This is a genomic window from Mesorhizobium montanum, assembly GCF_033977145.1.
Lineage (GTDB): Bacteria > Pseudomonadota > Alphaproteobacteria > Rhizobiales > Rhizobiaceae > Mesorhizobium > Mesorhizobium montanum.
In genome coordinates this window covers 55804-98677 of the sequence record NZ_JAVIJF010000025.1, presented here as the reverse complement: position 1 = coordinate 98677, position 42874 = coordinate 55804, and the positions used below count along the sequence as shown (strand labels likewise).

Genomic DNA, 42874 nt, shown 5'->3' with positions numbered 1-42874 from the left:
TTCTTCTGCCATCTCAAGGCATTCCGACGCATCGCAACCCGTTACGAAAAGACCGATGCTTGCTTCGCCGGACTCCTTAATCTCGTCACCGCTTTCCTCGCAATCCGATGACTGTAAACAGGCCTTAAAGCGCGTCGCGATGAAACGGATTCAGTCTACGCGTTACTTCGAGAGCTGGATCAGCTTGTCGGTGCTGGTGACGATCACCCACTTGCCGCCGCGCTGCTCGATCGAGGCGACGCGGCTGGAATCCGGCAGGACAGAGCCGCGCTGAACGATCCACAGACCGGTGTCGTCCTCGATCATGGCGCGGCCGTTGGCGACATGCACCATCTTGAATTCCGATGCGGCGGGGAAGGGCTGCTGGTCGAGCCCCGGCGCCTTGTCGGGGTCCTCCTGCTCGTCCGGCAACGTGCCGGTGGCGAACAGGTCGAGATCCGGAACCGTCTTGGGCGCGTCAGCCGTGCCGGAGTTCACCAACTGCGTGCCGCCGGAGGCGCGTCCGGCATTGCTTCCGCTGCCGCCGAACTTGATGGCCTGAACGCCGAACTGCTCCTGGTTGAAGAAGATGTACCAGGGAAACAACGCGCAGATCAGGCCGAGCGTGATGCCGAGCGCGGCGATGACAAGATCACTGCGGCGGTCGGCACTCTTGTCGGCCAGGCGCGGGAACTGGGCTTTCGGCGGTTGCGGCCATTCGTTGCGAGGAAAAAGCCCATCGAGCAACGAATCGCGGTTGGCCTGTGCCACATCGGCGGTCTCGGCAGCGGATGCCCTCGGCGGATACGGCCTGTCGGCTCTGCTCAGAAGCGTTGTCGCCTTCTGCGTCTTGGCGCGCGCGGCTTTGTCCTTGGCAATTCTTGCTTCATCGGCCTCGGCCTTCTCCGCTGCCTCGGCCTCGGCAAGCATGTCGCGCAACATGCGCTCGGTGTATTGGAGCTCAGTCTCCTTGATCGCCATTCAGCTTCCCCTTGAGATGGCGGGCGAGGTCGGCGAACGGATCGGCCGATGCGCGGTCCCTCGGCGATTGCTTGAGCGCCTCGTAAATCAGCGGCACCTGGCGCACCGCGATGTCGAGCTCGGCATCGGCGCCGCTTTGGTAAGCGCCCAGCAGACGGATGTCGCGCGTATCCTCGAAGCGCGCGATCATCGATTTCAGCTTTGTCACCAGCATGCGCTGCTCCGCGCTCCAGGCCTTGTCGGCAAGGCGCGAGATCGACGACAGCGGATTGACCGGCGGATAGCGGCCCTGCTCGGCAAGCGCGCGGTCGAGCACGACATGGCCGTCGAGGATGCCGCGCACCGAGTCGGCAACCGGATCATTGTGGTCGTCGCCGTCGACCAGCACGGAAATGATGGCAGTAATGGAGCCCCTGCCTTTAACCCCGGGGCCTTCGGCGCCCGGTCCGGCGCGTTCGAGCAGCTTCGGCAGGTCGGTGAAGACCGAGGCCGGATAGCCGCGTGCGACCGGCGGCTCGCCGGTTCCGGTTGCAACCTCACGCAGCGCATGCGCAAAGCGGGTGATGGAATCCAGCACCAGGAGCACGCGATGACCCTGGTCGCGGAAATGCTCGGCCACGCACATGGCGGTGTCGGGCGCGCGCCGGCGCATCATGGCGCTTTCGTCGCTGGTGGCGACGACGGCGACGGTCTTGGCCATGCTCTCGGCGCCGATCGTGTCCTCGAGGAATTCGCGCACCTCGCGGCCGCGCTCCCCGATCAGTGACACGACCACCGTATCGAAGGCTTCGGCGCCGGCCAGCATTGCAAGCAGCGTCGACTTGCCGACGCCGGAGCCGGCGAAGATGCCGAGCCGCTGGCCGAAGCAGAGCGGGGTGAAGATGTCTATCGCCCTGACGCCGGTGAGGAAGCCGGTGCCGACGCGCTGGCGCGACAGCGCGCCGGGCGTCGCGCCATGCGCGACATCGGTGGCGGTTGGTCTGATCAGTGGCGGGCCGCCATCAATGACGCGGGTCAAGGCATCGATGGCGCGCCCGCGCCAGGAGACATGCGGCGTGACCGCGAGCGGGCCACGGCGAAAGACGGCGTCGCCAATGCCGGCATCGGCGCTGCGTTCGAAGGGCGCGACCACCACCTCGTCGCTGCCGATCTTGACGATCTCGCCGCGTCGCGTGCCGGCCTTGCCGCGCTGTTCGACGATGTCGCCTAGCCTAGCAATTCCGGACAGGCCTCGGACCTTGTAATGCGTCGGCGATATCTCTGCGACGCGGCCGCCGCGTGAAAGCAGCGCCTGCGGATCGTCGAACCGCCGGCAGATGCGTTCGAGCGCGGCCAATCGGTCCGTCCGTCCGGTATCCGCCGGGACCTCGAAAGCGCGCAACAGGGACGAGCCGGTCGTCATGCCGTCACTTCGAGCCGAGCGTCTTGATCGCGTCGTCGGTGGAGGAATCGGTCTGCCGCATCAGCGCCGCCGTGTTCTCGAAAGCGCGCTGAACCTGGATCAGCCGGGTCATTTCCAGCACCGGGTTGACGTTCGACTCTTCCAGAAATCCCTGCGCGATGCCGACATCCGAGCGATCGGTGACAGGTTCGGGCGTGCGCGCCGGAACGACGCCCGAATTGCCGTAGCGGACGAAATTCTCACCGGGGTCGAAATTGTAGAGGCCGATGGCCCCGACCAGCTGATCGTTCTGCCTGAGCGAGCCGTCCGCACCTGCCTTGGGCGGGCCGTTGCGCGGATCGAGCTGGATCGGCGCGCCGCCGCCGTCCAGCACCGGATAGCCTTCGATCGACATCAGTTCGCCGTTCTCGTTCATGGAGAAACGGCCGTCGCGCGTCATCACCGTGCCGGCGGGCGTCTCGATGGCGAACCAGGCATCGCCCTGGACGGCGAAGTCGAACGGGTTGCCGGTTTCGGTCAGCGCGCCGTGCGCGCTGGAAAGATAGGTCTTGCCGGAGGAGGCGAAGGAGACCGATTTGGGTCCGGTGCCGGAGACGACGTCCTCGAACTTCACGCCGGTGGCGCGAAAGCCGATGGTCGAGGCGTTGGCGACGTTGTCGGCGATGGTGTCGAGACGGCGCTCGAGCGCGATCTGCGAGGAAAGGGCGACGTAAAGACTGTCCTGCATGATCTTCTCAGAACTTCAACTGCTGCATGGCCATCATCAGATCTGTGGAGATGCCGACACTGGTCGGCTGCGCGAAGAGCACGCTAACCGACGTCACGGCCGTCGAGGTCGGGTGGTTGATCTCGTACATGCTGGTGAAGCGGGTCAGGAACTTGCTGAGCTTCTCCGGGTCGGTGAAGTCCGAGATGTCGAGCTTCTGCTCGAACAACTGCGCCTGCTTGTCGATGTCGGCCGTGGCGAAGGAATCGGGCAGGCCGAGCGCGGAACGCACCACGCTGGCAAGTGCCGTGTCGGCCAGCACGTCGTACCAGCTGGTGATGTCCGGCGCCTTGCGCTGGAAATAAAGCGCCAGCCGCACGCCTTCATTGGTCTTGCCGGCGTCCTCTTCCAATGTCTGGCGCATGTACTTGTCGACGGTCGGCTGCTGCGCCGGATTGATAGTGGTGGCGGTTTCGGCGTACTGCTCGAAGTTGAAGGCGGAGGCCAGCGCGGCATAGGCCGGATCGGTCTGCTTGTTGGCGACACTGTTGGGGTCGCGCACGCCGCCTTGCAGGACCTGCTTGATCAGATCCTTGTCTTCGGTGGCGGAATCGAGCCCGAACGCGGCCAACGCGTAAGTGTAGAGCCGGCTGTTGCCCATCAGGTCGTCGACGGACTTCACCTTGGTGATGTTTGCCAGGTAATAGGTCGTCTCACCCTTCACATAGTCCGAGTTCGGATCGAGCCCTGCGATCTGCGCCTGCGTGGCATAATTCTTCGTCACCAGCTGCTGCGCCTTGTTGTAGACGGTCGTATCGGCACCGTTGGCGGCGAAATTGAAGGCGCTGACGAACTGGGCATAGCGCTTGTCGGTCAGCTTGTTGGCGAAACTGTCCGGGTCGGAAACGCCTTCCTTGAGCGCCTTGACCATGAAGGCCTTGGCGTAGTCCATGTTCTCCAGCCCGTAGGCTTTCATGGCATATTTGAACAGCCGGTCGTTATTGACGAAATCGTCGATCGATTTCACCTTGGTAATGTTGGCCAGATAATATTGGGTATCGCGATCGACCGTCGGCTGTTGCTCGATGCGGGTGATCGATTTGTCGATGTCTTTGGCAATCAACTGATAGCTGGTGTAGGTATTGAGCAAGGACACGCCTCCGGCCGAAGCTATCCCTGCACAATAGCGTCACTTCCTTGCGCGAAACTGAATCGCGTCCGCTGCCTTCGATTCAAGCCTCACACAAGGCACGGGGACTATCCCTGATCCAAGACGTGACATGCGGAAGGACCTGTCTTGGGCATTCTGATCGGACTTGTGGTGACGCTTGGCTGCGTTCTCGGCGGCTTCATGGCCATGGGCGGCCATCTGCATGTGTTGCTGCAGCCATGGGAAGCCGTCGTCATCTGCGGCGCGGCGCTCGGCACCTTCCTCGTCGCCAATCCGATGAAGACGGTCAAGGACACCGGCAAGGGCATTCTCGAAGCCTTCAAGCAGGCGGTGCCGAAGGAACGCGACTACCTCGAGACGCTGGGCGTGCTGCACAGCCTGATGCGCGAACTGCGCTCGAAGTCGCGCAGCGAAGTCGAGGCGCATATCGACAATCCGGAAGAGTCGGCCATCTTCCAGGCTTTCCCGACCGTGCTGAAGAACCACGATCTGACGCATTTCATCTGCGATTATTGCCGCATCATCATCATCGGCAATGCCCGCTCGCACGAGATCGAGGCGCTGATGGACGAAGAGATCCAGACGATCCGCACCGACAAGATGAAGGCCTATCACGCGATGGTGGCGGTCGGCGACGGCCTGCCGGCGCTCGGCATCGTGGCAGCCGTGCTCGGCGTGGTGAAGGCGATGGGTGCGCTGGACCAGTCGCCGGAAATCCTCGGAGGCCTGATCGGCGCGGCGCTCGTCGGAACTTTCCTCGGCATCTTCCTGTCCTATGCCGTGGTCGGTCCGGTCGCCACCAAGATCAAGACGGTGCGCGAAAAGAAGAACCGCCTGTACATCATCGTCAAGCAGACGCTGCTTGCATATATGAACGGCGCCCTGCCGCAGGTGGCGATCGAGTTCGGCCGCAAGACCATATCTTCCTACGAGCGTCCGACGATCGATGCCGTCGAGCAGAGCACCATGAACGCTGGCGCCGCCGAGAAGAAGGCGGCCTGAGCATGCAGCATCTCAGACAGGGCCGCTTGCCGTCATGACAAGTCCGGGCAGCCCTTCGCAAACCCGGGCCTTGATCATCGAGCGTCTCGTCGGCGACAGCGGCGAGGCCGCGCAGGTGATCGGCGTCGGCCGCGGCATGGCCGAGCGGGCGCTGCCGCTATTGCAGAAGGCGCTTGCAGGCGAACTCGGCGCGCCGGTGGCGGTCGATCTGCAAGCGGTGGAGGTCGGCCGCGTTCCCGAGGCGCGCTCGTTCGCCGGCGAGGCTTTCGCGCTGAGCATCGTTTCGTCGCCGGCCTCGGCCGACGCCATGACGCTGGTGATGGATGCGCAGGCGGTCGCCGTCGTGGTGAGCGCGCTGTTCGGCGGCGATCCCGACCAGCCGGTCGCGCCGATCGAGCGCGACCTGTCGCAGATCGAAGCCGATGTCGCGACCACCGTGTTTCAAGAGGTCGCGACGGCGCTCAACGGATCCGGCAAACGCTCGCTCGACCTGCGCCTGCCGGTGCCGAAGGCGATGGCCGGCAACGAGGCGAGGCGGCGCGTGCTGCGCGACGGTGCCGCCGTGCGCATCGTCTATGGCCTTTCGACGCCGTCCGACAGCGGCACGCTCACGGTAATGATCCCGCAGCGCCTGCTGCTTACCTCGCGCGGCGGCGCGGCCACCGCAGGCGAGGATGGCAAGGCCACGGAGTTCGACTGGCGGGCCCGCTTCTCCGAAGAGGTGATGCGCTCGACCGTGCGTATCGAGGCGACGATGCCGCTCGCCAGGCTGACGCTGGGCGACCTCGCCGCGTTCGAGCCCGGCCAGTTGATCGAATTCGAGGAGAATGCCCAGCTCAACGCCAGGCTCAGCACCCGCGACAAGACCCTGTTTGTCTGCGAGTTCGGCAAGCTGGGGCAGAACTACACCGTCCGGATCAGCCACCCGCATGATGCCGGGCAGGATTTCATCGACGGGCTGGTGCCGGGCTGACGCCAGGCCAGGGATTTATGGAGACGACAGATGGCAAAAACCAAGGAAGCCGAACCCGACCAGCCCGACGAACAGCTCGACCGCGCTATCGAGGAACTGCGCGGCGTGCTGAGGGAAGAGGAAAATCGGCCGAATGCCGCCCTTCAGTCGGGCGCCAATTCCTCGATCATCATGGCCATTCCGGTCGACGTGCAGATCATCCTCGGCAGCACGGAGATGCCGGTGTCGGAGTTGATGGCGCTGCAGAAGGGTTCCACCGTCGCGCTCAACCGCCGCATCGGCGAGCCCGTCGACGTCGTGGTCAACGGCCGCAAGATCGCGCGCGGTGAGATCACCGTGCTGGAAAGCGATCCGACGCGCTTCGGCATCAGGCTCACCGAGATCATCGCGGCGACGAAGAGCGCCTGAGGATGGTCGGCGGGCGGACCAATCGGCGGCGAGGGCAACACGCATGACGACGGCACTGGCGCTAACACGTCCGCAAAAGGCGGCGGCCATACTGGTGGCCATGGGCAAGCCCGCGGCCAGCCGGCTGCTCAAATTCTTCAAACAGGATGAACTGAAGGCGCTGATCGAGGGCGCGCGTCTGCTGCGCACCATTCCGCAGGCCGACCTGGAGCGCATCGTCGCCGAGTTCGAAGCCGAGTTCACCGAGGGCGCGGGCCTGCTCGATTCAGCCGACCGCATGGATACGATCCTCAACGAATCGCTGTCGCCCGAGGAGATGAGCGCCATCATGGGCGACAAGAAGTTCGAACCGGTCGCGGAAGGACCTCTGCCGATATGGCCGGACCTCGAAAAACTCGAACCTGCACGGCTCGGCAGCTTCCTGACCGGCGAGCATCCGCAGACGTCGGCCATGGTGCTTTCGAAGCTCGTGCCGCAGACGGCCGCCAATGTGCTGCTCACCATGGAGAAGCCGATGCGCAGCCAGATCATCAAGCGCATGGTGACGATAGCCAACATCCCGGATTCGGCATCGCGGATCGTCGAAAACCAGCTGCGCGTAAGCGTGCTGTCGCAGAAGGCCAGCAGGGACACCTCGGCCGGCCAGGAACGCGTCGCCAGCATGCTCAACGAAATGGCGAAGCCGGAACTGGACGACCTAATGCAGGACCTGGAGGAAGCCGGCACGCCCGATCTCGCCGGCGTCAGGTCGCGGCTGTTCGCCTTCGACGATCTGCCGCTGCTGCCGCAGAAGGCCAGGGTTCTGCTGTTCGACGGACTGTCGACCGAACTCGTCACGCTGGCGCTGCGCGGCGCGGAGCCGGAACTCGCCGAATCCGCGCTATCGGCGATCGGCGCGCGCTCTCGCCGCATGATCGAATCCGAACTCGGACAAGGATCGGAAGGCGTTGCGCTTGCCGACATCATGGCGGCGCGCAAGAGCATATCGGTCGCCGCCATCCGGCTGTCGCGCGAAGGGGCTTTCGAGCTGCCTTCGACGCAGACCGCCGCCGCCGAAGCCGCCTGACGATAACAACCCGGTCAGAGAGCCATGGCTGAAGCGGTCGACAAGGATTCCAAAACAGAGGAAGCCACAGAAAAGAAGATCCGCGACACGATCGAGCAGGGCAAGGTGCCCCATTCGCGTGAGACCGCGATCTTTGCCTCCTTCCTCGCCATACTGGTTTTCGCCGTCTTCTACGCCAAGGACGCGGTTGTCGATCTCGGCATGTTCCTGTCGACGTTCCTGGAAAAGCCGGAAGCCTGGCCGATGGATACCGAGACCGACGTCATCTCGCTCTACAAGCAGGTGATGACCGAGATCGGCCGCGCCGTCGTCAGCCTGCTGGTGCTTTTGACGGTTGCCGGCATCGGCGCCTCGATTTTCCAGAACATGCCGCAAATCGTCGGCGAACGGATCAGGCCGCAGCTGTCGCGCATCTCGATCGCCAAGGGCTGGAGCCGGATGTTCGGCGCGCAGGGATGGGTCGAATTCCTGAAGTCGCTGGCCAAGCTCGGCTTCGCAATCGCGGTGCTGAGCTTCACGCTGTCGGAAGATCACCGCAAGCTGCTCGCCGGCATGATCACCAACCCGGTGTCGTTCGGCATGGTCATCCGCGGCATCTTCGTCGACATACTGGTGGCGATCGTTTTCGTCATGGGACTGATCGCGGTGGTCGACATCGTCTGGTCGCGTTTCCACTGGCGGCGCGACCTGCGCATGACCAAGCAGGAAGTCAAGGACGAGATGAAGCAGTCGGAAGGCGATCCGATCGTCAAGTCGCGGCTACGTTCGCTGGCGCGCGACCGGGCGCGCAAACGCATGATGACGGCGGTGCCGCGGGCGACGCTGGTGATCGCCAACCCGACGCACTATTCGATCGCGCTGAGATATGTGCGCGAGGAGGATTCCGCTCCGATCGTGCTGGCCAAGGGGCAGGATCTGGTGGCGCTCAAGATCCGCGAGATCGCCAGGGAGAACAACATCCCGATCTTCGAGGACGTGGCGCTTGCGCGCTCCATGTACAAGCAAGTTTCGGTTGATAGCGTGATCCCGTCGCAATTCTACCAAGCGGTCGCCGAGTTGGTGCGGATCGTCTACTCGAAGAAGGCCTCGCGAAAAGCAACCCAATGAACGGACGCCGCTAATCCATGGACCGGCAACCACACGCCAACTCCCGCGAGCTGATCGTCGCCAGCGCCATTGAGCCTGTCGTGGGCGAACTGAGGCTCATCGACGTTGCCGACTACATCGCCTTCATCCGGCTCGAGCATTTCGCCTGCCTGTCGGACCTGGTGGACTCGGCCGCCGAGCTTTACTTCCGGCCGGGCACGCTGCGGCTCGGCCATGGCGGCGAGGCGCATGTCGACTGGGGCGGCAGCCCGCGCATCGTGCTCGATCTCGAGCTGCGACCGCGCGGCGTGACGGTGTATTTCCAACTGACGCTGACCGAGCACGAGGCGTCCGTGATGGTCAACTACGTGTCGTTCGAGAAACCCGGCGAGACGCCCGAGCACAACACTGCCTTGCTCGAGGACGCGATCGACGGAGCGCGCATCCGCAGGACCGAGCCGCTCGCCTTACCCTGATGACTTGATTGCAATCGCCCCAAACCTCGCCGCAGCGCGTACAAGGCGCCGCGCGCTTGGCGGGGTTATTCGATCAGGCCGAGCCGCAACGCCTTGGCGACGGCCTGGTTGCGGTTGACCGCGTTGAGCTTCTGGGTCGACTGGGTGAGGTACTGGTTGGCGGTATGTACCGAGAGCTTGAGGAGCTTGGCGATCTCTTCGCTGGTATTGCCGTTGGCGGTCAGCTTCAGGCATTCGAGCTCGCGCTTGGAAATCGAACGCGTCCTGCCGGTGTCGCCGGGGCGGATGCGGGCGACCGCCGCGAACAGCGCGAAAGAGCGGGCGTGAATCTCGCAAAGCGAGTCGTCGCACAACGTAATTTCCGAGCCCAGGAAGACGACCAGCCCGCATTGACCGCGATCGGCATGCACTGGAAAGGCGATGCCGTTGGTGCCCGGCGCCAGCGGCGCGATCGGCTCGGCCCAGGCGAGCGACTGAAAGATCTGCCGCGATCCGGCGATGCCGTCGTCGGCCCACCAGTGCGGCGCCGTCGAGACGCGGCTGTGGCGCACCACATCCTCGCCATTGGCGCCGGAGATGAATTTGGTCGCGACCGCCGTGCCGGGATAATCGGAATCGAAACATGCCACGAGACGCGCGCGCTCGGGCGACGGGCTGACGAAATAGAGGCCGAAGGCCGAGGCGTTGATGTCGACGGCGATCCATCGGCAGCGGCGCACGGCATCCGGAATGGTGGCCGCGTTATGGGTCTCCGAGCCGAGCGAGAAGGCCCCGAACGGATTGCGCTGATCGTTGAAAAGGGCCGCCGCGGCCTCTCTGACATGTGCGTGCTTCAAATGATGCCGCTCCTGATCGCCGTCGCGATCGCCATCGCGCGGTTGCTGGCCGCAAACTTCTGGATGGCGTGCGTGATGTAGCTGTTGACGGTGTTCGACGAGACGCCGAGGATGACGGCCACCTCATCGGTGGTCTTGCCTTCCGAAACCCAGAACAGGCATTCGCGCTCGCGGTCCGACAATGGGTCCTGCATGGACGCCGCCGCAATCAGTTGCGGGATGCTGGAAAGCGCGTAGCAGCATTTGAGCTGAGCCTTCATCAGGGCGGTCAGGTCGATCTTGTCCGCCTCGGCGGCCGAGAACAGCACGAACAGGCGCTGCCGGCCGACATTCAACCGTAACGAATAGATTTCAGCGTGGCCGAGCACGTCGAGCAGGCGAGCCTCTTCGCCGGTCAGCAATGCGCCGGCATCAGGCGCGTGCGCCGCCACCAATGGCCTTGGGCGCACCCCTGGCGCCACGGTCAAAGGGCCCAGCGCCAGATTGGCAATCAGCCTTTTGCCGATCAGCTCGATGCCGTCGAAGATCCAGTTCGAGGAGACGATGCGCGCATCGTTGCGGTCCTGGTCATGCACGATGGCCACCAGCATGTAGCTGTCGGCGCCGATATCGGCGGCAAGCTGCATGAAGAAACTGGTGAGATCGCCACGAGACGTCAGGCGCGAGCCTGAGGCATCGGGTTGGAGAAGCGCGGCGGGACTGCTCATTTGTATTTCTTGGATTCTTGCCGGAATCGATCCTTGTGCCCGGTGCTGGCGAAGCCAGCGGCCGGACCCGAAACGCGTCACGTTTACGAAGACACACTCAAAGGCGCGAACGGCGCCCAACCGCGCCGAATCCCTGTAGGGAACGCGAAACCTTCCGCGTCTGGTGCCGGCCTGGCGCCGGAACTTGAGACTTTGGGTGGTCGCCGCGCCCCCCATGGACCGGCTGATTCGGGTCTAATCTACCCGCAGATGAATCCGACATCAAACGCGATTTGACAAAATCGAATCTATTGGACTCGCGATGCGACTCAGCGGCCGACCTTGGCGTTACTTGATGGTGATTTCAAAGTCGAATTGAGCCGATGATCCCGGCGGGGTCGCAAAAAATATGCCCCCGGTTGCATCCGAGGGCATATGTCCTTCAATCGGACGCGGCTTCAGCGATCCTCGAAACCCGTCAACACGCCGACGGCGTTGATGCCGATCTCTTCGACGGCGTAGCCGCCTTCCATGACGAACAGCGTCGGCAGACCGAGCCTGGCGATGCGCCGGCCGATCTTCGGATAGTCCCCGCTCTTCAGCTTGAACTGGCTGATCGGATCCTTCTCGAAAGTGTCGACGCCGAGCGAGACGATGACCACGTCGGGAGCGTAAGCGGCAAGCCTGGCGCAGGCGTCCTCAAGCGATGCGCTCCAGCCGTCCCAACTGGTGCCGAAGGGCATCGGGTAATTAATATTAAAACCTTCGCCTTGGCCTTCGCCACGCTCGTCTGCATGGCCGAGGAAGAAGGGGTACTCGACCATCGGATCGCCATGCAGGTTGAGCACCTGGACGTCGCCGCGGCGGTAGAATATCTCCTGCGTGCCGTTGCCGTGGTGGTAGTCGACATCGAGGATCGAGACATGGCTGGCGCCCTGGTCGCGGAACCATTGCGCGACGACGGCGGCGTTGTTGATGAAGCAATAGCCGCCCATGAAGGCGGCGCCGGCGTGATGGCCGGGCGGGCGGCAAAGCGCGAAGGCGGTGCGCTCGCCGCCCTTGACCAGGGCCGCCCCAGTCAGCGCGACGTCGTAGGACGACTTGATCGCTGCCCAGGTGCCTTCGACGAAGGTGGCGCCGGCATCGAAGGAATAGTAGCCGAGCAAGGCATCGACGCGCTTCGGCGGCACGTCGCCGCGCAGGCCGCGCGTCGGCCAGGTGAAGCCCATGGCCGAGCCCTTGAAACCGGCGGCGACCCATTCCGGCCAGACCGTCGGCAGGAAATCGATGTAGTGGGCTTCATGCACGCGCTTGGCGGCGGCGAGGTCATGCTCGGCCGGCCCGATGATCGGCCCGAGCTTCTCGCTCTCCACCCGCGCTTTGATGAATTCGGCCCGCGACGGCTTCTCGAAACCCGGCACGATCGCCGACGTGACCAGTTCCATCTGCCCGGCATGGCCGGCGTGGAGAGGAGAGAAAACTGTCTTCATTTTTGGAGTTGGCTCGCTCTTCGGGTTCAAGTTTCGATGGGTCTCGAACAGCTTTGTGGCAGAGGTTTCCGGCGCCGCCAAGAGGCATCGCAAATTGTTGTCTGAGGCCAGCATGGGACGGCTTGCCAGACGCCAATACTCTGCTAGCCTAGGCGCAAAGGGGACAAAATGATGCCGCAAACGGCCGATCTGATCGTCGAGAACGCCAGTGTATTGACGATTGATCCGGACACCCCTCGCGCACAAGCGATTGCCGTCAAAGGCGACAAGATAATTGCGATCGCAGATCGCGATAGCGTGCGCGATTACAAAGGCCCCGGCACGCGCGTCATCGATGCCCAGGGCGGCTCGGTGCTGCCGGGCTTCATCGAGGCGCATATGCATCTCTTCGGCGGCGCGGCCGAGCTCGACAATCTGCATCTGGCGGGCGTGCATGGCTTCGAGGCGTTGCGCGACGCGATCCAGGATTTCGCCGCAAAGCGCCCGGACGCCAGGCTTCTGGTCGGCGCCGGCGTCGACTACGCCATCCTGCCGGAGCCGGTGACGCGCCACGATCTCGACCGCATCATTCCCGACCGGCCCTTCGCCATGTCGGCTTCCGACCACCACACGATGTGGGCGAATACCAAGGCGCTGGAAGAGGCCGGCCTGCTGCATGGCAGGCAGGTCGGACAGGGCAATGAGATCGTCATGGGCAAGGACGGGCTTGCCGCCGGCGAGTTGCGCGAGGGCGAGGCCTTCGGGCCGGTCCTCGACCATTACGGTGCAAACCGGACGCGGCTTGGCCTCGAGGGTGCCGAGCCGAATCCGTATCCTTCCGCCAAGGAGCTGGCGGCCGATCGAGATCTGATGCATCGCGGCCTGCAATGGTGCGCCAAACACGGCATCACCTCGATCCAGAACATGGACGGCAACCTCTATCAGCTCGAGCTGCTCGCCGGGCTGGAAGAAGAAGGGCGGCTCATCTGCCGCACCAAGATCCCGTTCCACTTCAAGAACTTCATGAAGCTGGAGATGCTGGAAAAAGCCTCACGGATGGCCGCGGCCTACAATTCCGAGTGGCTGTCGTCCGGCATGGTCAAGGTCTTTTACGACGGCGTGCTGGATTCCTGGACGGCGGTGATGGTCGACGATTACGCCGACCGTCCGGGCTGGCGCGGCGAGCCGCTTTTCTCACGCGAGCATTTCGCCGAAGTGGCGGTCGAGGCCGACAGGCGCGGCCTGCAGATCGCCGTGCATTCGATCGGCGATGGCGCGGTGCGGGCGGTGCTCGACGGCTACCAGGCGGCGCTAGAGAAGAACGGCCGGCGCGACAGCCGGCACCGCGTCGAGCATATCGAGGTGATCACGGCCTCCGACGTGCCGCGTTTCGCCGAGCTCGGCGTGCTGGCCTCGATGCAGCCGGCGCATCCGCCGGGCGCGCTGAACTTCCCAATGGAGCCGACGATCTCGCGCATCGGCCGCGACAAGTGGCCACTTAGCTATGCCTGGCGTACGCTGAAAAACGCCGGCGCGCGCGTGGTGTTCGCGTCCGACTGGCCGGTCTCGCCGGTCGATCCGATCCTGTCCATCCAGGCGGCAGTCATGCGCAAACCTTGGGCAGAAGGCATGCCGGACCAGAGCTTCTCGTTGCAGGAGGCAATAGAGGGCTACACGGGCGAGGGCGCTTATGCGGAGTTCATGGAGCATCGCAGGGGCCGCCTGAAAACCGGGTATCTCGCCGATATCGTCGTTTTGTCGGCTGATATCGAGGCGACGGCGCCGGAAGCGCTGCACACCGTGCGTCCGGTGACCACCATCTGTGGCGGAAAGATCACCTACCAAGCCTGAGGTGTGGCATGGGAATTGCCTTGAAAAGTCGAGTTGCAGCTGCGCAGTTGCCAAGCCGCCCGGCTTATGGTGACAATCAAACAGGAACACACCTGCCGACAAGAGCAGGCTCTCTCAATGGGGTAATCGTGCCGGAACAACCGGGTAAGAACGCGATCGAAGTTCGCGGTGTTCGCAAGTTTTTTGGAACCGGCGAAAACCAGGTAGCCGCTCTCGACACAGTGTCGGTGTCGATCCGCGAGAACGAGTTTTTCACACTGCTCGGCCCGTCCGGATGCGGAAAGACGACGCTGCTGAGATTGATTGCCGGCTTCGATTTTCCGACCGCCGGCGAGATCCTGCTGCACGGCCAGGACATCGCGCCGCTGCCACCTTACAAACGCCCGGTCAATACCGTCTTCCAGAGCTACGCGCTGTTCCCGCATATGACGGTGGCGCAGAATATCGGCTTCGGGCTGGAAATGCTCGGCCAGCCGAAAGCGGAGATCGAAGCGCGCGTCGCCCGGATGCTGAAGCTGGTCAAGATGGAGGCGTTGAAGGCGCGCCGCACCAGTCAGATCTCGGGCGGCCAGCAGCAGCGCGTGGCGCTGGCCCGCGCGCTGGCGCCGCAGCCGAAGGTGCTTTTGCTCGACGAGCCGCTTTCGGCACTGGATTACAAGCTGCGCAAGGAAATGCAGATCGAATTGAAGCGGCTGCAGAACGAAACCGGCATCACCTTCATCTTCGTCACCCACGACCAGGAAGAAGCGCTGACCATGTCCGACCGCATCGCGGTGATGTCGGCCGGCAAGATCCTGCAGGTCGGCACGCCTCGCGACATCTACGACCGGCCGGCCGAACGCTTCGTCGCCGACTTCATCGGCGAAACGAACTTCCTGCCGGGCACGGTGGTGTCGAAGCAGGCCGGCGTGGCGACGGTCAAGTTCGCCAGCAATACGACGATCGCGGCGGGCTATCCGGAAGGCTTCGATCCGACCGGAGAAGTGACGCTGGTGGTGCGTCCCGAACATGCCGATCTTGTGCCTGATCCGGCCAAGGGCACGATCGCCGGCACGCTCTCCAACATCGTCTATTTCGGCACCGACACACATTATCACGTGAAGCTCGACGGCGGCGGTGAGGATTTCATTGTGCGTCATCAGAACAGCCGTTCGGGCGCGGTGACCTACGAGACCGGAGCCAAGGTCGGCATCCAGTTCGAGGAGGACGCTGCGCGCGTTCTGAAAGACTGATGACGACAGCCACGCTCTCCCCGACCACGATCTCCAAAGCCGCGTTGTTCGAGGCCCATGCGGTGAAAGCCGGCGCACAGCGCAACCGGCTGTTGTCATTGCCGGCGCTGATCATCATCGGCATTTTCGGCGTGCTGCCGCTGATCATCATCTGCGTCTACTCGTTCCTTGTCGCCGCTCCCTATGGCGGTGTGCAGTGGCAGTTCTCGACTGATGCCTATCTGAACTTCCTGTTCCAGCGCGATATCTTCGACGACACGCTGCAGTTCACGCCGGATTTTTTGATCATCTACCTGCGCTCCTTCCTGTTCGCCGTGGTGACGACGGTGATCTGCCTGCTGCTCGGCTTTCCGACCGCCTATTTCATGGCGACGCGATCGCCGGCGGCACGCAACTGGTGGGTGCTCTTGATCACCATTCCTTTCTGGTCGAACCTTCTGGTCCGCACCCTGGCGATCATGTTCATCATCCGCGACGAGGGCCTGATCAACAACGCGCTGATGGCATTGGGGGTGATCGATAAGCCGATCACCATGCTCTACACCAATTTCGCCATCCAGCTCGGCCTGCTCTACGCCTTCCTGCCGTTCATGGTGCTGCCGCTCTATTCCAGTCTGGAGAAACTCGACTTCCGGCTGGTCGAAGCGGCTTACGACCTCTACGCGACGCGCCGGCAGGTGCTGTGGCGGGTGATCATCCCGCTGTCCAAGCCCGGGATCATCGCCGGCTGCCTGCTCGTCTTCATCCCGGCGCTCGGCGCCTATGTGACGCCGCTGATCCTGGGCGGCGGTGTGCACCTGATGATCGGCGATCTCATCGCGCAGCAATTCGGATCGGGACGCAACTGGCCGCTCGGCTGCGCGCAGGCTCTGATTCTGATGGCGGCCGTGCTGGTGGCGCTCTTCTTCTATGTCCGCAACACGTCGGGGAAGATGCAGCATGGCTGAGCCCCGCATCATGGACATCAAGGATCAGCCGGGTTTCCGCTCGATCGCCGTCATCTGCCTTTTGGTGCTCTATGTGCCGGTGCTGATCCTGATGATCTTCTCGCTGAACAGCGGCTCGCTGGTCACGCATTGGGAAGGCGTCACGCTCAGCTGGTACGGCAGCGCGCTGCTCAATGAGGAGTTCCACAGCGCCGCGAAGAACACGCTGATCATCTCGGTGACCGCGACGATCGTCTCGACCATCTGCGCGACGCTGGCGGCGATCGGCATGACAAGGGTGAAGCCATGGCGCGGGCTTGCCGCGGCCTTCATGGTCATCAACCTGCCGCTGATGGTGCCTGAGATCATCACGGCGGTGGCGACGCTCTCCTTCTTCGCGCTGATCGCCGGCACGCTCGGACTGAACTTCGGCATCGGCAATCTGATCCTCGCCCACACCGTGTTCTGCATCCCCTTCGCCTACATGCCGATCAGGGCGCGGCTCGAGGACATGGACCTGACGCTGGAATACGCGGCGGCCGATCTTTACGCGACGCCGTGGAACGCCTTCAAGCGCATCACGCTGCCGCTCTTGGTTCCCGGCATCATGTCGGGGGGCGCACTGGCCTTCATCGTCTCCTTCGACGATTTCACCATCACGCAGCTCGTTGCCGGCCCCGGCCAGACGACGCTGCCCCTCTATATCTGGAACCAGATCCGGCGACCGATGACGCCTGAGATCAACGCCATCTCCACCATCCTGCTGCTGGTGTCGATCCTGTTCGTCTCGGTCTCGTTCCTGATCGCGCGCCGACGCGCCAAATAACCAAGAGCTCCAACACAACAATGGGAAGGCAAGGAGAACATAAAATGTCCAGAAAACTGATGGCGGCCGTATCCACGGCCGTGCTCTTATGGGCCGTACCGGCGCTCGCCGACGGCGAACTGCACATCTACAACTGGGGTGACTATACCAACCCGAAGCTGATCGAGAAATTCGAGAAGCAGTACAACATCAAGGTGACGCTGGACGACTACGATTCCAACGAAACCATGCTGTCCAAGGTGCGCGCCGGCAATTCCGGCTACGACATCGTGGTGCCGTCCGACTACACCGTGAAGATCATGGTCGAAGAGGGCCTGCTCGAAAAGACCGAGCCCAATGCGATGCCGAACGGCAAGAACATCGATCCGCGCTTCGTCAATATCTATTGGGACTCTGGCCGCCACTACACCGCGCCGTGGCAATTCGGCACGACGACATTCGCCGTCAACACCGACAAGTTCAAGGGCGATATCGACACGCTGGCGATCCTGTTCAACCCGCCGGACGAGCTCAAGGGCCAGATCAACGTGCTGGACGACGTCAACACCGTCATGCATGCGGCGGAGCGTTACGCCGGCGTGCCGCGCTGCGGCGCCGACAAGGCCAATCTGAAGAAGGTCAACGACATACTGATGGCCGCCAAGCCGTCGTGGAAGACGTTCAGCTACGACACCATCACCAAGATCACCTCCGGCGACGTGATCGTGACCGAGCAGTGGAACGGCGCGACCTACCGTTCGCGGCAGAAGATCCCGGCGATCAAATATGCCTATCCGAAGGAAGGCATCGAAGGCTGGATGGACAATGTCGCGGTTCTGAAGGGCGCCAAGAACCTCGACAACGCCAAGCTGTTCCAGGACTTCATCATGGCTCCGGAAAACGCGGCGATGATCTCGGACTTCGCCGGCTACGACAACGGCATTGCCGGCAGCCACAAGTTCCTGTCGGCCGATTTCGCCAACTCGCCGGAAATCAATCCGCCGGCCGGCGCGCCGACGCCGGAATTCGTGCCGCCGTGCCCGCCGGACGTGGTGGAGATCTACAACAAGATCTGGACCAACCTGCGCAAATAATTCCGCGCGACAACATGAAAGGAGGGGAGGCTCCGGCCTCCCTTTCTTATGACTGGTTCCGTGCATGTCGCTTCCCGAAACCGCCGCGCAGTTTTGGGCGATATGCATTGAGGAGGAAATCTTGCCGTCTTACCGCAACTCCGATCCGCGGCCGCCGATCATGCAGGGCGCGCCGCCGAAGCTGGTGCCGCCGAAGCTCGATTGGGACCGGCCACCCTGGAACCGATGGGCCTTCCAGCACATCCGGGAATTCCTGCCGACGGTCGAGGTGTGGCGCGGCAGCGGCCATCGTCATCGCCTCGAGCGGGCGGAGGCCGATCTCGACGATCTGCCGGTAGCCGACAGCAGCGGAGCGCCGACGACGCTTGCCGGATTGCTCGACGAAACCTATGCCGACGGCTTCCTGGTGCTGAAGGACGGCAGAATAGCCTATGAGCGCTACTTCAACGGCATGGACGAGCGCACGTTGCATCTGTCGCAATCGATGGCGAAGTCGGTTACCGGATCGGTGTTCGGCATCCTGGTCGGACGCGGCCTGATCGATCCGGCCAAGCTGGTGACCGATTATCTTCCGGAACTCGGCGAGACCGGTTGGGCCGGCGCCACCGTGCAGCACGTGCTCGACATGACGACCGGCGTGCGCTTCTCCGAGGAGTACACCGATCGCTATTCCGAGATCGGCCAGGTCGATGTCGCCACCGGCTGGAAACCGATCCCGCCGGGCAGCGATCCTGATTTCCCTTGGCCGTCGCATCTGTTCGAGCTGATCCTGCGACTGAAGGACAGAGTGCGTCCGCATGGCGAGGCCTTCGAATACCGCTCGATCGAGACCGACGTGCTCGCCTTCATCATGGAACGGGTCAGCGGCAAGCGCCTGGCGCAGCTTGTCTCCGAGGAACTCTGGCAAAAGCTCGGCGCCGACGAGAGCGCCTTTTTCACCCTCGACAGCGCCGGCTATGCGCTGGCCGATGGCGGCTTCAACGCGACGCTGCGCGACTATGGCCGCTTCGGGCAATTGATCCTCGACAATGGCGGCGGGGTGATCCCGGCAGAGTGGATCGAGGCGACGCGTACCGGCAAGCACGGGCCGAACTTCAGCCCGAGCCTTCCGGACGGCTGCTACCGCAACCAGTTCTGGATCGAGGATCAGCGCTCACGCTCGCTGATGTGCCGCGGCGTGTTCGGGCAACTAATCCATATCGACTGGACCACGCGAATGGTCGTGGTGAAGCTTTCGACCTATCCGGATTTCACCAACGTCGCTTATTCGGTGGCGACGCTAAAGGCCGTGCACGCCATTGCGGCGGCGCTCGCCTGAATCTCGCGACAAGACCTGGGAGACCACCGTGACCGGCAAGACCGCGTTCGAGACCAAATACGGCTTTGCTCGCAAGGATGTGCGGCTCGATACCTGGCGGCTGGCGCCGTTCAACCGATGGTCTTTCCAGAATGTCGGCGAACTGGTGCCGAGCGCGCATGTCGCGGCGGCGCCTGGCGGCGAGGAGCAGGCGAAATCCCTGGGCGCGCTGCTCGAGGAGAAGATCTCGTTGGCCGGCGGCACGGAAACCGTCGGAAGCTTTTTGAAGCGTTCCGATACGGACGGGCTGGCGATCCTGAAGGCCGGCAGGCCGGTCGGCGACTGGTCGGCGCCGCATATGCCTTTCGGGGCCCGCCACATCATCTTTTCGATCAGCAAGTCGGTGACGGCGGTCCTCACCGGCATACTGGAAGGCGAGGGGCTGTTCGACTCCAATGCGCCGGTGACAAAATACCTCCCCGAGGCCAAGGGCTCGGCCTATGGCGACGCGAGCGTCCGCAACGTGCTCGACATGACGGTCAGTCTCGATTTCGAGGAAGCCTATCTCGATCCCGAGAGCGCCTTCGCCCGCTACCGCCGCTCGACGCTGTGGAATCCCGGCGGCGGATCGGAAAGCCTCGCGGCGTTCCTCATGACGATCCCGCGCCTGGCCGAACCGCACGGGCAGACCTATCGCTACCGCTCGCCCAATTCGGATGTGCTCGGCATCCTGGTCGAGCGCGCCTCCGGCAAGCGCGTCAGTGAATTGCTCAGCGAAAAACTGTGGCTGCCGCTGGGTGCCGCGAGCGACATGTCGGTGACGGTCGACATGGAAGGAACGGCGCGCACCGCCGGCGGCATGTCGATGACGCCGCGCGACCTTGCCCGCATCGGCGAGATGATGCGCCAGGGCGGCATAGCGAACGGCCGCCGCATCGTCCCGGAAGCCTGGGTACGCGACACCGTCGCCACAGGCGGCAGCCATGAAGCCTGGCAGCGCGGCACGATGGCATTCCTGTTCCCGAAGGGGCGTTACCGCAACAAATGGTACCAGACCGGCCACGACAGCGGTGCCTTCTGCGGCATCGGCATCCACGGCCAGTGGCTTTACGTCAACCCGAAGACGGAAGTGGTCATCGCCAAGATGTCGTCGCAGCCGGAGCCGGTGGACGACAAGCTGGATGAGGACATCGTGGCGTTCTTCGAGGCGTTGAGCGCGATGGTCTGAGCCAGTCTGGCGGCCGGGCCTCGGCGTCTTTCCTGTGGACCTTCCTCGCCGGATGAAGCCGGCGCGGTTGGCGCGGCCGGTATCCCGGCCTATGGTCGCGGCTCTTTTCTGCAGGGACCAGAATGGCAACGGACATCAAGCGCATAGCAGCAATCATCGCGGCCGAGATCGGCGCCCGGGCGGAGCAGGCCGCGGCGGCAATCGGCCTGCTCGACGAGGGCGCGACAGTGCCGTTCGTGGCGCGTTACCGCAAGGAAGTCACCGGCGGGCTCGACGACACGCAGTTGCGCGACCTTGCCGAGCGGCTCGCCTATCTGCGCGAACTCGATGCGCGGCGCGAGACGATTCTCGGCTCCATCCGCGAGCAGGGCAAGCTGACCGGGGAACTTGAGGCGAAGATCGCTGCCGCAAGCACCAAGGCCGAGCTCGAGGATATCTATCTCCCCTACAAGCCGAAGCGGCGCACCAAGGCCGAGATCGCCAGGGAGCGCGGGCTCGGGCCGCTCGCCGAAGCAATCCTGGCCGACCGGTCGGCGGTGCCGGCCGAGCTCGCGCTTGCTTATGTCACGGAAGAGCTGACCGACGCCAAGGCGGCGCTTGAAGGCGCGCGCGATATCCTGTCGGAGCAGTTCGCCGAAAATGCCGACCTGGTCGGCAAGCTGCGCGCCTATATGAAGGAACGCGCTTTCCTGCGCGCCAAAGTCGTCGACGGCAAGCAGGAGGCGGGTGCGAAGTTCTCCGACTATTTCGACCATGTCGAGCGCTGGGCGAATGTGCCAAGCCACCGTGCTCTGGCCATGCTGCGCGGTCGCAACGAGGAAGTGCTGTCGCTCGACATCGAGGTCGATGCGGGCGATACCTCGCCGGTCAAGCCGGTCGAGCGCATGATCGCCAATGCCTATGCCATCGGCGCCAGCCTGCCGGGCGACCGCTGGCTGATGGAGGTCGCCGGCTGGACCTGGCGCATAAAACTGTCGCTGCATCTGACGCTCGATCTGATGCGCGACCTGCGTGAGCGGGCCGAGGAAGAGGCGATCCACGTCTTTGCCCGCAACATGAAGGATTTGCTGCTTGCGGCACCCGCCGGCTCGCGGCCGACCATGGGGCTCGATCCCGGCATCCGCACCGGCGTCAAGGTCGCGATCGTCGACGGCACCGGCAAGCTGGTGACGACGACGACCGTCTATCCGTTCCCGCCGAAAAACGACGTGCGCGGCACGCAGGCCGAACTTGCTGCCCTTATCCGCCAGCACAAGGTGGAGCTGATTTCGATCGGCAACGGCACCGGCAGCCGCGAGACCGAAAAGCTGGTCGCCGACATGCTGTCCGATATGCCTGTGGGTTCAGGTCCCAAGCCGCTCAAGGTGATCGTCAGCGAAGCAGGCGCCTCGGTTTATTCCGCCTCCGCGACGGCAGCGGCGGAATTCCCCGGCCTTGATGTTTCGTTGCGTGGCGCGGTCTCGATCGCGCGGCGTCTGCAGGATCCGCTGGCCGAGCTGGTCAAGATCGAGCCGAAATCGATCGGCGTCGGGCAGTACCAGCACGATGTCGACCAGTATCGGCTCGGGCGCTCGCTGGAGGCGGTGGTCGAGGATGCGGTCAATGCCGTCGGCGTAGACCTCAACACGGCGTCGGCGCCGCTGCTGGCGCGGGTTTCAGGATTGGGGCCGTCGCTTGCCGAAGCGATCGTCGCGCATCGCGATGCGACAGGGCCGTTTGCCAGTCGAAAGGACCTGCTCAAGGTCTCGCGCCTTGGACCTCGCTCTTTCGAACAATCCGCAGGCTTCCTGCGCATTGCCAATGGCAGCGAGCCGCTCGATGCCTCGTCCGTGCATCCGGAAGCCTATGGCGTTGCGAAGAGAATAGTCGCTGCCTGCGGGCGCGACGTGCGCGCGCTGATGGGCGACAGCGTCGCGCTCAAGGCGCTCGACCCGCGCGTCTTCGTCGACGAGCGTTTCGGCCTGCCGACGGTGCGCGACATCATCGCCGAGCTTGAAAAGCCCGGACGCGACCCGCGCCCCGGCTTCAAGACGGCGACCTTTGCCGACGGTATCGACGACATCAAGGACCTGAAGCCAGGCATGCTGCTCGAAGGCACCGTCACCAATGTCGCCGCCTTCGGCGCTTTCGTCGATATCGGCGTGCACCAGGACGGGCTGGTGCATGTCTCGCAGCTAGCCGACCGCTTTATCAAGGATGCACATGAGGTGGTGAAGGCGGGCGACGTGGTGAAGGTACGGGTCGTCGATGTCGACATCAAGCGCAAGCGCATCGGGCTGTCGATGCGCAAGGACGGCGGCGAGGGGGCGCCTCGCAGTGGCCAGCGTGACAATGGCGGCGGCAAGCCCGCGCCGCGCTCGCCGGCGCTGCAGCGCCAGCCGGAAAGGCCGGCACAGGGCGCGTTTGGCGCGGCGCTCGCCGAGGCGATGAAGCGCAAGTAACTACCACGCCAGGACAGCCGGCTCCTTGCCGATCTGACCCAACAGCCAGTCGCGAAAACTGGCTACCGGCGGGTGGCCTCGCTTGTCGTGCGGCACGACCAGATAATAGGCGCTGCGGCTCTGCATCGGTTCGCCGGGGGCGGGCACCAGCTGGCCGCGCTGCAATTCTCCGGCAATCAGGATTTCCGGCAGCAGCGCCACGCCGAGCCCCGCCATGCAGGCCTGCGCGACGGTGCCGAACTGCTCGAACTGCATGCCGGGGCCGGTCGGCGCCTCGAGCTCGTGATGCTCGAACCATTCACTCCAGGCACCGGGGCGCGTTGCCATATGCAGAAGCGGCAGGCGGCTGATATCGGCCGGCGCGGCGATGGCGCGGGCGGCCAGGAATTCGGGCGAGACCACCGGCATCACGGTTTCGCGCATCAGCAACGTGCAGTCGGCGTCCGGCCAGTCGGGCATGCCGTGATGGATCGCGGCGTCCAGCCGTTCGCGGGCGAAGTCGAAGCGCCCGATGCGGGTGGCGAAGTTGATGGTAACGTCCGGGTGCCGGGCGACGAAATCCGGGATCAGCGGCATCAGCCAGCGCGTGCCGAAGGTCGGTAGAATTGCAAGATTGAGAGCACCACTATGCCGATTGCTCATCAATCCGAGCGCGGCGTCGCGTAATTGGCCAAGCGCGGAGCGCACCGCTTCGGCATAGATCTCGCCGGCCGTCGACAGCCGGACATTGCGGCTGTCGCGCTCGAACAGCCGGCGTCCGAACTGTTCTTCCAAAAGGCCGATCTGCCGGCTGACGGCGCCCTGGGTCAGATCGAGCTCGCGGGCAGCGGCGGTGAAGGAGCCGAGGCGCGCCACGGCGTCGAAGGCGGCAAGGGCGCTGATATTCGGTAACAGACGGCGCTGGACGTTCATGATCCATTACTAACGCTCATTGATCTGTGACGCAATTTTGTTTGATTTTTCGCATGCGGAGGCCGATAAGCCGGGCACTTCAAGAATTTGCCGGGAGTCCAATGTCATGGCCGCCGAGAAGAACGCGTTCGTCTGGAACGATCCTTTCCTGATCGAGGACCAGCTTTCCGAGGATGAGCGCATGGTGCGCGACGGCGCGGCGGCTTTTGCTGCCGACAAGCTGGCACCGCGCATCGAGGAAGCCTATGCCGACGAGAAGACCGATCCGTCGATCTTCCGCGAGATGGGTGAGGCGGGCCTGCTCGGTATCACCATTCCGGAGGAATATGGCGGGCTCGGCGCCGGATACGTGACCTATGGCCTGGTGGCGCGCGAAGTCGAGCGCATCGATTCCGGCTATCGCTCGATGATGAGCGTGCAGTCGTCGCTGGTCATGTATCCGATACATGCCTACGGCTCGGAAGAGCAGCGCAAGAAATATCTGCCGAAGCTCGCCTCGGGCGAATGGATCGGCTGCTTCGGCCTCACCGAGCCGGATGCCGGCTCCGATCCGGGCGGCATGAAGACGCGCGCCGAGAAGACGGCGAACGGTTATAGGCTTTTCGGTTCCAAGATGTGGATTTCCAACGCGCCGATCGCCGACGTGTTCGTCGTCTGGGCAAAGTTGAAGGGCGAAAACGGCAAGGACGAGATCCGCGGCTTCGTGCTGGAAAAAGGCATGAAGGGGCTTTCGGCGCCGAAGATCGGCGGCAAGCTCTCACTGCGCGCCTCGATTACCGGCGAGGTGGTGATGGAAGGCGTGGAGGTCGGCGCAGAGGCGCTGCTGCCCAACGCCAAGGGCCTTGCCGGTCCGTTCGGCTGTCTTAACCGCGCGCGTTACGGCATCTCCTGGGGCGCGATGGGCGCGGCCGAGGATTGCTGGCATCGGGCCCGGCAATATGGCCTCGACCGCAAGCAGTTCGGCAAGCCGCTCGCCGGCACACAGCTGTTCCAGAAGAAGCTCGCCGACATGCAGACCGAGATCGCGCTCGGCCTGCAGGGCTCGTTGCGCGTCGGCCGGCTGATGGACGAAGGCAAGATGGCGCCGGAGATGATCTCGATCGTCAAGCGCAACAATTGCGGCAAGGCGCTCGACATCGCCCGCCAGGCCCGCGACATGCATGGCGGCAACGGCATCCAGATCGGCTACCACGTGATGCGCCACGCGCAGAATTTGGAGACGGTGAATACTTATGAGGGCACGCATGACGTGCATGCACTGATCCTGGGACGGGCGCAGACGGGTATCCAGGCGTTTTTCTGAACGATCTTGAGCCGGCTGCGATCCTTTAATTAGGTGCAGCGCAACATCCACTTGGAGAATGGCCGCCGGATGTGTCAGGGTCTGGCGGTAAAAAAGCCGAACTCCGGGGCACCATGGCAATTCTGGCAGCCGTCCATCATCTGACCCATTACAAATATGACCGGCCGGTGGTTCTCGGCCCCCAGGTGATCAGGCTGCAGCCGGCGCCGCATTCGCGCACCAAGGTGCTCAGCCATTCGCTGAAGGTCGAGCCGGCAAACCATTTCGTCAACCTGCAGCAGGACCCCTACGGCAACTTCCTCGCCCGCTTCGTTTTCCCGGAGCCGGTGAGCGAATTGAAAATCGAAGTCGATCTCGTCGCCGACATGACGGTCTACAATCCGTTCGACTTCTTCGTCGAGGAGAGCGCCGAGACCTTCCCGCTCGAATACCCGGAAGATATCCGGGACGACCTCGCAATCTATCGGACGCCCGAGCCGGCCGGGCCGCTTCTGTCGGCATTGCTGGAAACCGTCGACCGCAGCCCGAAGAATACCGTCGACTTTCTCGTCGACCTCAATGCGCGGCTGCAGCGCGAGATCGCTTACATCGTGCGCATGGAAACAGGCGTCTTCTCGCCGGAAGAGACGCTTGCCGCGGCCAAGGGCTCCTGCCGGGATTCCAGCTGGCTGCTTGTGCAGATCCTGAGAAACCTTGGCATCGCCGCGCGTTTCGTCTCCGGCTATCTGATCCAGCTGAAGCCCGACCTCGTGGCGCTCGACGGACCGCCCGGCACCGCCGTCGACTTCACCGACCTGCATGCCTGGTGCGAGGTCTATATTCCGGGCGCCGGCTGGATCGGCTTCGACCCGACCTCCGGCCTGCTCACCGGCGAGAGCCACGTGCCGCTGGCGGCAACGCCGCATTTCCGCAACGCCGCGCCGATCTCCGGCATGGCGAGCTTCGCCAATGTCGATTTCGGCTTCGACATGCGGGTCGACCGCATCGCCGAGCATCCGCGCATCACCAAGCCGTTCTCGGATGAAAGCTGGGAGGCGCTCGACGCGCTGGGCGAGAAAGTCGACGCGGCGCTGAGAGACGGCGACGTGCGCCTCACCATGGGTGGCGAGCCGACATTTGTGTCGATCGACGACTTCGAATCCGCCGAATGGAACACCGCCGCCGTCGGCCCGACCAAGCGCGACAAGGCGGACCAACTGATCCGCCGGCTGCGCGAGCGCTTCGCGCCTGGCGGTTTTCTCCATTACGGCCAGGGCAAGTGGTATCCGGGCGAAAGCCTGCCGCGTTGGACCTTCTCGCTCTATTGGCGCACCGATGGCGAGCCGGTGTGGAGCGACCCATCGCTGATCGCGCGGGAGAAGGGCGAGGCCGATGTCGGCCCGAAGCAGGCCGAAAGCCTGCTGACGACGATTGCCGGCGAGCTCGGCATCGACAAGGCAATGGTCAGCGAAGCCTATGAGGATCCGGCCGAATGGCTGCTCAAGGAAGGCAAGTTGCCGGAGAATGTCGACCCGTCCAACTCGAAGCTCGAGGACCCGGAAGAGCGCAGCCGCATGGCGCGGGTGTTCGAGCGCGGGCTGACCAAGCCGTCGGGCTATGTGCTGCCGGTGCAGCGCTGGAACAGCCAGGCCGCGGGGCAGCGCTGGCGCTCGGAAAAATGGAAGACGCGGCGCGGCCGCCTGTTCCTCGTACCGGGCGATTCACCGGTCGGCTATCGCCTGCCGCTCGGCACGCTGCCCTACGTGCCGCCGGCGCAATTTCCTTACATCGTGCCGGCCGATCCGTCTGTGCCGCGCGGGCCGTTGCCGGCGCGCGAGGCGATCCTGCCGCAAGCAGCTCCGGCAGGGCCTGAAGGCGCCGACGAAATGGCGCGTCGTCAGCAGGCGGCGTCCTTCACCGCCACCACCGGTCAGCAGGATCGCGTCGAGCAGGAAATCACCGAGATTGGCGGCGCGGTGCGTACCGCACTTTCGGTCGAGCCGCGCGACGGACGGCTCTGCGTGTTCATGCCGCCGGTCGAGGCGCTGGAAGATTATCTCGAACTGGTGGCAGCGGCCGAGAACGCCGCCAAGGCGATCGGCCTGCCGGTGCATATCGAGGGTTATGCTCCGCCGCACGATCCGCGCCTCAACGTCATCCGTGTTGCGCCGGATCCCGGCGTCATCGAGGTCAACATCCATCCGGCCGCCAACTGGCAGGAATGCGTTGCCACGACCACGGCCATTTACGAGGAAGCGCGCCAGTCACGGCTCGGCACCGATAAGTTCATGATCGATGGCCGCCATACCGGCACCGGCGGCGGCAACCATGTCGTGGTTGGCGGCGCAACGCCGAACGACAGTCCATTCCTGCGCCGGCCTGACCTCTTGAAGAGCCTGGTGCTGCAATGGCAGCGGCATCCCTCGCTATCCTATCTGTTTTCCGGCCTGTTCATCGGTCCGACCAGCCAGGCACCGCGCTTCGACGAGGCGCGGCACGATTCGCTCTACGAGCTCGAGATCGCGCTGGCGCAAGTGCCGCATCCGGACAAGGGCGCGGCACCCCTGCCCTGGCTGGTCGACCGGCTGTTCCGCAATCTGCTCACCGATGTGACCGGCAACACGCACCGCTCCGAGATCTGCATCGACAAATTGTTCTCGCCGGACGGTCCGACCGGCAGGCTCGGCCTTGTCGAGTTCCGCGGCTTCGAGATGCCGCCCAATGCGCGCATGAGCCTGGCGCAGCAATTGCTGGTTCGTGCGATTATAGCCCGCGCGTGGAAGAACCCGCTCGACGGCCGCTTCGTGCGCTGGGGCACCTCGCTGCACGACCGTTTCATGCTGCCGCATCATGTCTGGGCGGATTTCCTCGATGTGCTCGACGACCTCAAGCTCGACGGCTTCGACTTCCGCCCCGAATGGTTCGCCGCGCAGCTGGAATTCCGCTTTCCGTTCTGCGGCGAGGTGCGGCATGCCGGCGTCAAGCTGGAGCTGAGGCAGGCGCTTGAGCCCTGGCATGTGATGGGCGAGCAGGGCGCGATCGGTGGTACGGTCCGCTTCGTCGATTCTTCCGTCGAGCGGCTGCAGGTGCGGACCGAAGGCCTCAATCCGGAGCGTCACGCCATCGTCTGCAACGGCCGCGTCGTGCCGATGAAAGCGACGGACAATCGCGAGGTGGCCGTAGCGGGCGTGCGCTTCAAGGCCTGGCAGCCGGCCTCCGGCCTGCATCCGGCCCTGCCGGTCAACACGCCACTGGTCTTCGACATCTACGACCGCTGGTCAGGGCGCTCGGTCGGCGGCTGCGTCTATCATGTCGCGCATCCGGGCGGCCGAAGCTACGATACGTTCCCGGTCAACGGCAACGAGGCCGAGGCGCGAAGGCTCGCCCGCTTCGAGCCGCGCGGCCATACGCCGGGCAGCTATGTGCTGCACGACGAAGAAGCCTCTGAAGAGTTCCCCATGACCCTTGACCTCAGGCGGCCGGCGAGACTCTGATCGACAATGGCCAAGGGGAATCAGAAACGGGCAGGCGGCAGGCCGCGGGCGCAAAGCCTGCTGGAACGCTACCGGCCGATCGAAGGCGTCGTCGACGAGATGGTCGACACGTCGGGCAAACCGCGTCCGGCCTGGCGTTCCTTCATCGACGCGCTGGACGAGCTGGGGGCTGAGCGGCTTGGGCAGCGTTTTGTCCGCGCCGACCAGTATCTGCGCGATGCCGGCGTCTATTACCGCGTCTATGACAAGGCCGGCGCCAACGAACGCGAATGGCCACTCGCGCATGTCCCGCTGCTGATCGATGAGAAGGAATGGGCCGAGATAAGCGCCGGCCTCGTCCAGCGCGCCGACCTGTTCGAGGCGATCCTGGCCGACATTTATGGGCCGAACCGGCTGATCGGGAAGGGCATCGCGCCGGCCGGGCTGATTGCGGCGAGCCCTGAGTATCTGCGCCCCATCGCCGGTGTGCGGCCGGCCAGCGGGCATTTCCTCCACATGGTCGCCTTCGAGCTCGGCCGTGGGCCGGATGGCCGCTGGTGGGTGTTGGGCGACCGCACCCAGGCGCCGTCAGGTGCCGGCTTCGCGCTGGAGAACCGCGTCGCCACCACGCGCGCGCTGTCCGACATCTATGGCGAGATGCATGTGCACCGGCTTGCCGGTTTCTTCCGCCGTTTTCGCGACGCGCTGAACGGCATGGCAAGGGACTCCGGCGGCCGCGTCGCCATCCTGACGCCCGGACCGCTCAACGAGACCTATTACGAGCACGCCTACATCGCCCGCTATCTCGGCATCATGCTGCTCGAAGGCGAGGACCTCACTGTCTCCGGTGGCAGGCTGATGGTGCGCACGGTTTCCGGCCTGATGCCGATCGGCGTTTTGTGGCGACGGCTCGATGCCGCCTTTGCCGATCCGCTGGAGCTCAGGCCGGAATCGCAAATCGGCACGCCGGGGCTGGTCGAGGCGATCCGGCGCGGCACGGTGTCGGCGGTCAATGCGCTTGGCTCAGGCCTGATGGAGACGCGGGCGCTGCTGTCGTTCCTGCCCAGGATCGCACGGGAACTGCAGGCTGACGATCTCAAGCTGCCGAACATCGCCACCTGGTGGTGCGGGCAAGAGGCAGAGCGCGCTCATGTGCTGGCCAACATCGACCGCATGGTCGTCGGCCCGGCGCTGTCGACCCGGCTTGCCTTCGAGGACGACGGCGCGACCCGGCTCGGATCGTCCCTTTCGGCGGGCGAGCGTGCCGAGCTCGTCGCGCGCATCGAGGCGGACGGGGCCGGTTTCGTCGGCCAGGAAGCGGTGACGCTGTCGACCACGCCGGTGTTTGTCGAAGGCTTGCTGGAGCCACGGCCCGCCAGCCTGCGCGTCTATCTGGCGCGCACGCCCGAAGGCTGGACGGTGATGCCAGGCGGCTTCGCCCGCGTCGGCTTCTCGCTCGACCCGACCGCGATCGCCATGCAACGCGGCGGCCAGGCGGCGGATGTCTGGGTGGTCAGCGACCGGCCGGTCGAGCGCGAGACGCTGTTGCCGCAGGAGCATGACGGCTTCACCCGCACCATGCCGGGCAGCCTGCCCAGCCGCGCGGCGGAGAACCTGACCTGGCTCGGGCGTTATATCGAGCGCTCGGAAGACACGGTGCGCGTGCTGCGCGCCTATCACGTGCGGCTTGCCGAGACGTCCGATCCGGACATGCCGCTGCTTGCCGATATCAGGGACTATCTCGAACCGTTCGGCATCGAGCTCGAAACGGCGATACCGCTGGGGCTGATCGGCACTTTGGACAGCGCGGTCTACAGCGCCGGCCAGATTCGCGACCGTTTCTCGCCCGATGGCTGGCTGGCGCTCAAGGATCTGTCGAAGACCATCCACAAATTCGCGGAAACCGTGGCGCCGGGCGACGACGCGACGCGGGCGATGACGGTGATGCTGCGCAAGCTTGCCGGCTTCTCCGGCCTGCTGCACGAGAACATGTACCGCTTCACCGGTTGGCGCTTCCTGGAAATCGGCCGCAGGCTGGAACGCGGCATCCAGATTGCCCGCACACTTAGCCGGCTGACCAGGAACGAGGCGCCGGAAGGCGCGCTCGACATGATGCTGGAGATCGGCGATAGCGTCATGACCCATCGCAGGCAATATCCGGTGCAGGCCGGGCGGCGCACCGTCATAGACCTGCTCGCGCTCGACCCGCTCAATCCCCGCTCCATCCTATTCCAGCTCGAGCGGCTGAAGGCCGAGATCGGCATGCTGCCTTCGATCGGCGGCGAGGGCCACATGTCGCCCGCGGCCAAGGAAATCCTGCAGCTCAACACGGCACTAGCCGTCATGGAGCCGTCGGACATGAGCGCCAAGGTGCTCGACGACCTCGCCCGCCAGATCGGCGATCTCTACGACAGCCTCTCCAAAGCCTATTTCGGATAGAGCATCTCCAGCGAAAAGGGTCGCCTCAATGCTCTATCTCTTTGTTTTTACGCAATTCCGGGCGCAAGGCCATGGCGAAGCCGCCAAGCCTAACCGCTGCGCACTTTTGCTGGGATTGCTCTAGATGCTCTACGACATCAAGCTTCATCTGCATTACGACTATGCGGCTGCAGCCGGCGGCGGTCGACACCAGGTGCGGGTCATGCCGCAGACGATCGCCGGAGTGCAGCGCGTGATCGCCGCCTCGCTGTCTTTCCAGCCGAAGCCGGCCGAACGTGCCGATTTTTCCGACTTCTTTGGCAACAACGTCACCTCGATCGCCTTTCGCGACGCGCATGACACGCTCGACATCCGAATGAGCGCGCGCGTGTCGGTCTCGCGGCCCGATCCGGGTCTCGATGTCTCGCCCGATATAAGCGGACTGAAGTCGGAACTCGATCTGGTGCGCTCATTGTCGCCCGCCGCGCCGCATCATTTCCTCGCCGCCAGCGATCATGCCGCCATCGATGCGGCGATCACTGCCTATGCGCGGGAAAGCCTTGCCGGCTCGGCGGTGGCCACGGCGGTCGATCTCTGCAACCGCATCCATCGCGATTTCACCTATGACGGCAAGGCGACGACCGTTCAGACGCGGGCCAGCGACGCCTTTGCGCTGAAACGCGGCGTCTGCCAGGATTTCTCGCACATCATGATCGCCGGTCTGCGCGGGCTGGGCATTCCGGCCGGCTATGTCAGCGGTTTTCTGCGCACGATCCCGCCGAAGGGCAAGCCGAGGCTCGAAGGCGCAGATGCCATGCATGCCTGGGTCAAGGCCTGGTGCGGGCGCGATGCCGGCTGGCAGGAATTCGACCCAACCAACGGCATGCGGGCGAGCAACGACCATATCACCGTCGGTTACGGCCGCGACTATTCCGACGTGGCGCCGATCGTCGGCGTACTGAAAACCACCGGGGGCCAGGCCGGCGAGCAGGCGGTCGACGTTATCCCGGTCGCAGCCTGACGCGACAGCGCCGATGACGCGCACTGCCGGTTTGCATGCGGAACCAGTCAGCCTCGCGCGGCTTTATCTACGGATAATTTCGCGGAGCCGGCGTGTTGCAGCATTCACAATTGTCCTCGGTCCATTCAGCCCGGGACGAGGAAACCCGCGGGAACGGTGCGCTCAACTCCGCCGAGGGCGCGTCGCTCAGCTATGTGAGCGATGCCGATCCCGGCATCCGCAGATTGAGGAAAGGCACGGGTTTTTCCTATTCGGGACCGGATGGAAGGGCCCTCGACGAAACGACGCTTGCCCGCATCGAGGCGATCGTCATTCCGCCGGCCTGGACGGATGTGTGGATTTCGTCCGATCCGGACGGGCATATTCAGGCAACAGGCCGGGACCACCGCGGCCGTAAACAGTACCGTTATCACCCGCAATGGATCGAGGAACGCGACGGCGTCAAGTATTCCAGCCTGGTCGCCTTCGCGGAAAGCCTGCCCGCTCTCAGGCGGCAGATCGATGCCGATCTGCGCCGGCACGGGCTGCCTTTGGAGCGCGTCGTCGCCTCGGTGGTCTGGCTGCTCGACAACACCATGATCCGCATCGGCAATGCGGCCTATGCCCGGGACAACAAGAGCTTCGGGCTGACCACGCTGCGCGACCGCCATGTCGAGATTACCGGCTCCAGCCTGCGCTTCGCTTTCAAGGGCAAGTCGGGCAAGGAATGGAAGCTGAAGCTGGCCGATCGCCGCATCGCCAAGATCGTGCGCGGCGCACAGGATCTGCCGGGACAGAAACTGTTCCAATATCTCGATGAGGATGGCGATAGGCGGCCCGTGCGTTCGGAGGACGTCAACTGCTATATTCGCCAGGCTTCCGGCGCCGAATTCAGCTCCAAGCATTTCCGCACCTGGGGCGGCACCATCCATGCCGCGTCGCTGTTTGCGCAGGCCGAGCTGCCGGAAAGCAAAACGCAGCAAAAACAGGTGATGAACAGCATTGTCGACAAGGTCGCCGAGCGGCTGGGCAATACCCGTGCCGTCTGCCGCAAATGCTACATTCACCCGCTGGTATTCGAGGCGTGGACCGAAGGGCGCCTGATTGACGAAATGGCGGAGGCCAACAAGCGCAAACGGTTGATGTTCGGCCTCGACGAGGAGGAAACGCTGGTGCTCAGATGGCTGCAGGCGCACGGCGCCTGACCGTCAGGCGCGAAAGACCGCCAAGTCCGTGATCGCGCGCCGAATTTTTTTATCGACCTGGTGTCGGGAAGGGCCCTACTGTCGCGTCCTTCGATACGGAAAGGACCCCGCCATGCTCTACGCCATTCTTTGCTATGCCTCCGAGGACGTCGTCTGCTCCTGGAGCAAGGAACAGGACGACGAGGTTATGGCGAAGATCCTCGACGTGCAGGACAAATACGCCAAGGCCGGCCGGCTCGGACCGGTGGCGCGCCTGTTGCCGACGACTGCAGCGACCACGCTGAGAAAGGTCAAGGGCGAAGCGATCGTGCTCGATGGCCCGTTCGCCGAAACCAAGGAGCAATTCCTCGGCTTCTACACGCTCGAATGCCGCGATCTCGATGAAGCCGTCGCGTTCGCCCGCGAGCTTTCCGAGGTCAATCCGAGCGGCGGCTCCTATGAGATTCGGCCGGTTTCGGTCTTCAACCCTACAAAGGTCGCGGTATGACGGAGCTTGCCTGGATAAGCACCGCGATCGGCAATGCCCGTCCGCAGGCGATGGGCGCGCTGCTGCGCTACTTCCGCGACCTCGACGCCGCGGAAGAGGCTTTCCAGGACGCGTGCCTGAGGGCACTCAACAACTGGCCGAAGAACGGGCCGCCGCGCGATCCGGCCGCCTGGCTGATCTTCGTCGGCCGCAACAGCGGCATCGACGCCGTGCGCAAGCGCGCCAAACAGGCGCCGATGCCGGAAGAGGACCAGATCTCCGATCTGGAGGACGCCGAGAGCGATATCGCCGAGCGGCTCGACGGCGCGCATTACCGCGACGATATCCTGCGGCTTCTGTTCATCTGCTGCCATCCGGACCTGCCGGCAACGCAGCAGATCGCGGTGGCGCTGCGCATTGTCTCCGGCATCACCGTCAAGCAGATCGCGCGCGCCTTCCTGGTCGGAGAGAGCGCCATGGAGCAGCGCATTACCCGCGCCAAGGCGCGCATTGCCGATGCCGGCGTGCCGTTCGAAACGCCGGGCGCGGTCGAGCGCTCGGAGCGGCTCGCCGCTGTCGCCGCGATGGTCTATCTGATCTTCAACGAAGGCTACTCGACCAATGGCGGCGAGGCGCCGGCCCGGGCGCCGCTTTGCGAGGAAGCGATCCGCCTTGCCCGCCTGCTGCTCAGGCTCTTCCAGGCCGAGCCGGAGATCATGGGGCTTACCGCGCTGCTTCTGCTGCAGCATGCGCGGGCGCCGGCGCGTTTCGACGAGAATGGCGAGATTGTCCTGCTCGAGGATCAGGACCGCTCGCTGTGGAGCCGCAAGATGATCGACGAGGGCCTGGCGCTGGTCGACAAGGCGCTGCGCCATCGCAAGCCCGGTCCCTACCAGGTGCAGGCGGCGATCGCGGCGCTGCATGCGCGGGCGGTAACGGCCGAAGATACCGACTGGACCGAGATCGACCTGCTCTACGGCCTGCTGGAGCAGATGCAGCCGTCGCCGGTGGTGACGCTGAACCGTGCCGTCGCGGTCAGCAAGGTGCGCGGCGCGGAAGCGGCGCTTGCCATGATCGAGCCGCTGGAAGACCGGCTGTCTGGCTATTTCCACTTCTTCGGGCTGAGGGGCGGGCTGCTGATGCAGCTTGGCCGCAACGAGGAGGCGCGTGTTGCCTTCGACCGCGCCATCGCTTTGGCCAACACCGCCGCCGAGGCGGCGCATATCCGCATGCATATCGATCGGCTGATCAAGGAAAGCGCCGAGAAGTCTTCTTTCCAAAAAGCGCGCTGATCCGGCTTCGCCGTCTGGCCCAATTTCGCGACCCGGCCTTGGACCATGCCGGGGTGGCGGTTTTTCCCCGAAACGAGTAATGCCACGCCATGAAAGCGCCCGGCTGTGCCCCACGGCACGGACCACGACATGGCGCATGGCTTCCACTTCCGTCTTATGACGGGCGGGATCTGAAAGGGACAAAAATGACGCTAGCGAAGGAAACGGCCTCACTTCTCGAGAAACTCGGCGTTGCCAAGGATGCGCTCTCCGGCGGTAACCTCATCGTGCGCAGTCCGGTGACGGGCGAACAGATCGCGGCGCTGAAGTCTATTTCGGCCGCCGATGCGGGCAAGGCCATCGATGCCGCGTACGAGGCCTTCCAGGCCTGGCGGCTGGTGCCTGGACCGAAGCGCGGCGAGCTGGTTCGCCTGCTCGGCGAGGAACTGCGCGCGCATAAGGACGAGCTTGGCCGGCTGGTGTCGATCGAGGTCGGCAAGATCCCGTCCGAGGGTCTGGGTGAAGTCCAGGAAATGATCGACATCTGCGATTTTGCCGTCGGTCTCTCGCGGCAATTGTACGGCCTCACCATCGCCACCGAGCGTCCCGGACATCGCATGATGGAGACCTGGCATCCGCTCGGCGTCGTCGGCGTGATCTCGGCCTTCAACTTCCCGGTCGCTGTGTGGTCGTGGAATTCCGCGCTCGCCTTCGTCTGCGGTGACGCGGTGGTGTGGAAGCCGTCGGAGAAGACGCCGCTGACGGCGCTTGCTTGCGAGGCGATCTTCAAGCGCGCCGCAAAACGTTTCGGCGCCGACGCGCCGGACGGCCTGCTGCAGGTCTTGATCGGCGACCGCGTCGCCGGCGAGGTGCTGGTCGACCATCCGAAAGTGCCGCTGGTCTCGGCGACCGGATCGACCCGCATGGGCCGCGAGGTCGGTCCCAGGCTTGCCAAGCGCTTTGCCCGCGCCGTGCTGGAACTCGGCGGCAACAATGCAGGCATCGTATGCCCGACCGCCGATCTCGACATGGCGCTGCGCGCCATCGCCTTCGGCGCCATGGGCACCGCCGGCCAGCGCTGCACGACGCTTCGGCGCCTGTTCGTGCATGACAGCGTCTACGACGCGCTGCTGCCGCGATTGAAGAAGGCCTATCAGACCGTCTCGGTCGGCAATCCGCTGGAAGGCAAGGCGCTGGTCGGTCCGCTGATCGACAAGGGCGCCTTCGACAATATGCAGAAGGCGCTGAAGGAGGCTGAGGCGCATGGCGGCAAGGTGACTGGCGGCGCGCGCGTCGAGAATGGCCATCCGGACGCTTATTACGTGCATCCTGCCCTGGTTGAGATGCCGAAGCAGGTCGCGCCGGTGACGGAAGAAACCTTCGCGCCGATCCTCTATGTGATGAAATATTCCGACTTCGACGAGGCGCTCGATCTGCACAATGCGGTGGGCGCCGGCCTGTCGTCGTCGATCTTCACCCGCGACCTGCAGGAATCGGAGCGCTTCCTCGGCGTTGACGGTTCGGATTGCGGCATCGCCAACGTCAATATCGGCACCTCGGGCGCCGAGATCGGCGGCGCGTTCGGCGGCGAGAAGGAAACGGGCGGTGGCCGCGAGAGCGGCTCGGACGCCTGGAAAGCCTATATGCGCCGCGCCACCAACACGGTGAACTTCTCCAAGGCGCTGCCGCTGGCGCAAGGCGTGTCGTTCGACATCGATTGAATCGAAACGGCGCCGCAAAAAAGCGGCGCCGTTTTCCGATCGAGACTGTTCAGTCGACGCAGGTGGAGGGGCGCTTCTCAGAAAGCCTTGCCGGTTGCCGGATCGAACAAGCGAAGCGCGTCCGCGTCGAAGACAAACGCGCATGGCTGGCCTTTGGCGACGCGGGCTTGCGGCGGCAGCGTCGCCGTTAGTCTTTGCGCTCCGACCCGGGCAGTGGTGACCTGTTCGGGACCTGTCAGCTCGACGATGTCGATCTCGACCGGCAGCGACAAGTCGGTGCCGCTGCCCGGTCCAAGGCGGAGCGCTTCGGGCCTGATGCCAACGACAATTTTTGCCCCGTTGCGGGCTAGGCTTGAGTAGCGTTCCGGCAATGCCAGCCGCGCATCCGTGCCGGCGATGGCGAGCTTGCCGTTCTCGACGCTCGCTTCCAGCATGTTCATCGCCGGCGCGCCGACGAAGCCCGCGACATAGAGCGTCGCCGGATGGTCGTAGATCTCCTGCGGCGTGCCGAGCTGCTCGATGCGGCCGTCGCGCATGACGGCGATGCGGGTCGCCAACGTCATCGCCTCGATCTGGTCGTGGGTGACGTAGACGACCGTGGTGCGCAACATTTCGTGCAGGCGCTTCAATTCGGTGCGCATCTCGAGGCGCAGCTTGGCGTCGAGATTGGACAGCGGCTCGTCGAACAGGAAGACCTGCGGCTTGCGCACCAGCGCCCGACCGATTGCGACGCGCTGGCGCTGGCCGCCTGACAACTGGCCGGGCTTGCGGTCGAGCAGGTTCTCGATCTGCAGGAGCCTCGCCGCCTCACGCACAGCCTTGTCGCGCTCGGCTGCGGGAACCTTGCGCATCTCCAGGCCGAAGCCGATGTTGCGGCTGACGGTCAGGTTCGGATAGAGCGCGTAGGACTGGAAGACCATGGCGATGTCGCGGTTCTTCGGATGCACGCCCAGCACCGACCGGCCGCCGATCAGCACGTCGCCGCTGGTTGCCTCGGCGAGACCGGCGACGATGTTGAGCAGGGTCGACTTGCCGCAGCCGGAGGAGCCGAGCAGCACCAGGAACTCGCCGTTCTCGAGCGCGATGTCGATGCCTTTCAGCGTCTCGACGCTGCCGTAATTCTTGCGGACATCGCGGATTTCAAGCGCGCTCATGGTCGGCATCCTCGAATTGGATCGGCCCGCCATAGTCGCGGGGCAAGGTTGAGATCGCGCGCGAGGCCACCCGTATGGCGGCGGACAGGCATTTCTCCAGCGGCCGTCCTTGTGCCAGCGCGGCCAGGAAAGCGGCGTTGAAGACATCGCCGGCTCCGATCGTGTCGACGACGGTGACGCGGGGCGCCGTCGCTTCAATGAGCTCGCCGTCGGCGCCCATGGCGATGGCGCCGTCCGGCCCACGCTTGACGACGACCGTCGCTCCGCTCCTCATTCCGTCGCGGATCTTGCACGCCGCATCCGCCGGGCTTGCCAGGCCGGCCAGTGTCGTGGTCTCGACTTCGTTGAAGAGCGCCAGTTCGCAGCGCGACAGCCAGCCGCGCGCCGCCGCGCAGTTCGCTTGTGTCCAGCCGTCGATCGGCCAGCCTGTGTCAAGCGCGACGGCGATGCCATGCGCTTCGGCCCAGTCGAAGAAGGCGTCGTAATCGCGCGTCAGGTCCTCGGTGAGGAACGAGCCGCAGAGCAGCGCATAGCCGCCGGCAAGCCGATTGCCGTCCAGCACTGAAAGCACATCGCCCAGGCCGAGGCGGGGCAGGTGGCCGCGCGTGGTGAAGAAGGTGCGCTCGCCATCGGGATGGGTCATGCCGACCGACAATGTCGTGCCTTCGGGACGAACCGGCCAATTTTGCGCGCGGCGCCCGAAGGCTTCGCGCAGCCAGCGGCCGAACTGGTCGTCGCCGAGATTGGCGGCGATGTCGAAGTCGATGCCCAGCGCCTGCCAGGCGAGCGCCGTGTTGCCGGCCTGGCCACCGACGCGCAGGTCGTCGTGGTCGACGACGGTCTCCGTGCCCGCCTTCGGCCAGGGCGCGACCGGCCCGACGATCAGGTCGACATTGACGTTGCCGATCACCGCGAGCGGCCGCATCATTCGCTCCGCGTGATCTTGGTGGTGCGCACCGGCGTTCCAGCATTCTCGACGCGGGAATCGGCAACGGCGATCATCAGGCGTTGCGCCACCGGCAGCATGGCAAAGATAGCCGCCAGTCCGGATGCGGGCTTGAAGCTCAACGTGACGGCGCCCGCGACCGGCGACATGCCCGAGGCGTCGAAGACGACCAGCGGCGCGCCGGTCTCGACGACGGACGTGGCCATGGTTGTGACGAGGTCGGCGGTCGGGTCCTTGCCGCGGAAAAGCACGATGCCGATCTTCGGCCCAAGCATCTCCATCGGCCCGTGGCGAAGCTGGCCGCCCTCGAGCGAGTAGCAGGGCAGGCGCGACAGTTCGGTAAGGCCGAGCGCCAGCGCTTCGGCCACGCCTTGCAGGCTGCGGCCCGACGTCACCACGGTCGCCACATTGCCGAGCGCCGCAAGGGCGGCGTCGGTCGCAACGGTTTCGGGGGCCTTCAGCGCTGCAAGCGCAGCGGCGGGATCCTCGCCGAGCGCGGCCAGGATGGCGAGATGCAGGGCGAAGGTCACGGTCAGGCTGCGGGTCGCGGCAAAGGCAAGCTCGGTGCCGCCGGCGCCGACGAGGCATGGCACCGTGCGGCTGAGGAACGAGGCGGCCTCCAGCGTCAGGCCGAAGGTCTCGGCGCGGTGGCCGGTCCCGGCAAACCAGCGCAGCACCTCGGCGCTTTCGCCCGACTGCGAGGTGACGATCACCGTCTTGCCCGCGAGCGGCAGCGGCTGGCCGAGCTGCTCCGACAGCGGCAGCGCGATGGCATCGATGCCCTGCGCGCGATAGAGCGGCTCGACGGCGCGGGCCACGGCATGCGAGGCGCCCATGCCGAGCAGGACGAGCCGGCCATTGCGCCTGATCGAGGCAGCGACCTTGACGGCTACCTCCTGATTGCTCTGGAACGAGGCAAGCGCATCCTCATGCTGGCGCGCCATCTCGCGGTCGATCGCGACAAGCCCTGCCGGACGTTTCTTTTCTGCAGTCATCATTATCCTTTCACGCCGCCGCTGGTGAGGCCCGAGATCAGCGCGCGTTGCATGACGAGGCCGATCAGCACCGGAGGCAAAGCCGCGAGCACGCCGGCGGTGGCGATCAGTCCGTAGTCGGAGACGCGGCCGCCGGCGAGATCGGCAATGGCGACCGTCAGCGTCTTTGCTCGCTGATCCGAGGTGAAGAGCAAGGCATAGAAGAACTCGTCCCAGGCAAGCAGCACGGCAAACAGCGCCGATGTAGCCACCACGGGTGCCGCCAGGGGCAAGGTGATGATGCGCCAGGTCTGCAACAGTCCCGCCCCGTCGATCATCGCCGCCGCCTCGATCTCGCGCGGAATGGAATCGAATCCCGATTTCATCAGCCAGGTGGTGAAGGGCGCCAGAATCGTCAGGTAGATCAGCGCCAGGCCAAAGACGTTGTTGAGCAGGCCGAGATAGGACAGGCCCATATAGAGCGGCACGGAGAGCGCGACCGGCGGCAGCATGTAGGTGGCGATCACCATCGACAGCGACCAACCCACCGCAGGTGTGCGCGAGACGGCCCAGCCGGCCGGCACGGCAAGAACGACAGCGGCAAGCGTCGCCATGCCGGCGACCTCCAGGCTGTTGCGCAGCGAGGCGGTGAAGGCGGCGCCGGCGCTGTTCTCGGCCGTCGACAGAAGCTGCGCGTAACGGGAGAAGTCGGCCGCCTGCGGCCACCAGCGCAGCGGTTTGGCGGCGAGATCGGCCGCCGGCGATATGCTCATGACGAAGAGCCAGCCGAGCGGGGCCAGGATCATCGCGGCAAGCAGGATGGCGCAGACATAGACGAAAGCGGTGAAGACCGGGCTCTTGCGTTCCATCAGGCGGCGCTCCCGGCGGTCTTCCTCACCAACGCCGCATAGGCGACGGCGAGCACGGTGACGAGCAAGGTGACGATCAGCGCCAGCGAGGCGCCGGAGCCGGCGCGCTGGAAAGAGAAGGCTTCCTGATAGACGAGGATCGACAGCGAGCGCGTGCTGTTGGCCGGGCCGCCGCGCGTCATCACCCAGATGATGTCGAAGACCTTGAAGGCCTCTATGGTGCGCAGCACCAGCGCCACCATCAGCGGGCCGGCAAGATAGGGAAGGATGACGAAGCGGAAGCGGTTGAACGGTCCGGCGCCATCGACCAATGCCGCTGCGGTGATGTCGCGCGGCACCGCCTGCAAGGCAGCGAGCGCGATCAGCGCAACAAGAGGAAAATTCTTCCAGCAGTCGGCAACGATCAGCGCCGCCAGGGCCGTTCCCGGCTCGCCCAGCCAGGAGCGGTAGTCATCGATGAGATGGAGCTGCGTCAGCGCTGCGTTCAGCGCGCCATATTCGGGATTGTAGATCAGCCGCCAGAGCGTGGCGTTGACGACGGTGGGCAGCGCCCAGGGTAGGATCATCAGCCCGCGCAGCACGGCGCGGCCACGGAATTCCTGGTTGAGCAGAAGTGCCGCCAGCACGCCGATCACCATCTCGGCGGCGACCGAGACGACCGCGAACCAGGTGGTGGTCGTGAGCGTGCGGCTGAAGTTCGAGCTCGTCAGCATGTTGGTGTAGTTATCGAAGCCGACGTAATTGCCCGCCGTGCCGACCAGCTGGGCGTCGGTGAAGGAAAGCCTGACGGTATCGACCAATGGCCAGCCGATAACGGCGACCATGATCACCAGGAGCGGCAGCATCAAAAGCCACGCGCGAGTCGTCATCCAGGTGCCTGACATGCGAGGCGCCTCTCTTCCTTCATCCGGTCGGAAATAGCACGGGCGGCACTCGTGTATGAGGCCGCCCGCGTCGAGGAACGTCAGATCAGAGGCCGCTGTTCTGCGCGGCCGTCTTCAGCGCGTCTTCAGGCGTCGTCTGGCCGAGCAACGATTCCTGAATGGCCTGTTGCAGGGCGGTTGACAGCTGCTGGTACTTCGGCGTGGTCGGGCGCGGATACATCGCGGCGAGACCCAGCTTGGCGGTGGCGATCAATTCTTCCTGTCCCTTGGTCACGGCCGGGTCGTCATAGGACGAAGCCCAGATCGGCAGCGAGAGCTTGGCATATTGGTTCTGCGTCGCCTGCGAGGTCATGAACTCGATGTATTTCCACGCCTCGTCCGGATGCTTTGAGACAGCGGTGACGCCAAGGCCCATCGAGCCGTTGACGGCCGAGACCTCACTGGTGCCGGCAACGCCTGGCGCCGGCACGACGCCGACCTTGCCTGCGACTTTCGAGTCCTTCGGATCGTTGGCCATGTTGTACATGTAGGTCCAGTTCAGCGCGAAAGCGGCATCGCCGTTCTCGAACACCTTTCGGACGTCCTCTTCCAGGAATTCCTTGGAGTTCGGATTGGTGAGGCCGGACTTGTAGCTGTCGACCATGTATTTCAGCGCCGATGCGCCGCCGCCGTTCTGGAAGTCCGGCTTGCCATCCTTGAGGAAGTCGCCGCCATAGGCGCTGACCAGCGTGGTGTAATCACAGATCACAGCCTCGGCCTGTGCCCAGCTCCAGGCGATCGGCGTCTTCAGCAGCCCCTTGTCCTGAATGATCTTGGCCTGCTCGCCAAGCTCTTCCCAGGTCTTCGGCGGCGCCTTGATGCCGGCCTTTTCCAGGATTTCCTTGTTGTAGAACAGGTATTTTGTGTCGAGGATCCACGGCATGCCGTAGTACTTGCCGTCATACTGGACGGTGGTCCAGGCGCCGGGCAGCACGCCCTTCTTCATGTCATCGGTGATCTTCGACGAGACGTCGACCAGCACCTTATTGGTGGCATATTCGGCCGGCCAGATGACGTCGAACAGCACGACGTCGTAGCCACCGCCCGAGCCTTGAGCGAGCACGGTCTTGTCGTGCAGGCCTTCATAGGGGACGAATTCGAGATTGACCTTGATGTCCGGATTGGCCTTGGTGAAGGCCTCGGTC

General features: G+C 64.4%; 36 protein-coding genes (1 of these 36 cut by a window edge). 22 read left to right on the top strand and 14 right to left on the bottom strand.

Features of this window, described 5'->3' with window-relative positions; translation table 11 throughout:
• Window positions 1-162: 162 nt before the first annotated feature.
• From RFM68_RS28245 to RFM68_RS28230, 4 genes are read right to left on the bottom strand one after another with little or no spacing between them, the layout of a single operon-like run.
• On the bottom strand, window positions 163-960 hold the full coding sequence (locus RFM68_RS28245) for a hypothetical protein (protein ID WP_320236293.1): 798 nt from the start codon (window positions 958-960) through the stop codon (window positions 163-165).
• Window positions 941-2362 carry a flagellar protein export ATPase FliI gene (fliI, locus tag RFM68_RS28240; RefSeq protein ID WP_320236292.1) on the bottom strand — a complete coding sequence of 474 codons (1422 nt, stop codon included), beginning with the start codon at window positions 2360-2362 and terminating at the stop codon, window positions 941-943. Before fliI ends, RFM68_RS28245 begins: the two co-directional genes overlap by 20 nt.
• A gap of 4 nt (window positions 2363-2366) precedes the next feature.
• Window positions 2367-3089 carry a flagellar basal-body rod protein FlgF gene (gene flgF / locus RFM68_RS28235; RefSeq protein ID WP_320236291.1) on the bottom strand — a complete coding sequence of 241 codons (723 nt, stop codon included), beginning with the start codon at window positions 3087-3089 and terminating at the stop codon, window positions 2367-2369.
• Window positions 3090-3096: 7 nt separating this feature from the next.
• Window positions 3097-4224: a DUF1217 domain-containing protein gene (locus RFM68_RS28230; RefSeq protein WP_430694955.1), complete on the bottom strand. Its 1128-nt coding sequence runs from the start codon at window positions 4222-4224 to the stop codon at window positions 3097-3099.
• A gap of 141 nt (window positions 4225-4365) precedes the next feature.
• On the opposite strand from RFM68_RS28230, the gene motA reads away from it, so the two are divergent.
• From motA to RFM68_RS28200, 6 genes are all read left to right on the top strand, one after another.
• Window positions 4366-5241 (top strand): flagellar motor stator protein MotA, encoded by an 876-nt coding sequence (gene motA, locus RFM68_RS28225; RefSeq protein ID WP_027165103.1) that lies wholly within the window; start codon window positions 4366-4368, stop codon window positions 5239-5241.
• 70 nt (window positions 5242-5311) lie between these two features.
• Window positions 5312-6214 (top strand): FliM/FliN family flagellar motor switch protein, encoded by a 903-nt coding sequence (locus tag RFM68_RS28220; RefSeq protein WP_320236289.1) that lies wholly within the window; start codon window positions 5312-5314, stop codon window positions 6212-6214.
• Between the two features lie 30 nt (window positions 6215-6244).
• Entirely contained in the window at window positions 6245-6622 is a 378-nt protein-coding gene (fliN, locus tag RFM68_RS28215; RefSeq protein WP_320236288.1) for a flagellar motor switch protein FliN, read from the top strand.
• A 43-nt stretch (window positions 6623-6665) separates the two neighbouring features.
• Window positions 6666-7688, top strand: coding sequence for a flagellar motor switch protein FliG (locus RFM68_RS28210; protein WP_320236287.1), 1023 nt, complete (start codon window positions 6666-6668; stop codon window positions 7686-7688).
• Window positions 7689-7712: 24 nt separating this feature from the next.
• A complete protein-coding gene (flhB, locus tag RFM68_RS28205) occupies window positions 7713-8795 on the top strand; it encodes a flagellar biosynthesis protein FlhB (protein ID WP_320236286.1) in 1083 nt (360 codons plus the stop codon).
• Window positions 8796-8812: 17 nt separating this feature from the next.
• Window positions 8813-9250 carry a BspJ family T4SS effector nucleomodulin gene (locus RFM68_RS28200; protein WP_320236285.1) on the top strand — a complete coding sequence of 146 codons (438 nt, stop codon included), beginning with the start codon at window positions 8813-8815 and terminating at the stop codon, window positions 9248-9250.
• Between the two features lie 65 nt (window positions 9251-9315).
• Here the strand turns inward: RFM68_RS28200 and RFM68_RS28195 are convergent, their stop codons facing one another.
• The 3 genes from RFM68_RS28195 to RFM68_RS28185 all read right to left on the bottom strand — a co-directional run bounded on the left by RFM68_RS28195 (window position 9316) and on the right by RFM68_RS28185 (window position 12262).
• Window positions 9316-10086 carry a helix-turn-helix transcriptional regulator gene (locus RFM68_RS28195; RefSeq protein ID WP_320236284.1) on the bottom strand — a complete coding sequence of 257 codons (771 nt, stop codon included), beginning with the start codon at window positions 10084-10086 and terminating at the stop codon, window positions 9316-9318.
• Entirely contained in the window at window positions 10083-10793 is a 711-nt protein-coding gene (locus RFM68_RS28190; protein ID WP_320236283.1) for a helix-turn-helix transcriptional regulator, read from the bottom strand. Before RFM68_RS28190 ends, RFM68_RS28195 begins: the two co-directional genes overlap by 4 nt.
• A 437-nt stretch (window positions 10794-11230) precedes the next feature.
• Complete coding sequence (locus RFM68_RS28185) at window positions 11231-12262, bottom strand: histone deacetylase family protein (RefSeq protein WP_320236282.1); 1032 nt, start codon at window positions 12260-12262, stop codon at window positions 11231-11233.
• A 171-nt stretch (window positions 12263-12433) separates the two neighbouring features.
• Here RFM68_RS28185 and RFM68_RS28180 point away from each other — a divergent pair, with 171 nt between their 5' ends.
• The 8 genes from RFM68_RS28180 (at window position 12434) to RFM68_RS28145 (ending at window position 23115) form a co-directional block, all read left to right on the top strand.
• On the top strand, window positions 12434-14092 hold the full coding sequence (locus RFM68_RS28180; protein WP_320236300.1) for an amidohydrolase: 1659 nt from the start codon (window positions 12434-12436) through the stop codon (window positions 14090-14092).
• Window positions 14093-14220: 128 nt separating this feature from the next.
• Window positions 14221-15324 carry an ABC transporter ATP-binding protein gene (locus tag RFM68_RS28175; RefSeq protein WP_320236281.1) on the top strand — a complete coding sequence of 368 codons (1104 nt, stop codon included), beginning with the start codon at window positions 14221-14223 and terminating at the stop codon, window positions 15322-15324.
• The gene (locus RFM68_RS28170; protein ID WP_320236280.1) at window positions 15324-16271 is read left to right on the top strand and encodes an ABC transporter permease; all 948 of its coding nucleotides are present in this window, start codon (window positions 15324-15326) and stop codon (window positions 16269-16271) included. The genes RFM68_RS28175 and RFM68_RS28170 overlap by 1 nt, the downstream gene beginning before the upstream one ends.
• Window positions 16264-17076, top strand: a complete 813-nt coding sequence (locus RFM68_RS28165) for an ABC transporter permease (RefSeq protein ID WP_320236279.1) — start codon at window positions 16264-16266, stop codon at window positions 17074-17076. The genes RFM68_RS28170 and RFM68_RS28165 overlap by 8 nt, the downstream gene beginning before the upstream one ends.
• Window positions 17077-17120: 44 nt before the next feature.
• Window positions 17121-18149, top strand: a complete 1029-nt coding sequence (locus RFM68_RS28160; RefSeq protein WP_320236278.1) for an extracellular solute-binding protein — start codon at window positions 17121-17123, stop codon at window positions 18147-18149.
• A gap of 121 nt (window positions 18150-18270) precedes the next feature.
• Complete coding sequence (locus RFM68_RS28155) at window positions 18271-19467, top strand: serine hydrolase domain-containing protein (protein ID WP_320236277.1); 1197 nt, start codon at window positions 18271-18273, stop codon at window positions 19465-19467.
• Window positions 19468-19495: 28 nt separating this feature from the next.
• Window positions 19496-20674, top strand: coding sequence for a serine hydrolase domain-containing protein (locus RFM68_RS28150; protein ID WP_320236276.1), 1179 nt, complete (start codon window positions 19496-19498; stop codon window positions 20672-20674).
• A 122-nt stretch (window positions 20675-20796) separates the two neighbouring features.
• Window positions 20797-23115 (top strand): Tex family protein, encoded by a 2319-nt coding sequence (locus RFM68_RS28145; protein WP_320236275.1) that lies wholly within the window; start codon window positions 20797-20799, stop codon window positions 23113-23115.
• Here RFM68_RS28145 and RFM68_RS28140 read toward each other — a convergent pair whose 3' ends face one another.
• Window positions 23116-24027, bottom strand: coding sequence for a LysR family transcriptional regulator (locus RFM68_RS28140; protein ID WP_320236274.1), 912 nt, complete (start codon window positions 24025-24027; stop codon window positions 23116-23118).
• Between the two features lie 106 nt (window positions 24028-24133).
• Here RFM68_RS28140 and RFM68_RS28135 point away from each other — a divergent pair, with 106 nt between their 5' ends.
• From RFM68_RS28135 to amaB, 8 genes are all read left to right on the top strand, one after another.
• On the top strand, window positions 24134-25330 hold the full coding sequence (locus RFM68_RS28135; protein WP_320236273.1) for an acyl-CoA dehydrogenase: 1197 nt from the start codon (window positions 24134-24136) through the stop codon (window positions 25328-25330).
• A 113-nt stretch (window positions 25331-25443) separates the two neighbouring features.
• Window positions 25444-28803, top strand: coding sequence for a transglutaminase family protein (locus RFM68_RS28130; RefSeq protein ID WP_320236272.1), 3360 nt, complete (start codon window positions 25444-25446; stop codon window positions 28801-28803).
• A gap of 6 nt (window positions 28804-28809) precedes the next feature.
• Complete coding sequence (locus RFM68_RS28125; RefSeq protein ID WP_320236271.1) at window positions 28810-31221, top strand: circularly permuted type 2 ATP-grasp protein; 2412 nt, start codon at window positions 28810-28812, stop codon at window positions 31219-31221.
• A 124-nt stretch (window positions 31222-31345) separates the two neighbouring features.
• On the top strand, window positions 31346-32221 hold the full coding sequence (locus tag RFM68_RS28120) for a transglutaminase family protein (RefSeq protein WP_320236270.1): 876 nt from the start codon (window positions 31346-31348) through the stop codon (window positions 32219-32221).
• Window positions 32222-32313: 92 nt separating this feature from the next.
• On the top strand, window positions 32314-33405 hold the full coding sequence (locus RFM68_RS28115) for a DNA topoisomerase IB (protein WP_430694953.1): 1092 nt from the start codon (window positions 32314-32316) through the stop codon (window positions 33403-33405).
• A 112-nt stretch (window positions 33406-33517) separates the two neighbouring features.
• Window positions 33518-33892 carry a YciI family protein gene (locus RFM68_RS28110; RefSeq protein WP_320236269.1) on the top strand — a complete coding sequence of 125 codons (375 nt, stop codon included), beginning with the start codon at window positions 33518-33520 and terminating at the stop codon, window positions 33890-33892.
• Window positions 33889-35163 carry an RNA polymerase sigma factor gene (locus RFM68_RS28105; RefSeq protein WP_320236268.1) on the top strand — a complete coding sequence of 425 codons (1275 nt, stop codon included), beginning with the start codon at window positions 33889-33891 and terminating at the stop codon, window positions 35161-35163. Before RFM68_RS28110 ends, RFM68_RS28105 begins: the two co-directional genes overlap by 4 nt.
• A 185-nt stretch (window positions 35164-35348) precedes the next feature.
• A complete protein-coding gene (gene amaB / locus RFM68_RS28100) occupies window positions 35349-36863 on the top strand; it encodes an L-piperidine-6-carboxylate dehydrogenase (RefSeq protein ID WP_320236267.1) in 1515 nt (504 codons plus the stop codon).
• 77 nt (window positions 36864-36940) lie between these two features.
• Here amaB and RFM68_RS28095 read toward each other — a convergent pair whose 3' ends face one another.
• The 6 genes from RFM68_RS28095 to RFM68_RS28070 all read right to left on the bottom strand — a co-directional run.
• Window positions 36941-38017, bottom strand: a complete 1077-nt coding sequence (locus RFM68_RS28095; RefSeq protein ID WP_320236266.1) for an ABC transporter ATP-binding protein — start codon at window positions 38015-38017, stop codon at window positions 36941-36943.
• Window positions 38004-38942 carry a PfkB family carbohydrate kinase gene (locus tag RFM68_RS28090; protein WP_320236298.1) on the bottom strand — a complete coding sequence of 313 codons (939 nt, stop codon included), beginning with the start codon at window positions 38940-38942 and terminating at the stop codon, window positions 38004-38006. Before RFM68_RS28090 ends, RFM68_RS28095 begins: the two co-directional genes overlap by 14 nt.
• The gene (locus RFM68_RS28085; RefSeq protein WP_320236297.1) at window positions 38942-39964 is read right to left on the bottom strand and encodes an SIS domain-containing protein; all 1023 of its coding nucleotides are present in this window, start codon (window positions 39962-39964) and stop codon (window positions 38942-38944) included. Before RFM68_RS28085 ends, RFM68_RS28090 begins: the two co-directional genes overlap by 1 nt.
• A complete protein-coding gene (locus tag RFM68_RS28080; protein WP_320236265.1) occupies window positions 39961-40806 on the bottom strand; it encodes a carbohydrate ABC transporter permease in 846 nt (281 codons plus the stop codon). Before RFM68_RS28080 ends, RFM68_RS28085 begins: the two co-directional genes overlap by 4 nt.
• The gene (locus RFM68_RS28075) at window positions 40806-41690 is read right to left on the bottom strand and encodes a carbohydrate ABC transporter permease (RefSeq protein ID WP_320236264.1); all 885 of its coding nucleotides are present in this window, start codon (window positions 41688-41690) and stop codon (window positions 40806-40808) included. The genes RFM68_RS28080 and RFM68_RS28075 overlap by 1 nt, the downstream gene beginning before the upstream one ends.
• A gap of 85 nt (window positions 41691-41775) precedes the next feature.
• On the bottom strand, window positions 41776-42874 hold the 3' portion of the coding sequence (locus tag RFM68_RS28070) for an extracellular solute-binding protein (RefSeq protein WP_320236263.1). 140 nt of this gene lie beyond the right edge of the window; 1099 of the gene's 1239 nt are visible here — the last part of the coding sequence; the start codon falls outside the window, past its right edge — the gene reads right to left on this strand; the stop codon is at window positions 41776-41778.

What these genes read in the sequence shown, in the direction of transcription:
- RFM68_RS28245 (WP_320236293.1), bottom strand. Translation starts at nt 960, where the DNA reads ATGGCGATCAAGGAGACTGAGCTCCAATACACCGAGCGCATGTTGCGC.
- fliI (WP_320236292.1), bottom strand. Translation starts at nt 2,362, where the DNA reads ATGACGACCGGCTCGTCCCTGTTGCGCGCTTTCGAGGTCCCGGCGGAT.
- flgF (WP_320236291.1), bottom strand. Translation starts at nt 3,089, where the DNA reads ATGCAGGACAGTCTTTACGTCGCCCTTTCCTCGCAGATCGCGCTCGAG.
- fliN (WP_320236288.1), top strand. Translation starts at nt 6,245, where the DNA reads ATGGCAAAAACCAAGGAAGCCGAACCCGACCAGCCCGACGAACAGCTC.
- RFM68_RS28210 (WP_320236287.1), top strand. Translation starts at nt 6,666, where the DNA reads ATGACGACGGCACTGGCGCTAACACGTCCGCAAAAGGCGGCGGCCATA.
- flhB (WP_320236286.1), top strand. Translation starts at nt 7,713, where the DNA reads ATGGCTGAAGCGGTCGACAAGGATTCCAAAACAGAGGAAGCCACAGAA.
- RFM68_RS28200 (WP_320236285.1), top strand. Translation starts at nt 8,813, where the DNA reads ATGGACCGGCAACCACACGCCAACTCCCGCGAGCTGATCGTCGCCAGC.
- RFM68_RS28190 (WP_320236283.1), bottom strand. Translation starts at nt 10,793, where the DNA reads ATGAGCAGTCCCGCCGCGCTTCTCCAACCCGATGCCTCAGGCTCGCGC.
- RFM68_RS28185 (WP_320236282.1), bottom strand. Translation starts at nt 12,262, where the DNA reads ATGAAGACAGTTTTCTCTCCTCTCCACGCCGGCCATGCCGGGCAGATG.
- RFM68_RS28180 (WP_320236300.1), top strand. Translation starts at nt 12,434, where the DNA reads ATGCCGCAAACGGCCGATCTGATCGTCGAGAACGCCAGTGTATTGACG.
- RFM68_RS28170 (WP_320236280.1), top strand. Translation starts at nt 15,324, where the DNA reads ATGACGACAGCCACGCTCTCCCCGACCACGATCTCCAAAGCCGCGTTG.
- RFM68_RS28165 (WP_320236279.1), top strand. Translation starts at nt 16,264, where the DNA reads ATGGCTGAGCCCCGCATCATGGACATCAAGGATCAGCCGGGTTTCCGC.
- RFM68_RS28160 (WP_320236278.1), top strand. Translation starts at nt 17,121, where the DNA reads ATGTCCAGAAAACTGATGGCGGCCGTATCCACGGCCGTGCTCTTATGG.
- RFM68_RS28145 (WP_320236275.1), top strand. Translation starts at nt 20,797, where the DNA reads ATGGCAACGGACATCAAGCGCATAGCAGCAATCATCGCGGCCGAGATC.
- RFM68_RS28140 (WP_320236274.1), bottom strand. Translation starts at nt 24,027, where the DNA reads ATGAACGTCCAGCGCCGTCTGTTACCGAATATCAGCGCCCTTGCCGCC.
- RFM68_RS28135 (WP_320236273.1), top strand. Translation starts at nt 24,134, where the DNA reads ATGGCCGCCGAGAAGAACGCGTTCGTCTGGAACGATCCTTTCCTGATC.
- RFM68_RS28130 (WP_320236272.1), top strand. Translation starts at nt 25,444, where the DNA reads ATGGCAATTCTGGCAGCCGTCCATCATCTGACCCATTACAAATATGAC.
- RFM68_RS28125 (WP_320236271.1), top strand. Translation starts at nt 28,810, where the DNA reads ATGGCCAAGGGGAATCAGAAACGGGCAGGCGGCAGGCCGCGGGCGCAA.
- RFM68_RS28120 (WP_320236270.1), top strand. Translation starts at nt 31,346, where the DNA reads ATGCTCTACGACATCAAGCTTCATCTGCATTACGACTATGCGGCTGCA.
- RFM68_RS28110 (WP_320236269.1), top strand. Translation starts at nt 33,518, where the DNA reads ATGCTCTACGCCATTCTTTGCTATGCCTCCGAGGACGTCGTCTGCTCC.
- RFM68_RS28105 (WP_320236268.1), top strand. Translation starts at nt 33,889, where the DNA reads ATGACGGAGCTTGCCTGGATAAGCACCGCGATCGGCAATGCCCGTCCG.
- amaB (WP_320236267.1), top strand. Translation starts at nt 35,349, where the DNA reads ATGACGCTAGCGAAGGAAACGGCCTCACTTCTCGAGAAACTCGGCGTT.
- RFM68_RS28095 (WP_320236266.1), bottom strand. Translation starts at nt 38,017, where the DNA reads ATGAGCGCGCTTGAAATCCGCGATGTCCGCAAGAATTACGGCAGCGTC.
- RFM68_RS28090 (WP_320236298.1), bottom strand. Translation starts at nt 38,942, where the DNA reads ATGCGGCCGCTCGCGGTGATCGGCAACGTCAATGTCGACCTGATCGTC.
- RFM68_RS28080 (WP_320236265.1), bottom strand. Translation starts at nt 40,806, where the DNA reads ATGGAACGCAAGAGCCCGGTCTTCACCGCTTTCGTCTATGTCTGCGCC.
- RFM68_RS28075 (WP_320236264.1), bottom strand. Translation starts at nt 41,690, where the DNA reads ATGTCAGGCACCTGGATGACGACTCGCGCGTGGCTTTTGATGCTGCCG.